Below are 54077 nucleotides of genomic sequence, written 5' to 3' on the forward strand. Positions count from 1 at the left end.
TCACTCCGCACACCGAGTTCCAAGCTTCCGTGTACGTGCTGTCCAAGGACGAAGGTGGCCGTCACACCCCGTTCTTCGCGAACTACCGTCCGCAGTTCTACTTCCGTACGACCGACGTGACCGGCGCGATCAAGCTGGCTGAAGGCGTGGAAATGGTAATGCCGGGTGACAACGTGGAAATCTCCGTTGAACTGATCGCACCGATCGCCATGGAAGAAGGTCTGCGCTTCGCTATCCGCGAAGGCGGCCGTACCGTCGGCGCCGGCGTGGTTGCCAAGATCCTCAAGTAACGGAAGCGGAGATTTTTCATGTCTAGCCAAAAGATCCGCATCCGCCTGAAGGCGTTCGATTACAACCTGATCGATCGTTCCGCTCAGGAAATCGTTGAAACCGCTAAGCGTACCGGCGCCGTAGTCAAGGGCCCGGTTCCGCTGCCGACCAAGATCGAGCGTTTCAACGTTCTGCGCTCCCCGCACGTGAACAAGACTTCCCGCGACCAGCTGGAAATCCGCACTCACCTGCGTCTGATGGACATCGTAGACCCGACCGACAAGACTGTTGATGCTCTGATGAAGCTCGACCTGCCGGCCGGTGTGGATGTGGAAATCAAGCTGCAGTAATCGCTTAAGTTCAAGGGTTTGCAAGCTAAGTGCTTGCGATTCTTGAATTTTCTGTGATACATTAGCGGACTCGCCATTTAGGCGAGTCCGTTTTTGTTTTTTATGTCGTGTTTTTTATGCCGGTCAATCGCAATCGGCGCCTGAAAAAGGAAATAAACATGAGTTTAGGTCTTGTCGGTCGCAAAGTCGGCATGACCCGCATTTTTGCCGAAGATGGCGCAACCATCCCGGTAACTGTGCTGGACATGTCCGCTAACCGCGTCACGCAAATCAAAACTGCAGAAACTGACGGCTACAATGCCGTTCAGGTCACTTTTGGCTCCAAGAAGGCCAATCGTGTAAACAAGGCTGCAGCCGGCCACTTCGCCAAGGCTGGCGTTGAAGCAGGTGAGGTTCTGGTAGAGTTCGCTCTGTCCGCCGAAGCTGTCTCCAACCTGAAGCTGGGCGATGCTGTCGCTGTTGAAACCTTCTCCGTTGGTCAACTGGTTGATGTGACCGGTACCTCCAAGGGTAAGGGCTTCTCCGGTGTGATCAAGCGTCACAACTTCTCTTCCAACCGTGCTTCCCACGGTAACTCGCGTTCGCACAATACGCCGGGTTCCATTGGTCAAGCTCAGGATCCGGGTCGTGTATTCCCGGGCAAGCGCATGGCCGGTCAGTACGGTAACGTCAAGAGCACGGTTCAGTGCCTCGAGATCGTTCGTATCGACGCCGAGCGTCAGCTGATCCTGGTTAAGGGCGCAGTCCCGGGTGCCAAGAACGGCGACGTAGTCGTGCGTCCTAGCGTGAAAGCGGGTGCGTGATGGAATTGAATGTAATCAATACCCAAGGCAAGGCTGTTGGTAGCCTGCAAGTGTCCGACTCCCTGTTCGGCCGCGACTACAACGAAGCTCTGGTACACCAAGTTGTTACCGCGTTCCTGGCGAACGCCCGTAGCGGCAACCGTGCCCAGCTGACTCGTGCCGAAGTGAAGCACTCGACCAAGAAGCCGTTCCGTCAGAAGGGCACTGGTAACGCTCGTGCAGGTATGACTTCCACCCCGAACCGTCGTGGTGGTGGCCGCGCCTTCCCGAACAAGCCGGACGAGAACTTCACCCAGAAGATCAACCGCAAGATGTTCCGTGCTGGTATGGCAGCTATCCTGTCGCAACTGGTGCGTGACGAGCGTCTGATCATCGTGGACGAGCTGAATGTAGCCAGCCCGAAGACCAAGGAATTCGTGGGCACTGTGCAGCCGATGGGTCTGGAGCAAGCTCTGTTCATCACTGGCGAGCTGAACGAAAACCTGTATCTGTCTTCGCGTAACCTGCCGAACGTGCTGGTTATCGAAGCTCAACAAGCTGACCCGTACAGCCTGCTGCGCTTCAAGAAGACCGTGATCACCCGCGACGCCGTGAAGCAACTGGAGGAGCAGTGGGCATGAACCAAGAACGTCTGTTGCAAGTAATCCTTGCTCCGATCGTTTCCGAAAAGAGCACCATGATTGCTGAGAAGAACCAGCAAATGGCGTTCCGTGTTGCTAAAGACGCAACCAAGCCGGAAATCAAGGCCGCTGTTGAAATGCTGTTCAACGTAAAAGTTGAAGGCGTTTCCACTGTGAACGTCAAGGGCAAGGTTAAGCGTTTCGGCCGTAGCATCGGTCGTCGCAGTGACTGGAAAAAGGCCTACGTTAGCCTGGTTGAAGGTCAAGAAATCGACCTGACCGCTACCCCGGCCGCGGCGGAGTAAGGAGATAGAGCATGCCTATCGTTAAGGTAAAACCGACTTCCGCGGGTCGCCGTGCTGTCGTCAAGGTGGTAAACCCTGACCTGCACAAGGGTGCTCCGCACGCTGCCCTGGTTGAGAAGAAAAACTCCACCGGTGGTCGCAATCACAATGGTCACATCACCACGCGTCATCGCGGTGGTGGCCACAAGAAGCACTACCGTCTGATCGACTTCCGTCGCAACAAGGATGGCATCCCGGCAAAAGTGGAACGCATCGAATACGATCCGAACCGCACTGCCCACATCGCTCTGTTGTGCTACGCCGATGGCGAACGCCGCTACATCATCGCCCCGCGTGGCGTGAAGGTTGGCGCGGTTCTGCTGTCCGGTTCCGAGGCTCCGATCAAGGCCGGTAACGCTCTGCCGATCCGCAACATCCCGGTGGGTACCACTATCCACTGCGTGGAAATGCAACCCGGCAAGGGCGCTCAGATGGTTCGCTCCGCTGGCGCTTCTGCAATGCTGCTGGCTCGTGAAGGCGTGTACGCTCAACTGCGTCTGCGCTCTGGCGAGATCCGCCTGGTGCACGTCGATTGCCGTGCGACCGTTGGCGAAGTGGGTAACGAAGAGCACTCCCTGCGCAAGCTGGGCAAGGCCGGTGCTACTCGTTGGCGCGGCATCCGCCCGACCGTTCGCGGTACGGCGATGAACCCGATCGATCACCCGCATGGTGGTGGTGAAGGCCGCACTGGCGAAGGCCGCGTACCGGTGAGCCCATGGGGCACTCCGGCTAAGGGCTTCCGTACCCGTCGCAACAAGCGTACCGACAACATGATCGTACGCCGTCGCTATTCCAACAAAGGGTAATTGACAATGGCACGTTCGCAGAAAAAAGGCCCGTTCGTTGACCTGCATCTCCTGAAGAAGGTGGATGCGGTACGGGCAACCAGCGACAAGCGTCCGATCAAGACCTGGTCCCGTCGTTCGACCATCCTGCCGGACTTCATTGGTTTGACCATCGCTGTACACAACGGTCGCACTCACGTTCCCGTCTATGTTTCTGAAAACATGGTCGGCCACAAACTGGGTGAATTCTCGCTGACTCGCACCTTCAAAGGCCATGCTGCCGATAAGAAGGCGAAGAAGAAGTAAGGTGAAGCGATGAGAGTATCTGCAAATCTGAAAAGTGTTCGCCTGTCGGCACAAAAGTGTCGTCTGGTGGCCGATCTGGTCCGCGGCAAGCCCGTTGATCAGGCGCTGAATATCCTGGCCTTCTCCCCGAAGAAGGGCGCGGTAATCATCAAGAAAGTGCTGGAATCTGCAATCGCTAACGCCGAACACAACGAAGGCGCTGACATCGACACCCTGCGTGTCACCAGCATCTTTGTTGACAAGGGCGCTAGTCTGAAGCGTTTCACTGCCCGTGCTAAGGGTCGTGGCAATCGCATCGAAAAGCAGACCTGCCACATCTCGTTGACCGTTGGCAATTAAGGGGTAAGAAATGGGTCAGAAGATTCATCCGACGGGATTCCGTCTTGCCGTTAACAAAAACTGGTCTTCCAAGTGGTTCGCGTCTTCGCAGAACTTCCCGGAAATGCTGAAGCAGGATATCGAAGTTCGCGAATTCCTGAAGAAGCGTCTGGGTCACGCTTCGGTTGGCCGCGTAACCATCGAGCGTCCGGCCAAGTCCGCCCGCATCACCATTCACAGCGCCCGTCCGGGCGTGGTGATTGGCAAGAAGGGCGAAGACATTGAAGTTCTGAAGCAAGAACTGCAAAAGCGCCTGGGCGTGCCGGTTCACGTGAACATCGAAGAAGTTCGCAAGCCGGAACTGGACGCGCAAATCATCGCCGACGGCATCGCTTCCCAGCTGGAAAAGCGTGTTATGTTCCGTCGCGCCATGAAGCGCGCCATGCAAAACGCCATGCGTCTGGGTGCCGAAGGCATCAAGATCATGTCGTCCGGTCGTCTGAACGGTATCGACATCGCGCGTAGCGAATGGTACCGCGAAGGCCGCGTTCCGCTGCATACCCTGCGCGCTGACGTGGATTACGCTACCTCCGAAGCCAAGACTACCTACGGTATCATCGGCATCAAGGTATGGGTATACAAAGGCGAGCTGAAGCCGGGCCAAGTTGTGGCTACGCCGGCAGCTCCCGAGAAGAAAATGAGAAAGGGTGCCCGCAATGCTGCAGCCAACTAGACTCAAGTACCGCAAACAGCACAAAGGCCGTAACACCGGTATCGCCACTCGTGGCAATAAGGTGAGCTTTGGTGATTTCGGTCTGAAGGCTGTTGGTCGTGGTCGTCTGACCGCGCGTCAGATCGAAGCTGCGCGTCGTGCGATGACTCGTCACATCAAGCGTGGCGGCCGCATCTGGATCCGTATCTTCCCGGACAAGCCGATCACCTCCAAGCCGGCCGAAGTCCGTATGGGCGGGGGTAAGGGCTCTCCGGAGTACTACGTGGCTGAGATTCAGCCTGGCAAGATGCTGTACGAAATGGATGGCGTATCCGAGGAACTCGCTCGCGAAGCTTTCCGTCTGGCCGCAGCTAAGTTGCCGATCGCCACTGTGTTCGTAACCAAACAGGTAGGTCAGTAATGAAAGCGTCCGAACTGAAAGCCAAAACTGTTGAAGAGCTGAAGGCGGAACTGCTGAGCCTGCTGAAGGCCCAGTTTGCGCTGCGCATGCAGCACGCTACTCAGCAACTCGCCAAGACCTCTGAACTGAAGAAAGTGCGTCGCGACATCGCTCGTGTTCGTACCGTTCTGAAAGAAAAGGCAGTTTAAGATGAGCGAAACCAAAGTGGTACGTACGCTGACCGGCGTTGTGGTCAGCGACAAGATGGATAAGACCGTGACCGTACTGGTCGAGCGCAAAGTAAAGCACCCGATCTACGGCAAGATCATCCGTCGCTCCAAGAAGTTCCACGCACACGACGAAAACAACGAGTTCAAGGCTGGCGACATCGTAGTAATCAGCGAGTCCCGCCCGCTCTCGAAGACCAAATCGTGGGTGGTAACTGGCCTGGTTGAGAAATCTCGCCAGGTATAAAGCTTGCAGAGGACCTCGGTCCTCTGTATAATGGCCATCTCCTGCACTCTTCGTGCAGGAGTTCCGCCCTTACGGGGTCCAAAACTGGCCGTTTGATACGCCACAGAATGATCTGTGGCGTTTCCGCTGTTCGAGCCTGGCATCGCGCCCAAGCTAACGGCAGTGGAAAGTGACGGATAAAGTTGGATTAGAAAGGTAATCTCAAATGATCCAAATGCAGACCATGCTTGAGGTCGCTGACAACACTGGTGCGCGTCACGTTATGTGCATCAAGGTGCTGGGTGGCTCCAAGCGTCGCTATGCTAGCGTAGGTGACATCATCAAGGTGAGCATCAAGGATGCCGCTCCGCGTGGTCGCGTCAAAAAAGGCGACGTATACAACGCGGTCGTGGTACGCACTGCCAAAGGCGTGCGCCGTCCGGATGGCTCTTTGATCAAGTTTGACAGCAATGCTGCCGTACTGCTCAACAACAAGCTTGAGCCGATCGGCACACGTATCTTCGGGCCCGTTACGCGTGAACTGCGTACCGAACGCTTCATGAAGATCGTATCGCTGGCTCCTGAAGTGCTGTAAGGAGGTCACATGCGCAAAATTCGTAAAGGTGATGAAGTCGTAGTAATCACCGGTAAAGACAAAGGCAAGCGCGGTACCGTCCTGCGTGTTCTGGAAACCAAGCTGGTAGTTGAAGGCGTGAATGTCGCCAAGAAACACCAGAAGCCGAACCCGGTACGTGGCGTAGCTGGCGGCATCGTCGAGAAGACCATGCCCATCGATGCTTCCAACGTCGCGATTTTCAATCCGGCAAGCCAAAAGGCTGACCGCGTAGGCTTCAAGGTTCTTGAAGACGGCCGCAAGGTGCGCGTGTTCAAGTCCAGCGGCGAAGTTATCGGCGCCTAAGGAGCTAACATGGCACGTCTCTACGATTTCTACAAAGACAGCGTAGTGCCAGAACTGATGAAACAGTTCGGCTACAAGTCGATCATGCAAGTTCCGCGTATCGAGAAGATCACCGTGAACATGGGCGTGGGCGAAGCCGTTGCCGATAAGAAGGTAATGGAATTCGCCGTGGGCGACCTGGAAAAGATCGCCGGCCAGAAGCCGGTTGTCACCACCGCTCGCAAGTCCATCGCAGGCTTCAAGATTCGCGACAACTACCCGGTAGGTTGCAAGGTAACTCTGCGTCGCGAACGCATGTACGAGTTCCTGGACCGCCTGGTAACCATCGCTTTGCCGCGCGTTCGCGACTTCCGTGGTGTATCTGCCAAGTCCTTTGATGGCCGTGGCAACTACAACATGGGCGTTAAAGAACAGATCATCTTCCCGGAAATCGAGTACGACAAGATCGATGCTCTGCGTGGTATGAACATCACTATCACCACCACGGCGAAGACTGACGAAGAGGCCCGCGCTCTGCTGGCCGCGTTCAAGTTCCCGTTCAAGGGTTAAGCACATGGCACGACTTGCACTGATTAACCGTGAAGAAAAGCGCGTCAAGCTGGCCAATAAGTTTGCTGCCAAGCGTGAAGCCCTGATCGCCACCATCAACAACCAGAACCTCTCGGAAGAAGAGCGTTTCGCTGCCCGCCTGCAACTGCAGCAACTGCCGCGCAACGCTTCTCCGGTTCGCCAGCGTCGTCGCTGCGCCGTGACCGGTCGTCCGCGTGGTGTGTTCCGTAAATTCGGCCTGGGTCGCAACAAACTGCGTGAGATCGCCATGAAGGGCGAGATTCCGGGTGTTGTGAAGGCCAGCTGGTAATAGGAGACACATAGAATGAGCATGCACGATCCTATTTCCGATATGTTGACCCGCATCCGCAACGGCCAAACCGCTTCCAAGGTCAAGGTTTCCATGCCTTGCTCGAAGCTGAAGGTTGCGCTGGCGCAGGTGCTGAAGGAAGAAGGCTACATCGAAGACTTCGCCGTTGCCGGCGAAGAGAAGAAGCCTGTTCTTGATATCCAGCTCAAGTACTACGCTGGCCGTCCGGTGATCGAGCGCATCGAGCGCGTATCCCGTCCTGGCCTGCGCGTGTACAAGGGCTCCACCGAAATCCCGAAGGTCATGAATGGTCTGGGCGTGGCGATTCTGTCCACCTCCAAGGGCGTGATGACCGATCGCAAGGCACGCGCAGCCGGTATCGGCGGCGAACTGCTCTGCGTCGTGGCGTAAGGGGGTCAAATGTCTCGCGTAGCTAAGAATCCGGTAGCCATCCCGGCCGGCGTCGAAGTGAAGTTCGGCGCTGCAGAAGTGACTGTTAAGGGCGCCCTGGGCTCCCTGAGCACCGCTCTGTGCAACGACGTGGAAGTGAAGCTGGACAACAACCAGCTGACTTTCGCTGCCAAGAACGACAGCAAGTTCGCACGTGCCATGTCCGGCACCCTGCGTGCCCTGCTGAACAACATGGTGAACGGCGTATCGAAGGGCTTCGAGAAGAAGCTGCAGCTGGTCGGCGTGGGCTATCGTGCCCAAGCCCAAGGCGATACCCTGAACCTGTCTCTGGGTTTCTCGCACCCGGTGGCTCACAAGATGCCGGAAGGCATCAAGGTTGAGACTCCGACTCAGACCGAGATTCTGGTCAAGGGCGCTAACAAGCAGCTCGTTGGTCAGGTCGCAGCCGAGATCCGCGCTTACCGCTCGCCGGAGCCCTACAAGGGCAAGGGCGTTCGTTATGCCGACGAGGTTGTGGTTCTGAAAGAAACCAAGAAGAAGTAACTGAGGCACTGACATGGACAAGAAACAAGCTCGACTCCGCCGCGCACGTAAAACCCGTGCACGGATTGCGGAGCTCAAGATGGTGCGCCTCTCTGTGCATCGCACCAATAGCCACATTTACGCCCAGATCATTGACGAGACCGGCAGCAAGGTACTGGCCAGCGCTTCTTCGCTGGAAGCAGAAGTCCGCGCTGAGCTCGCCAATGGCGGCAACGTGGCAGCTGCGGCCGTGATCGGCAAGCGCATTGCCGAAAAGGCAAAAGCCGCTGGCATCGTGAACGTGGCCTTCGACCGCTCCGGTTTCAAATACCACGGTCGCATGAAGGCCCTGGCTGACGCCGCTCGCGAACACGGCCTCGTATTCTAATTCGGAGTGAAGAATGGCTAAGCACGAAATGGAAGATCGCGGCGACGGTCTGGTCGAGAAAATGATCAGCGTCAACCGCGTCACCAAAGTGGTTAAGGGCGGCCGTATCATGGCTTTCTCCGCCCTGACCGTGGTTGGTGATGGCGACGGCGGTATCGGCATGGGTAAGGGCCGTTCCAAGGAAGTTCCGGTTGCCGTACAAAAGGCAATGGAACAAGCCCGCCACAACATGGTTAAGATCCCGCTGAAGAACGGTACACTGCAACACACCGTTATCGGCAAGCACGGTGCCACCACCGTCTTCATCCAGCCGGCCAAAGAAGGTACCGGCGTGAAGGCTGGCGGCCCGATGCGCGCGATCTTTGATGCAATGGGTGTTCACAATGTTTCGGCCAAGATTCATGGTTCCACCAACCCGTACAACGTGGTGCGTGCAACCCTGAATGGCCTGAGCAACATCAACACCCCGGCGCAAATCGCTGCCAAGCGTGGCCTGAGCGTCGAGGACATCCTGGGGGTGGGTCATGAGTAACGCCAAGACTGTAAAGGTCACTCTGGTAAAGAGCCTGATCGGTCGCCTGGAGTCTCACAAGGCCTGCGCCCGTGGTCTGGGTCTGCGCAAGATCCGTCAGACCGTTGAAGTGCTCGATACCCCTGAAAACCGTGGCATGATCAACAAGATCAGCTACCTGCTCAAATTCGAGGGCTAAGAGATGCTGCTGAACACCGTACAACCGGGCGTCGGCGCCAAGCATGCCAAGCGCCGTGTCGGCCGTGGCATTGGCAGCGGCCTGGGCAAAACTTGCGGCCGTGGCCACAAGGGTCAGAAGAGCCGTGCCGGTGGTTTCCACAAGGTAGGCTTCGAAGGCGGTCAAATGCCGCTGCAACGTCGCCTGCCGAAGCGTGGCTTCAAGTCGCTGACCGCTCGCAAGGTTGCTGAGGTTCGCCTGTCCGAACTGAACCTGCTGCCGGTTAACGAAATCGATCTGCTGTCTCTCAAGCAAGCTGGTCTGGTATCCGCTCAAGCCCTGGTGGCCAAAGTGGTTCTGTCCGGCAAGATTGAGCGCGCAGTGAAACTGCGTGGTATCGGCGCTACCGCCGGTGCCCGCGCTGCCATCGAAGCTGCCGGCGGCAGTATTGAATAAGGCATTTATCTGTGGCGAATACTTCTCTAGTGGCAAATGCCAATAAGTTTGGTGATCTGAAACGTCGCATCTGGTTCCTGATTGGCGCGCTGATCGTTTTCCGTATCGGTGCCCACATTCCGGTTCCGGGCGTCAATCCTGCCGAGCTAGCGAAGTTGTTCCACACATCGCAGACGGGCCTGCTCGACATGTTCAACATGTTCTCGGGCGGCGCCCTCTCGAGGTTTACCGTGTTTGCCCTGGGCATCACGCCGTATATCTCGGCTTCCATCATTCTGCAGTTGGCGGCGGAAGTGATTCCGACGCTGAAACAGCTGAAGAAGGAAGGCGATGCGGGACGTCGCAAGATAACCCAGTACACGCGTTATGCCACTGTGGCGCTGGCGACTTTCCAAAGTTTCGGCATCGCGGTGATGTTGTACAAGCAGCCAAACCTGGTGATGACTGCTCAGTGGGAGTTTTATCTGACATCCGTAGTGTGTCTGGTTACCGGTACCATGTTCTTGATGTGGTTGGGTGAACAGATCACCGAGCGGGGTATCGGCAACGGTATCTCGTTGATCATCTGCGCGGGTATCGCTTCAGGTGTTCCGGCTGCCATTGGTAAAACCCTGACTCTGACCAGTCAGGGCTCTTTGCCCATTCCGTTTGCCATCTTGCTGTTTGTCGCAGTGATCCTGGTGACTTTCGTGGTGGTCTACGCCGAGCGTGGCCAGCGCAAAGTTCTGGTGAACTATGCCAAGCGTCAGGTGGGCAACCGCGTCATGCAGGGCCAGAGCACGCATTTGCCGCTCAAGCTCAACATGGCGGGGGTGATTCCTCCGATCTTTGCCTCCAGCATCATCCTGTTCCCGGCCACTGTTATCGGCTGGTTTGGCCAGGGCGAGCACATGTCTTGGTTGAAGGGCGTGGCTGACAAGCTGCATCCGGGTCAACCGATCTATGTGCTGCTGTACGCGGCGGCGATCATCTTCTTCTGCTATTTCTACACGGCGCTGGTTTTCAGCCCGAAAGAAACGGCTGACAACCTGAAGAAGAGCGGGGCGTTCATCCCGGGCATCCGTCCAGGTGAGCAGACTTCTCGTTACATTGAGAAGATCATCCTGCGGCTGACACTGATCGGTGCGATCTACATCACGCTGGTCTGCCTGATGCCGGAATTCCTGATCCTGAAGTGGAACGTACCGTTCTACTTCGGCGGTACATCGCTGCTGATCATGGTGGTGGTGACGATGGACTTCATGGCGCAGGTGCAGTCCTATGTGTTGTCGCATCAATACGAGAGCTTGCTGAAGAAGGCTAACTTCAAAGGCAACGCCCTTACCCGCTGACACACGAGTTCACACTGGGTTATATGGCTAAGGAAGACACTATCCAGATGCAAGGCGAGATCTTGGAAAATTTGCCTAGCGCAACTTTCAAGATCAAGCTCGAAAATGGACACGTGGTACTCGGGCATATCTCTGGGAAGATGCGGATGCACTACATCCGCATCCTGCCAGGTGACAAGGTGACTGTGGAGTTGACTCCATACGATCTGTCCCGCGCCCGAATTGTGTTCCGCGCGAAGTAACGCATTCGCTCTTTTAGGATTTGAAAGGATCTGAACATGCGAGTACAGCCTTCTGTAAAGAAGATTTGCCGTAATTGCAAAATTATTCGTCGCAATCGCGTGGTTCGCGTGATCTGCACGGACCCGCGTCACAAGCAAAAGCAAGGCTAACATTTGTTAGACCTGGATTTGCGTGATACAATCGCAAACTTTTCAAGGTCTTAAGGCTTAAGGAAAGAGTATGGCCCGTATTGCAGGGGTAAATATCCCCAATCATGCGCATGCCGTTATCGGCCTGCAGGCAATTTTCGGCATCGGTCAGACTCGCGCGCAGCAAATTTGTGCTGCTGCTGGCGTGAATCCCTCCACCAAGGTGAAGGATCTGACTGAAGCTGAAATGGAAACTCTGCGTGATCAAGTGGCGAAGTTCACCGTTGAAGGTGACCTGCGTCGCGAAATCACCATGAGCATCAAGCGTCTGATGGACATGGGCTGCTATCGCGGCTTCCGCCATCGTCGCGGCTTGCCGTGCCGCGGTCAGCGCACTCGCACTAACGCGCGTACCCGTAAGGGACCGCGTAAGGCGATCGCCGGCAAGAAGTAATTTTAAGGAACACAGAGAATGGCTAAAGCAAACACAGCTGTCCGTGTACGTAAAAAAGTGCGCAAGTCTGTTAGCGAAGGTATCGTGCACGTGCACGCTTCGTTCAACAACACCATCATCACTATCACCGACCGTCAAGGCAATGCACTGTCTTGGGCTACCTCTGGCGGCGCTGGTTTTAAGGGCTCGCGCAAGAGTACACCCTTTGCCGCTCAGGTAGCTGCAGAGCACGCTGGTAAAGTTGCCCAAGAATACGGTGTGAAGAACCTCGAAGTTCGTATTAAAGGCCCGGGCCCGGGTCGTGAATCCGCTGTTCGCGCACTCAACTCGCTGGGCTTCAAGATCACCAGCATCTCCGACGTGACGCCGGTACCGCACAACGGTTGCCGTCCGCCCAAAAAACGTCGTATTTAATTCGGAGAGTGTGAGAACATGGCACGTTATATTGGCCCGAAGTGTAAGCTCGCTCGTCGTGAAGGCACCGACCTTTTCCTGAAGAGCGCGCGTCGTGCACTGGATTCCAAATGCAAACTGGACACCGCTCCTGGTCAGCATGGCGCCCGTCGCGGCCGCCTGTCCGACTACGGCGTTCAGCTGCGTGAAAAGCAGAAAATCCGCCGCATCTACGGCGTACTCGAGCGTCAGTTCCGCAACTACTTTGCGGAAGCTGTTCGCCGCAAGGGCTCCACGGGTGAAAACCTGCTGAAGCTGCTTGAGTCCCGCCTGGACAATGTTGTATATCGCATGGGCTTTGGCTCCACTCGCGCCGAAGCGCGCCAGCTGGTTAGCCACAAGGCTATCGTTGTGAACGGCCAGGTTGTGAACATTCCGTCCTACCAGGTTAAAGCCGGTGACGTAGTGTCCGTCCGCGAAAAGGCCAAGAAGCAGGCTCGTATCGTCGAAGGCCTGGCTCTGGCTGAGCAAGGCGGCTTCCCGACTTGGGTGTCCGTTGACTCCAAGAAAATGGAAGGCGTCTTCAAATCCGCTCCGGAACGTTCCGAACTGTCTAGCGATATCAACGAACAACTCGTTGTGGAATTCTACTCCAAGTAATCGCTAGCTCTTAGGGAATGACTATGCAAAACAGCGCTTCGGAATTTCTGAAACCTCGTCTGATTGACGTACAGCCGGTTTCCGCCACCCACGCTCGCGTGTCGATGGAGCCGTTCGAGCGCGGCTACGCCCATACCCTGGGCAATTCGCTGCGCCGTATTCTGCTGTCGTCGATGCCGGGCTATGCTCCGACCGAAGTGACTATCGCTGGCGTTTTGCATGAGTATTCCGCACTTGATGGCGTGCGGGAGGATGTCGTTGACATCCTCCTCAACCTCAAGGGCGTAGTGCTTAAGCTGCATGGTCGCGACAGTGTCGTGCTGACCTTGAAAAAGGAAGGCGAGGGCGCTGTCTTGGCTAGCGATATCGAGCTGCCGCACGACGTGGAAGTGATCAATCCGGAACACGTGATTTGTCACATCTCCGCAGGCGGCAAGATCGACATGGAGGTCAAGGTGGAGAAGGGCCGCGGCTATCAGCCGGTGTCCGTCCGCACCAGCCATGACGACAACCGTTCCATCGGTACCATCCAACTGGACGCTTCCTTCTCGCCGGTTCGCCGCGTGAGCTTTGCTGTGGAAAGCGCCCGTGTGGAACAGCGTACCGACCTCGACCGCTTGGTTCTCGACATCGAGACCAACGGCGTCATCGAGCCGGAGCAGGCTGTGCGCAACGCAGCCCGCATCCTGATGGATCAGCTGTCGATCTTTGCTGATCTCCAAGGCACAGCGGTTGAAGAAGTCGTTGAAAAGGCGCCGCCGATCGATCCGATCCTGCTGCGTCCGGTAGACGATCTTGAACTGACGGTCCGTTCGGCCAACTGCCTGAAAGCAGAGAACATTTATTACATCGGCGATCTGATCCAGCGTACCGAAACCGAGCTTCTGAAGACACCGAACCTCGGCCGCAAGTCGCTGAACGAGATCAAAGAAGTTCTCGCTTCCAAGGGCCTGACTCTCGGCATGAAGCTCGAGAACTGGCCTCCGGCTGGTCTGGAAAAGCCGTAAGTTTGAGACTAAAGGACATTAACAATGCGTCATCGTTACAGTAATCGTAAACTGAACCGCACGACCAGCCATCGTCTGGCGATGCTGCGCAACATGGCCAACTCGCTGCTGAAGCACGAAGTTATCGTGACCACGCTGCCGAAGGCCAAGGAACTGCGTCGTGTGGCCGAGCCGCTCATCACGCTCGGCAAGAAGCCGTCTCTCGCCAACCGTCGTCTGGCGTTTGACCGCACCCGTGACCGCGAAATCGTGGTTAAACTCTTTGACGTGCTCGGCGCGCGCTACGCTACCCGCAACGGTGGTTACGTGCGTATCCTGAAGTACGGTTTCCGCAAGGGCGACAACGCCCCGATGGCTCTGGTAGAGCTGGTGGACCGTCCGGAAGATGCCGTTGCCGTTGAAGACAACTCCGCCGAGTAATCGACGAAGTTGCAGAAAAAAGCCAGCTCGGTTGAGCTGGCTTTTTTCATGCCTGTATGCGTTGCGCCAATCTAGAAAATCGATAAGCCCGTTCGCGTCGTGAAGCGGTCCAGCGCTTCCAAACCCAGCACCGAATTGCCGCGGCTGTCCAGTTGCGGGCTCCATGCCGCGATGCTCATCTTGCCTGGGATCACCGCCAGCAAGCCCCCTCCGACGCCGCTCTTGACCGGCAAGCCAACGCGATAAGCAAATTCGCCAGCGGCATCGTAGGTGCCGCAGGTCAACATGACGGCATTCACCTGTTTGGCCTGGCTGCGGCTCAGGTATCGTTCACCGGTCAGCGGCGACACGCCATGGTTGGCGAGAAATAGCCCGGCGCGCGCCAGCTCGCGGCAAGTCAGCGCGATGCTGCAGCTATCGAAGTATTGCTCCAACACGGTCTGCACCGCGTGATCGATATTGCCGTAACTTTTCATGAAGTGGGCCAATGCCGCATTGCGGTCGCCGTGCTCGCGTTCCGATGCGGCAATGACAGGATCAGCATCCAGCTTGGGGTTGCCGGTTTCCTGGCGCAGCCAATGCAGCAGATGGCGATGGGCATCGCCGAAGTGGCCCATGGCGCGATCGGTCACGACCAGGGCGCCGGCATTGATGAAGGGATTGCGCGGGATGCCGTGTTCGTATTCCAGCTGCACCAGCGAGTTGAAGGGATTGCCGGATGGTTCCTTGCCGACATGGCGCCACAGCGTCTCCCCGTCGACTTGCAGGGTCAGCGCCAGCATGAAGGCCTTGCTGATGCTTTGCATGGAAAACGGCGTGTCGGCGTCGCCGCAGGCGAATTGCTGGCCATCCAGCGTATGGATGGCGAAGCCGAACTGGTGCGGGGCAACCGAGGCCAGGGCAGGGATGTAGTCGGCTACCCGGCCTTGATCGTAGAAAGGCAGCACTTGCTGCCGGATATCTTCAATAAGCGCTTGCAGATTCATCGACAGATTTTAATCATGGCGTGGGCCGGCAGTCTAGAAGCTGTAACGCTCGCTGAGGATTTCGACGGAATCGCCTAACGTCAGGATGCCCTCATTGCAGGCGCGCAGATTGACGCCAAAGCAGACGCCCTCTTCCCGCCGGCGCGTGCGCACCAGCGTCTGCAGCGGTTCGCCGCCGGGATCCTTTTCACCGCTTTGCGGATCGACCGTGGTCAACACGCAGCGCGTGCACGGCCCGGTGATTTCAAATTCGACTTCGCCGATGCGGATGCGCTGCCATTCGTCCTCGATCCACGGGTAGTCGCCATCGATGACCAGATTGGGCCGAAAATGACGCAGGCTGACGGGGTGCTGCAGCTCGCGGTTGAGCGCATCGAGCGAGGCTTGGTTGACCAACAGATACGGGTGGCCGTCGGCAAAGCTCATTTTGTCCGAGTCATCCAGGTAGGGGCGCTGGGGTTCGGCGCCCAGCCAGAGCAAGCGGCAGTCGGCGCCGACGATGTCGGACAGCCAAGCATCGACGCGCGCATCGCCGTGGCAGGCAGGGAAGCTGTCCTTCCATACCTGCGCGGGATGGGGGTGGGTGTAGACGGTGGCCATCGCGAAAATCGGCGGCTTGTCCGGATAGTGCAGCAGGATGCCGCCCGGCAGCAGCTCGACTTTCAACCTGAGCAGGTGCGGATGGGTGCGGGCGGTGATCTGTTTCCCATCGGGGCTGACGATCAGCCATTCACGGTCATGCAGCAGGCCCAGTTTGCCGGCGTAGGCGCGGGTGGTGGCGATGCCGCGTGTCGATTTAAGCGGGTGGACAAACAGGGATGTCAGTTGCATGGCGTGGCTCCATCGATTTGCTGCGATGCTATCAGCTCATCAGGCGGATGGGTAGTTGCGGGGACTGCAAGTGGCAGAAAATGGCTATGACAAAATCTTTAACTAAAACGCATGGTTTGTTGCGGTAGGTTTGTAAGAGAACCATTGCATATATTTCACCGGCAATTTACATTGGGGGCGCGGCAGATTGTCGGACGATTTCTGCGTAAGTGCTTGGCAGGCCGGTACGGCCACTAAATGGCGCCAAGCTGCGAGGAAAGATGGTTGTGTTACGGTTTATCCGTTGAGGTTTGCGCGATTACGGGCTAAACCTGAGTAGGTAAAGACATGATAGATGGTGCCAGACACGGCGAAGTTCCAAGCTGTGATGGCTTCGCAAGCGATTGGGGATCTGGAGGAAGTGGTATGCGCTCTTTGCGAGTCAAGCTGATTGCTTTTATTGCCCTGCTGCTGGTGGTGTTGGGCGTTGTGATCACGATCCTGGTTTACGGCCAGATGCGCAATGAAATCATCCAAGGCGTGGAGAATGAGCTGGATGGCACCTCAAAGGGCTATGCCGGCTTGGTGGCCAGCTGGTACAAGAGCAAGGTGGGCGTGGTGATCGCGGCCAACCCGCTGGTGGCTGATCAGGATCCTCGGCAAACGCTGGCGCGGCTGAGCCAGGCCGGCGGCTTCGACATGACCTATATCGGCACCGCGCAGCACGTGATGATACGTTCGGACATGAAGCCGCAGCCGCAGGGTTATGACCCGGTGGCGCGGCCGTGGTATCAGCAGGCGGCGGCCAGCGGCAATCCCGGCGTATCCGATCCCTATGTGGACTTCGACACCAAAAAACTGGTGGTCACCTTCGTCTCCCCGGTCAAAGACGGCAGCGGCTTGAAGGCGGTGGTGGGCGGCGACATCTTCATCGACGACCTGGTGAAGACCGTGTTGTCGGTGAAATTGCGCGGCAACGGCTATGCCTTCCTGGTCGACAAGACCGGCAAAGTGATCGCCCACCCGGACGGCAGCCTGACGCTGAAACCGCTGACCGAAAAAGTCCCGGAGCTGACCGGCGAACGCTTGACGCAGTTGGCGGCGAGCAACGGCATGGTGCCGGTGCAGATCGGCGGCGAGAACAAGTTGGTGGAAGTCCAGCCGGTGGAAGGCACCAACTGGCTGCTGGGCGTGGTGACTGATGAGTCGGTCGTGACCAATCCCTTGCGCACCCTGCTGTTGACCATCATCGGCCTGGGCGCGGTGTGCGTCGCCATCCTGGCGGTCGTGGCCAGCGTGATACTGAGCAAGATGCTGTCCGGCTTGGGCCGCCTGCGCGGCGCGATGCTGGAAATTTCCCAGGGCGAGGGCGACCTGACTCGCCGCATCCAGGTTAGCGGTCAGGACGAAATCGCCGAAACCGCCACCGCCTTCAACCGCTTCATCGATCAGCTGCAGAAGATGTTCCTGGCGGTGAAGGAAGAGGCCGAGCGCGTGACTAACGGCGTCGAAAGCGTCACCCACACGGTGGACAAGGTGGCGCACGACTCGCGGCAGATCGCCGATGTGTCCAGCTCCAACGCGGCCACGCTGGAACAGATCACCGTCAGCATCTCGCATATCGCCGATGCTGCGCGCGAAGCCGACACGCTGGTCAACCACACCGGCGATGTTTCCAGCGAGAGCGCCAGCGGTATGCTGCGCATCTCCAATGAGATGAACAGCACGGTGGATGCGGTCAAGGGCCTGTCCAGCATGCTGGTTTCTCTGGACCAGCGCTCTCAGCAAATCAGCGGCATCACCAATGTGATCAAGGACATTGCCGACCAGACCAATCTGCTGGCGCTGAACGCGGCGATCGAGGCCGCCCGCGCCGGCGAGATGGGCCGCGGCTTCGCCGTGGTGGCCGACGAGGTGCGCAAGCTGGCCGAGCGCACCGGCCAGGCGACGGTGGAAATCTCCGGCATGGTCGGCACCATACGCGAGGAAACCAGCCAAGCGGTGAACAATATGCAGCGCACCGTCAACTCGGTGGATGGCGGCGTGGAGCTGACGCAGAGCGCGGTGGAGCGCATCGAGCAGATCCAGCAGGCGATGCAGGAAGTCATGGCCAAGATGAACGAAATCACCTTGTCCACCAGCGAGCAGCACAAGGCCACCACCCTGATCGCGCAGAGCACCGAGCAGATCAACGGCCGCATCGTGGACAGCGACGACGCTTTGCAGACGGTGCGCGACACGCTGTCCAGCCTGACGCAGTCGGCCAACAATATGCGGCAGCTGTTCTCGAGTTTCCACGTATGAGCCAGCGCCGCGACTGACGGCGGAAAGCCCGGATTATCCGGGCTTTTTTACACCAGGGGACGGTGCCGCGCGGGGGCGCGGTGTCCAGGCTGCGCGTAGCCTGGCTGTGGATAGAACAATAAGCGGCATGTGGGTGGGAAGGAGCGGGCGATGGAAAAAGCGACGGGATTGAGCCTGAAGGTCCGTCTGCAGGGGTTGATGCTGATTGCGGTGTTGGTGGTCTGTGTGCTGGGTGTGATCAGCGTGTTCAACCAGCGGCATAGCATGATGCAGGACCGGCAGGATAAGGTGCGCAACTTGGTGGAAAGCGCGGTTTCCCTGGTGAGCGCCTACGAGCAGCTGGTGGATAGCGGCAAGATCAGCGAGGCCGATGCCAAGCGCACGGTATCCAAAGTGCTCAGTTCGATGCACTACGACAAGTCAGACTATTTCTTTGCCTATGATGCCGACTGGACCTATGTCGCGCATGGCGCCAAGCCGGAATTGATCGGAAAGAATCTGGCGGGGGTGAAAGACCCGAATGGCGTCGAGCTGAAGACGCTGTTTCAAAACGCGATCTCGTCGCCCGGCGGCGGCGGATTCGGCGAGTATGTGTGGAGCAAGCCGGGCTTTTCTACGCCGCAGCCCAAGCTGTCCTATGTGACGACCACGCCGCGTTGGCATTGGATCGTCGGCTCCGGCATCTATCTGGATGACGTCGAGGCCGCGTTCCGGCATGAGCTGTTGTGGCTGGGCGGATTGATGCTGCTGGCGCTGCTGCTGTTGCTGAGTTTGGGCGGCATGATTCTGCGCAATGTCCTGGGGCAGTTGGGCGGCGATCCGCAAGACACGGTGGCGGTGGTCAAGCGCATCGCGGCCGGCCGCTTGTCCGAGCCGGTTGTGGTCCGCGCCGGCGACAGCAGCAGCCTGATGGCCGCGGTCAGCACCATGCAGCAGGAGTTGCAACGGCTGGTGCGCGACATCGTGGACGGCGCCCATCAGCTGTCCCTGGTCAGCAAGGAAGTGACCAGCGAGGCGGAGGCCGTCGGGCGCGGTTCAGAGCAGCAAAGCTCGGCCGCCACGGCGATGGCGGCGTCGATTGAGCAGCTGACGGTCAGCGTCAATCATATTTCCGACCGCTCGCAGGACGCGCGCGATCTGGCCAAAGAGTCCGGCACATTGTCCAAGAGCGGCGGCGCGGTGATCGCGGAGGCGGTGGATGAGATGCGCCGCATCAACGACGCGGTCGATCAGACTTCCGGCATCATCACCAGCCTGGCCGGCAAGACGCAGACCATTTCCAGCATCATGCAGGTGATTCGCGACATCGCCGATCAGACCAATCTGCTGGCGCTGAACGCGGCGATCGAGGCGGCGCGCGCCGGAGAAATGGGGCGCGGCTTCGCCGTGGTGGCGGACGAGGTGCGCAAGTTGTCCGAGCGTACGGCGCAGGCGACGCAGGAGATCGCCGCCATGATCCAGGATGTGCAGCAGGGTGCCGAGCATTCCCGCCACAGCATGGAGGAGGCGGTGGCGCGGGTGAAGTCCGGTTTGGGCCTGGCCGAACAGGCCGGGGCGGAGATCGCGCGGATTCAGGACAGCGCCAATGGGGTGATCGATGTGGTGGGAGACATCGCCTTCGCGCTGCAGGAGCAGAGCGTGGCCAGCCAGCATATCGCCGAGCATGTGGAAAAAATCGCGCAGAGCGCCACCAGCAATGCGGCGGCGTCGAATGCGGCTTCGCAGGCCATCCACAATATGCACCAATTGGCGGCCAATCTGCGTCAGCTGGTATCGCGCTTCAGCGTCGATAAGTAAGGCGGCCGCTTCCCCGGATGGGGAGCGTGTCATGAAAAAAGCGGCGGCGCGTTGAGGGACGCGCTGCCGCTTTATGTTTTCTTCCCCTGGCTCAGTAGCGGCCGCGCCGGCGCCAGCCCAGGGCGAGCGCCAGCAGCAGCAAGGCGCCGCAGCCGGCCACCACCGGCAGATTGCCAACTTGCATATACGGCGTCAGCCCCTGGCGGCTCTCGGCGAAGCCGGTCAGCACCTGGGTGGTGAACGGCGCGGCGATGGCGGAAATCTCGCCGTCCGGCCGGATGATGGCCGTCATGCCGTTATTGGTGGCGCGCAGCATGTAACGGCCGGTTTCCAGCGAACGCGCCTGCGACAGCTGCAGGTGCTGGCTCATGGCCTCGCTCTTGCCGAACCAGGCCAGGTTGCTGACGTTGGCCAGCATGCCGGCCTTGGAGGCGGGGCCGATCAGCTCTTCGCCGAAACTGTCCTCATAGCAGACGTTGAACGCCACCTTGTGCCCGGCCAGCTCCAGCGGCGGCTGGTTGGCGCCGCCGCGGCTGAAGCCGGAAAGCGGCATGTCCATATGCTGGTAGATCCAGCCGATCAAGCCCGGCAGCGGCACGAACTCGCCGAACGGCACCAGATGGTCCTTGGCGTAGTAGGGCATCTTCGGGTCGCTCAGCGCCACCACGGCATTCAGGTAGCCGCGGCCGTCATTGGTGCGGCGCGGCACGCCGCTGGCCAGCGCCATGCCGGAACGCTTGGCCTCGCCGCGCATCATGGTCAGATAGCCGGACGGCAGATCGTCCAGAAACAAGGGCAGCGCGGTTTCCGGCAGGATCATCAGGTCGGCGCGGGTTTTCGCCACTTGGCGGTAGTAGGTCAGCAGCGATTGCTCCAGATTCTCCGGCGACCACTTCATCTCTTGCGCGATATTGCCTTGGGCCAACGCCACGGTGATGGGCTTGCCGTCCGGGGTGGTCCACTCCCGGTCGCGCAGCCAGAAGCCGCTGCTCCATACCAGCGCGGCGGCCAGCAGTATGGCCAGCCGCTGGCGCATGCCGCCTCGCGCCAGCATGACCAGCCCGCCGGCCGACAGCGCCACCAGATAATTGACCAGATGGATGCCGCCGATAGGCGCGTAGCCGGACAGCGGGCTTTCCGTGATCTGGGAGTAGCCGGCGGCGGCCCAGGGGAAGCCAGTCATCACCCAGCTGCGCAGCCACTCGCCCAGTTCCCAGGCTGCGGGAAAGGCGATCAGCCAGCGCACAGAGGGGCGAGAGTCGATGCGGCAGGCAATCCACGATGCCAAGCCGGGGTACAGCCCCAGATAGGCCGGCAACAACAGCACCAGCGGCGCGGCAATCCAGGCCGGCAGGCCGGCCACGTCATGCAGGCTGTCGTAGATCCATTTGAAATTGCTGGCATAGGCGGAGACGCCCCAGACATAGCCTATCCAGAAGGCGCGGCGCGGTTCGTGCTGCAGCAGCTCGATCAGCGCGGCCAGGCACAACGGCATCAGCCAGAACATCCGGTAGGGGGCGAAGGCGAACAGGGTCAAGGCGCCGGCTAGCGCGGCGGCCAGCAGCAGGAACAGGATTCTCATCGGCTAGCGTATCGTGTGCAGTAGTGGGGAGGCGGCTGGCCGAAGCCAGCCGCTTTCAGCATAGGCCTTATTCCGACATGCCGACAGAGGCCTGGATGCGCTCCACCAGCAGCGTGTCCAGGCGGCGGCTGTCGGCGCGCAGCACGGTGAAGCGCAGGCCGGCGGCCTCGATCTTCTCGCCGCGCTTGGGCAGGTGGCCGGTCAGCGAGATGACCAGGCCGCCGACGGTGTCGACGTCGTCATCGGAATATTCGGTGCCGAAGTAATGGTTGAAGTCTTCGATCTCGGTCAGCGCCTTGACGCGGTAGCGCTCGTTGCCGCGCACCGGGACGATGTCGTCTTCCTCGTCGTCGATATCGTATTCGTCTTCGATGTCGCCGACGATCTGTTCGATCACGTCCTCGATGGTGACCAGGCCGCAGACGCCGCCGTACTCGTCCACCACCACAGCCATGTGGTTGTGGGTGGCGCGGAAGTCGCGCAGCAGCACGTTCAGCGGCTTGGATTCCGGCACGAACACGGCCGGGCGCAGCACATTTTTCAGATTGAAGGTGGCGGGCGCATGGAAGTAACGCAGCAATTCCTTGGCCAGCAGGATGCCTTGCACATCATCCTTGCTCTCGCCTATCACCGGGAAACGCGAGTGGCCGGTGTCGATCACAGTCGGCAGGAAACGCGAGATCGGATCGTCGATATTGAGCACATGCATCTGGCTGCGCGGGATCATCACGTCCCGGACAGTCAGTTCGCTGACTTCGAGCACCCCCTCGATCATGCCGAGGGCTTCGGCATCCAGGAGATTGCGTTCGAAAGCGTTGTGCAGCAGCTCGATCAGATCCTCGCGGTCCTCCGGCTCGCGCATGAGCATGGTGGACAGGCGTTCAAGCCAACTGGGTCGCGGTTTACTGGGGTCTTCCATTTCTTAGAGGTGCTCCTCGTGGTAGGGATCGGGATATCCTAGCTGTTTAACGATGACGGTTTCAAGCGCTTCCATCACTTCGGCCTCGTCGTCCGCCTCGTGATCGAAGCCTTGCAGGTGCAACATGCCGTGCACCAAGAGGTGGGCATAATGCGCCATCAGGTCCTTGTTTTGCTCGGCGGCTTCTTTTTCGACGACCGGCGCGCACAGCACCAAGTCGCCGAACAAGGGCAGGCCTGCCACCGTTTCGCCCTCGTTCAGCGCGAAGGACAGGACGTTGGTCGCATAATCCTTGCCGCGGTAGTCCTTGTTGAGCTGACGGCCTTCAGCGGCGTCGACGATGACGATGCTGACCTGGGCGTGTTTGACGTCGCGCTGCAAGGCGGCCTGGCAGGCGCGGCGGATCAGCGCCGGCTCCGGCAGCGGGACGGCGTCGCTGCGCACGTCCAGAGTCAGCTCCAGCCGCGCCGCCAGACGGGCCAGCAGCGGGTTGCGTTTAGCTTTTTTCATCTTGCTTGCTTTGGTATTGATCGTAGGCATCGACGATTTTCTGCACCAAGGGATGGCGCACCACGTCGTTGCTGGTGAAATGATGGAAATGGATGCCGCGCACCTGGCCTAGGATGCGCTCCACTTCGACCAGGCCGCTCTTTTGATGGCGCGCCAGGTCAATCTGGGTCACGTCGCCGGTGATCACCGCCTTGGAGCCGAAGCCGATGCGGGTCAGGAACATCTTCATCTGCTCCGGCGTGGTGTTTTGCGCCTCGTCCAGGATGATGAAGGCGTGATTCAGCGTGCGGCCGCGCATATAGGCCAGCGGCGCGATCTCGATCAGGTTTTTCTCGAACAGCCGGGTGACGCGGTCGAAACCCATCAGGTCGTACAGCGCGTCGTATAGCGGCCGCAGATACGGGTCCACTTTCTGCGCCAGATCGCCGGGCAGGAAGCCCAGCTTTTCGCCGGCTTCCACCGCCGGGCGCACCAGCACGATGCGCTTGACCGCGTCGCGCTCCATCGCGTCCACCGCGCAGGCGACGGCCAGATAGGTCTTGCCGGTGCCGGCCGGGCCGATGCCGAAGGTGACATCGTGCTGCTGGATGGCCTTGATGTAGCGCGCCTGGTTCGGCGTGCGGCCGCGCAGGTCGCCGCGGCGCGTCGCCAGCACCGGCGATTCCTCCTGCTCGGCGCTGGATGGCTGCTGGCGCAGCTCCACCAATGACAGCTGGACATCGTCGATGGAGATGTCCTGCTTGTCCGCCTGCAGATACAGCCGGGTCAGCGCTTCCACCGCCAGCTTGGCGGCCGGCCCCTGCACGCGGAAGGCTTCGCCGCGGCGTTGGATGACCACATCCAGTCCGGTTTCGATCTGTTTCAGGTTTTCGTCCAGCGGGCCGGAAAGGCGGGCCAGCCTGTCGTTGTCCACCGGGTTGAAGCTCAGGGATTCGCTCGTGCTCATGCGTTGTGCAATTGTTGGCTTAACTGTTCAAAAACGATGGCGTGGCGGCCGTGTGAGACATGGCAGGCCGCCATGCCCAGCTGCCGCGCCGGGGCGATGTCGCGCGCCGGATCGTCGCCCACCATCAGGCAAGCGGCCGGGGCCAGGTTTTCCAGCGCCAGCGCATGGCGGAAGATGCGCGGGTCGGGCTTGGCCGCGCCGGCCTCGTCCACCGTGACGACATGACGGAAGTGATGAGCGATGCTCAGGTGCCGCAGTTTGGCTCGCTGCTGTTCCGCGCTGCCGTTGCTGACGATGATGCGCGTCAGATGGCGGGTGGCATCGAGAAAGCCCGCCGCGCCTGGCGTGAGACGGCGATGGCGGCGATAGGCGTCCATGTAAGGCTGAAACAGCCGCGCGGCCTCGTCTTCCGCCAGCTGCGGCAGGCCGAGAAAATCGCGCAGCCGTTCATGGCGCTGCTGTTCTATCGTCAGCTCGCCGCTTTCGAAACGCCGCCAGTGGCGATCGACGCAGGCGCGCCAGCGGCGCAGCAGCTCGGTTTCGGATTCGGCGAAGCGGGCGGCGTGCGGCGCGATGAAGGCGGCAAAGGCCTGCGTGGTGGCATGGCTGTCGTCGAACAGGGTGTCGTCCAGGTCCAGCAACAGGGCCTTGATGCCGCTCGCCTTCATGCTTGCTGCAGGCTTTCCAGGCCGGGGGCGACCATGCTCGGCGCAAACTCGATGATGTCGTAACGCGCCACGCCGCCCTTGGCGAACGGGTCCTGCGCCAAGCGGGCTTCCAGCGCGGCGCGTTCGCCGCGCGCCAGGATCACGCCGCCGTCGCGCGGCACTTTGCGGCCGGAGGCCAGGAACAGGCCGTCGGCGTAAGCTTGCTGCAGCCAAGCCGCATGGGCTGGCAGCAGGGCGTCCACGTCGGACAAGGGGGCGGTATAGGTCAGCGAAACGATGAACATGCTTCATCCTCCGTGCGGGAAACCGGCCCAGCATACGCCACGCAATCTGCGTTGCCTAGCAAGCCGAGCCGGCGCACGGTCAGGCGCTTTCGCTGGTCACCACCTCGCCGGCCAGCGAATGCGGGAAGGCGGCGGTGATCTTGACGTCTATCATCTGGCCCAGCAGGCGCGGGTGGCCGGCGAAGTTGACCACGCGGTTGTTCGCGGTGCGCGCCGCCAGCATGGAGGCATCCCGCTTCGATACATTTTCCACCAGCACGCGCTGCACGGTGCCGACCATGGACTGGTTGATGGCGAAGCCCTTGGCCTCGATGACCTCGTTCAGCGCTTCCAGACGGCGCACCTTCTCGGCATGCGGCGTGTCGTCCGGCAGGTTGGCCGCCGGCGTGCCGGGGCGCGGGCTGTAGATGAAGACGAAGCTGAAGTCGAACTCGCAATCGCGCACCAGTTTCAGCGTCTGTTCGAAGTCCGCCTCGGTTTCGCCGGGGAAGCCGACGATGAAGTCGGAACTCAGGCACAGGTCCGGCCGGATGGCGCGCAGCTTGCGGATGATGGACTTGTATTCCAGGCCGGTGTAGCCGCGCTTCATCGCCATCAGCACGCGGTCGGAGCCGCTCTGCACCGGCAGGTGCAGGTGGGAGACCAGCTTGGGCAGCTTGGCGTAGCAATCGATGATGCGCTGGGAGAACTCGCGCGGGTGGCTGGTGGTGAAGCGGATGCGCTCCACGCCCGGCACTTCGTGCACGTATTCCAAGAGCAGCGCGAAGTCGGCGATCTCGCCGTCGCTCATCATGCCGCGATAGGCATTGACGTTCTGGCCCAGGAGGGTGATTTCCTTGACGCCCTGGGCGGCCAGGCCGGCGATCTCGGTCAGCACATCCTCGAACGGGCGCGACACTTCCTCGCCGCGGGTGTACGGCACCACGCAGAACGAGCAGTATTTGGAACAGCCTTCCATGATGGAGACGAAAGCCGCCCCGCCATCCACCTTGGCCGGCGGGATGTGGTCGAACTTCTCGATTTCCGGGAAGGAGATGTCCACCTGGGAGCGGCCGCTTTGCTGGCGGCTTTGGATCAGGTCCGGCAGCCGGTGCAGCGTTTGCGGGCCGAACACCACGTCCACGTAAGGCGCGCGCTTGACGATGGCTTCGCCTTCCTGGCTGGCCACGCAGCCGCCCACGCCGATGATCAGGTTGGGGTTGGCTTCCTTCAGCGGGCGGATGCGGCCCAGGTCGGAGAACACCTTTTCCTGCGCCTTTTCGCGCACGCTACAGGTGTTGAACAGGATGACGTCGGCTTCTTCCGGATTGTCCGTCTTGACCATGCCTTCGGCGCTGCCCAGCACGTCCGCCATCTTGTCGGAATCGTACTCGTTCATCTGGCAGCCGAAGGTCTTGATGTATACCTTCTTCATTGCTACTCGGGTTTCCAGCTGTATTCGGTTTCAGGGAGAGGTCTGGGCCTGGCGCTGTTTCTGCGCCTCGATTTCCTCATCGCCCAGCACCCAGATGCGGTTGATGTTGCCTTGCTGATCAAAGGTCACACCGACGGTGCGGCCGTTCAGGTGGTTCAATTGCCCGCTCAGCAGGAAGCGGTTGTGGTCATCAAGGATGCGCACGCCCGGCGCCAGCGCAAAATGGCTGGATTCCGCCGCGATCAGCGCGCCCAGCCGCTGCAGCAGCGTGCGGTCGCCGCGGACGAAATCGATGCCGGTTTCGTCCATGGCGCCCAGCGTGCCGACCACCAGGTTGTCGGGCAGCAGGCGGCCTGCCGAAACCGGCAGGACCAGGCACAGCAGGCAGAAGGCGGCGATGAGTTTTTTCATAGCAAATTGAACATGTTGCGCGCGATTCTACCATAGCCGGCGGCTGCGCCGTTCAATTGTTTTTTTGAGTGTTCAGGCTTTGGCCGTCGATCTGGCGGCATAGCGCTCCGCCAGCGCGAACATCATCGGGTTGAGCAGAATGGAAACAATGGCGCCGGCCAGAATCAGCGCCTGGCCCCGCGCGCTGAGCAAGCCCAGCGAGATGCCCAGACCGGCCAGAATGAACGAGAATTCTCCGATCTGCGACAGGCTGGCGGCGATGCGCAGGCTGGTGTGGTGGCTGCGGCGGAACAGCCGCACGATGCCGTAGGCCATCGCCGACTTGCCGATGACGATGATGAAGACCGTGGCCAGCAGCACGGCGGTATCTTTCAGCAGCACCTCCGGGTCCAGCAGCATGCCGACCGAGACGAAGAACAGCACGGCGAAAGCCTCGCGCAGCGGCAGCGACTCCTCAGCGGCGCGATGGCTGAACGGCGATTCGGCCATCACCATGCCGGCGAAGAAGGCGCCCAGCGCGAAGGAGATCTGGAACAGCTGGGTGGCGCCATAGGCCACGCCCAGAGCGGTGGCCAGCACGCCGAGACGGAACAGCTCGCGGTTGCCGGTATGGACGATCTGCTCCAGCATCCACGGAATGAAACGGCGTCCCACCAGCAGCATCAGCGCGACGAAAGCCGCCACCTTGGCCATGGTGATGGCCAGCGTCCAGCCCAGCTGCGACCAGGACAGCGCGATCTGGCCGCCGTTCAACATGCCGGCGAAGGCGGGTAGCAGCACCAGGGTGATCACCATCACCAGGTCTTCCACCACCAGCCAGCCGACGGCGATCTTGCCATCCTCGCTCTCCAGCCAGCCGTTTTCCTCCAGCGAGCGCAGCAAGACCACGGTGCTGGCCACGGACAGCGCCAGGCCGAATACCAGGCCTTCGCCCGGCGACCAGCCCAGGAAGTGCGACAGCCCCATGCCCAGCAGCGTGGCGAAGGCAATCTGCGCCAGCGCGCCGGGCACGGCGATGGCCTTGACCGCCAGCAGATCCTTGATCGAGAAGTGCTGGCCCACGCCGAACATCAGCAGAATGACCCCCAGTTCCGCCAGTTCCGGGGCCAGCACGGTATCGGCCTGGAAGCCGGGCGTGAACGGGCCGACCAGAATGCCGGCCGTGAGATATCCCACCAGCGGCGGCAGACGCAGGCGTAAGGCCAAGGCGCCAAGCGCGAAGGCAAACACCAGGCCGCCGACGATGGTGGTGATCAGGGGGGTGTCGTGATGCATGGGCAAAGTTCCGCGTGAAAGACTGAATAATATAAAGACGGTATATCAGAAGGCTAGTTCCGATAAATTTGCTTATATTAATCCGGCGTCATGCGGGCCGTCGCGACCGCATCGGAGCGGCTTGCGAACTAAAAGCGCTCGAAGGGCTGCACGTAGCGCCATTCTCCCGGCTGCAGGCCGGACAAGGCGAGGCGGCCGATGCGGATGCAGCGCGCGCCTTGCAGGCGGACGCCAAGCTGGCGGCTGATTTCATCGAAGAAGCCGGCGCCCGGCGAATAGACGACGCAGCGCAGTTGATGGTCGCTTTGGCGGCTGATCTTGCACTGGCGCAAGGGCTTGCCGTCCAGGCGGATGGCCGCGACGCGCGCTTTCAACTCCTCCGCGGCGGGTGCGCGTTCCACTTGCAGCAGGAATTCCATTTCGCATTCGGCCAGGCGGCGCGGCAGCTTCTTGTCCTGGGTCAGGACAACCAAGCCGTGGCACAGCTCATCGACGGCGCCGATGCTTATCAGGTGCTGGCGGTGGCGCGACAGCCAGACTTGCTCGGAGACATCTTGCGGCGAGCGGCTGTCCGGCCCCACTCGCTGCGCCGGCGGCTCGATGTCGCCGGCTGGGCGGTTCAGCAGCAGGGTGACCGGCAACGTCGCCAGCGCTTGCGGTTGGCCGGCCAGCGTGATCTGCTGTTCCGGCAGCACGCGCGCGCCCAGCGTGGTGACGACGGCGCCGTCCACCTTGACCAACCCTTGCTCGATGCAGGCGTCGGCCTCGCGCCGCGAGCATAGTCCCAGTTCCACCATGCGCTTGGACAGGCGCACCTTCATTTCGTCCATGGTTTGCATCCTCGTCAAACGGACGGCGATTATCCGCCCGCGGCGGCGGGCTGACAAACGACTTAGCTTGAGCGCGAGGGCAGCGGCTGGGCCGGTTTGCGCCAGGCTGGGCCGATGGCGAGATTGCACAGCACGATGCCGGCGATGGCCAGCGCGCCGCCGGCCGCCATGGCGGGCGTCAACCGCTCGCCCAGCAGCGCCGCGCCCAGCAGCACCGCCGTCAGCGGATTGAGGGCGATGAAGGCGCCGGAGCGGGTGGGGCCTATCTGCTTGATGCCGTCGTAGTACCAGATATAGGCCAGCGCGGAACCGAGCGCGCCTAGATACAGCAGCCCGGCCCACTGCGCCGGCGTCAGCCGGGCGATGGCGGCCACATCGGCGGCGCCCTGCGCCCAGGTGGCCGCCCACAGCATGGCGGTGCCGAGCAGGATGGACCAGGTGACGGTCTGCAAGGGCCCAAGGCTGCGCGACAGGCCGCGCGAGCCGACGCTGTACACCACCCAGCTGGCCACGCAGCCCAGGATCAGCAGATCGCCGGCCCAGCCGCCGGCCAGCGCGTTGCCGTTCTTGCCGATGATGACCAGCCCGGCGCCGGCCAGGCATAGCGCCACGCCAGAGAGCTTGACCGGCGGCAGCGCTTCTTTCAGCAGGATGAACGACGCCAGCGCGATCATCGCCGGATTCAGCGCGACGATCAGCGAGGCGCGGGCGGCGCTGACGTGTTTCAGGCCGTAGAAGAAGCACAGGTTGTAGCCGAAGATGCCGAAGAAGCCCAATAGCAGCAGCCGCAGCGCCTGTCGGCTGTCCGGTCGGACCAGCGGCGTGCGGGTGGCGGCCAGGAAGGCCAGCAGCGTCAGGCTGGCGATGCCGAAGCGCAGGCTGGCGGCCAGCAGCGGCGGCATGCTGCCGGCCAGCAGACGGCCGGCGATGAAGGTGCCGCCCCAGATCACCGAGACCAGGGCCAGTTGCAGATAGAGGCGGGGCGAGGCGTGGCGGTCAGGCATGGAGGGCGGCATCCGTGGCGCGGGCGGCGGCGCGGCGTTGTTCGCAGGCCTGCAGCGTCAGCGGCAGCAGTTCGCGCTGGGCGCGGCTGCCGCCCAGCACGTCCCAGCGGGATTGCTGATCGCGCAGCCGCCGCTGACAGTCGTCGTAGCGGCCATGAGCGAAGTCCAGGATGGCCTGCAGCACGGCGATGCCCGTCTGATGGGTGGCCGCGTCCAGGCCGAAACCGTCGCTCTCTGCGATCAGTTTTTCGATCAGAAACGGCTGTTCGCTGGCGGCGAAGGCCAGCGCGGCGTGCAGACGGTGGAAGTAGGACATCGACGAGCCGATGCTGCCGCTCCACAGGCCTGCCAGCTTGCGCCATTCGCTGTCGAAACGGCGGTCCTCCGGGTGGCGCAGCCGGTAGCGCCACAGGAAGGCGACGGCGTCCAGGTCCTGCTTGGCGAACAGGCTGTCCTTCAGCGCGTACATCTCATGAAAGGTTTCGACCGAGCGTTCGGCCTGCTCGCTCTTTTCGTAGGCGATGGCCAGATGCCAGTAGACGTGCATGCGCATGCCGGCATTGTCTATCCACTGCGCGCGGCATTGCTCCAGGAAGATGCACAGTTCCTGCCAGCATTCGCGCTCATGCAGGGCGTGGGCCACCGCGTGGATGCCGTAGATGTTGTCAGGACAGTGGCGCAGCGATTCCAGTCCCAGCTTCAGCGCCGGCTGCGGCTGCCCGGCCTCGACATGGACGAAGGCCTTGATACCCAGATAGTACGAATACAGCGGATGGCTGGCGTCGATATGTTCATCGAACAGCGCCAGATCGGGCATCAGCTCCGGCGTCTGGCTGGTGCAGAAGTCGAACATGTGGGCGCAGAACAGCGCGACCACATCGGTGGGGTATTGCCGCAGATGCTGGCGGAACTGCCGGCGCGCCGCGGTGTAATCAAAGCAGACCCACGCCTGGAAAGCCGCCACCAGTTGCCGCAGCTCCGGACGCTGGATTTCGTCTTTGTCCAGCTGCTGCAGACAGAGGGTGAACTTGTACAGATCCTTCAGCTCGCAGGAGGTGATGGCGTCGAAACCGACCAGAATCTGGCGGTAAACGGCCTGGCCGCGGTCTTGCGGCTGCAGGCTGTCCGGGATGCCCCGCAGCGACAGGAAGTGGCCGTTGATCTCGGGCCACAGCGTCGAAACGCCGTCGGTGGCGGCGAAAGAGGATGCATTCATGGTGTCCGGCTCCGTGACGGGCATGACGGCATGGCCGTGTCCGGGCGGGCGGGGCCGCCGGCATGCTGGTAGTGGTGATTGTTCTGCTTGTAATTGCATATTTTTATGCCGAATGCGAGTCATGGTAAAATGAGCTTTTACTCATGACCTGGGGCGCAACCATGACGCTGACCCAGCTGCAGATTTTCTCGCTGGTGGCCGAGCTGCAGGGTTTCACCGCCGCTGCGGCGCGGCTGCGCATCTCGCAATCGGCGGTGTCGCACGCCATCCGCCAGCTGGAGCGCGAGCTCGATGTCGAGTTGTTGCAGCGCCGGCAGGGCCGGGTGGAGTTGAGCGACATCGGCCGCCAGCTGTTGCCGCGGATGCGCGGCATGCTGGGTCTGGCGGAGACGGTGCGGCAGGAAGCCGCCGACGCGCGCGGCATGCGCCAGGGCACGCTGCGCATCGGCTCGTTTGGCCCCACCTCGTCGATGCGGCTGCTGCCGGCCATTCTGGCCCACTACCGCGCGCAGTATCCCGGCATCGAGATCCATATCGACGAGGGGCCGGACCGTCTGGTGCTGCAATGGCTGCAGGACCGGCGGATCGACGTCGGTTTCGTGGTGCTGCCCGAGCCGCGGTTCGATACCTGCGCGCTGCTGGAGGACCAGATGGTCGCGGTGCTGCCGGCCCATCACGCCTTGGCTGGCAAATCCGCCTTGACGCTGGCCGAGCTATGCGGCGATCCCTTCGTGCTGACTGAGGCCGGCTCCGCCGAGCTGGTCAGCCATCTGTTCCAGGCGGCCCGTCTGCGGCCGAATATCCGTTACCGCTGCGCCCAACTGCTGAGCACGCTGGAAATCGTCGCCAGCGGCGAGGCGGTGACGCTGGTGGCCGAAATGGCGCTGCCCAAGGTGCCGTATCCGGCCGGTTATGTCAGCCGGCCTTTGTCGCCGCCGGTGAAGCGCCGCGTCGGGCTGGCGGTGTTGAGCGAGAGCGAAGCCACGCCGGCGGCGCGGGCCTTCCTGCAGCTGGCGGCGCGTTTGCAGCGCGAGGGGCGGTTGGGCGTGTGACATCCCGCCTGCGCCGGCAAGGCCAACACAGCAAGCCAGGTCAAGAAGCCCGCCGCGCGCTGCGGCATAGTGGCGGCCATGGAGGACGGACATGGACAAGACGGACCGCTACGCGCGGCGCTTCGGCACGGTGTTGAACTACATCGAGCGACACCTCGACCAGCCGCTCAGCGTGGAACAGTTGAGCCGGGTGGCCCATTTTTCGCCCTTCCATTTTCACCGTCAGTTCTCGGCGTATCTGGGCGTGAGCGTGGCGCGCTATATCTCCTTGCAACGCTTGCGCCGGGCATCGTACTGGCTGGCGTTTCAGCCGCAGCGCGCCATCACGGCCATCGCCCTGGACTGCGGTTTCGACAATCCCGAGTCATTTTCGCGCGCCTTCAGGCAGGCGCTGGGGCAATCGCCCAGCGAATTCCGCCGCCGTCCCGATTGGGCCGGCTGGCATGCGCGGATGACGCCCCCCGTCAGTGAGAGGATGGAAGAAATGGAAGTCAAAATCGTTACCGTCGCGCCTATCATGGTCGCCGCGCTGGAGCACCAGGGACCGCCGGAGCGGGTCAACGACAGCGCGCTGCGCTTCATCGAGTGGCGCAAGGCGAGCGGCCTGTCGCCGATTGCCAGCAGCCAGACCTACGGCATCGCCTACGACAACCCGGAAACCGTCGAACCGGAGCGATTCCGTTTTGACATTTGCGGCAGCGTCGCGGCGCCGGTGCCAAGCAACCCGCAGGGCGTGATCACCAAGCAGCTTCCCGGTGGCCGCTGCGCGGTGGTGCGCCACCAGGGATCGCACCATCAGTTGGGCGAAAGCGTGTGGTATCTGTACCGTTCGTGGCTGCCGGCCAGCGGCGAGACGCCGCGCGATTTTCCTGTGTATTTCCATTATCTGAACCTGGCCAGCGACACGCCTGAGCATTTGCTGTTGACCGACGTGTACCTGCCGCTGCGCTGATGGGCTTTGGGACGGCTGTGCCGCTCAGCCGCATCCACTATGCTGAAACCATCAGGCAACACGTTCATTTGGGCGCCGCCGCCGGCGGCGCTTTCCTTTGGAGCGGCGCATGAGTTGGCAGACCCATCAGGTAAGCAATCAATACGACGAGTTACGCGACTACAACCTTTTTGTCACCGACAACGCCCTGCGCGAGGTGCTGGCGCGCACAGGCGGCGGCTGGGCCGAGCCGTGGCTGGTGGGGTATGGCGACCAGTTGGGCCGGGCGGAGACGTTTGAGCAGGCGGAACTGGCCAACCATTTTCCGCCGCAGCTCGCCGCGTTCGACAGCCGCGGACGGCGCATCGACCGGGTCGACTTTCACCCGGCCTGGCATGAGCTGCTGGCGCTGTATCGCAGCCAGGGGCTGGTGTCCCTGCCATTCGATAGCGAGCGGAACGGACGCTGGGCGGCCTTCCTGGCGGGTTTTTATCTGCACGGCCAAGTCGAGGCCGGATCGTTGTGCCCGGCCACCATGACCGAGGCCGCCATACCGCTGCTGCAGCGGGAGCCGGTGTTGTGGTCTCAGCTCGGCAGCAAGCTGTTCAGCTATGGCCACGACAGCCGCGACGTGCCGCTGGAGGACAAGGCTTCCGCCTGGATAGGCATGGGCATGACCGAAAAGCAGGGCGGTTCCGATGTGCGCGCCAATGCCACCCAGGCCTCGCCGGTCGGGCTGGGCGGGCGCGGCGGCGAATATCTGCTGCGCGGGCACAAGTGGTTTTTTTCCGCGCCGATGAGCGACGCCCATCTGGTGGTGGCCAAGACGCCGGATGGCGCGCCGTCCTGCTTCTACGTGCCGCGCTGGCGGCCGGACGGCAGCCGCAACGCGGTGGCGGTGCAGCGGCTGAAGGACAAGGTGGGCAACCGCAGCAATTCCAGCAGCGAAGTCGAGTTCCAGGACGCCTGGGGCGTGCTGATCGGCGAGGCCGGCCGCGGCATTCCCACCATCATCGAGATGGCCACTTATACCCGGCTCAATTGCGTCATCGGCAGCGCCGCCTTGATGCGGCAGGGCGTGGTGCAGGCGCTGGCCTATGCCCGCCAGCGAATGGTTTTCGGCAGGCGGCTGGCGGAGCAGCCCTTGATGCGCGCGGTGCTGACGGAGCTGGCGCTGGAAAGCGAGGCGGCCTTGTGGCTGGCGGCGCGGCTGGCCCAGGCCTTCGAGCGCGATGAGGCGGCGTGGAAGCGGATTGTGTTGCCGGCCGCCAAGTTCTGGGTATGCAAGCGCGCGGTCGAGGTGTGCGGCGAGGCGATGGAGGTGTTCGGCGGCAACGGCTATGTCGATGCCGGGCCGATGGCGCGGCTGTACCGCGAAGCGCCGGTCAACTCGATCTGGGAAGGTTCCGGCAATGTGATGTGCCTGGACATGTTGAAGTCCATCCATCGTGAGCCGGAAGCGTGGCAGCGGCTGCTCAGCGAGTTGCGGATGCTGGCGGGGGACGATGCGGACTTGCGCACGGCGCTGGCGGATTTGCGCGATTTGTCGGCCTGGCCGGCGGAAGAACTGGAAATCCAGGGCCGGCGCTTGGCCCAGTCGCTGGTTCTGACGGTTCAAGGCTGCCTGCTGCGCGCCTATGCGCCGCAGCAGGTGGCCGACGGCTTCATCGTCAGCCGCATCGCCGATGCCTGCTGGGGGCCGGTGCTGGGGGCGCTGGACGCCCGACGGATGGATGTGGCCGCCTTGTTGCGGCGGGCGTTTCCGGAGTGAAGCGCCAAGCGCTTTGGCATCGCTCCCCTTGCCCGCCAATGTCCGCAGGAGACTCAGATTAGGAATTGTCCCCCTAACGCCAAGTGCAGCGATACGCGGTTGTCTAAGCGGGTGCTCTGCAAGCGAAGCAGGCTGGCTTGGACCGCCGCAAGGCTCAGCTTCTGCTGCAACAACTGGTAATTGTCTATCCTGCCTACCTGTTTTTGCAGCGACGCGTACTGTACCGAGCGCGCCAGCGAGTCGGCTTGAGTTTGCAGCGCGTGCTCGCGTTCCTTCAGCATTCGTTCGCCAGTCAAGCTGTTTTCCACTTCGGCCAGCGCGTTCAGCGCGGCCCGGTTGTAGGCGGCCAGCGCCTCGCGTTGCTTTCCGTTCTGCGCCTCTACCTGGGCCGCCAGCTGTCCCCCGGTGAATATCGGAGCCAACAACTGGCCGGTAACCGCCCAAAGCGGGTTGTCTATGCCGGATTTGAGCAGAACTGCCGAGTCCTCTATGTAAGCCACCCCTCCCGTCAGCTTGAGCGAAGGCAGCCGCGCGCGCTTGGCTGCCTCCACGCCATAGAAAGCTGCGGCAAAACGTTGTTCGGAAGCCAAAACGTCCGGACGACGGCTCAGCATTTCAGATGGGATGCCGGCCGGGAGGGCGTCCGACGCAGCAGGCAAGGGGCCGAGCGTGGCCAGCTCTCCTGACGGATACCGGCCCAGCAGCACCTCCAGCGCGCGGCGAGCCTGATATTGCGCTTGTTCGAGGGTCAGCAACTGCTGGCGTTGCGCCTCCATTGCGGCCTGATGCAAAGCCACATCCTGACGCGTGTTGCGCCCCACTTTCTGGCCTACCTCGATCAAAGCCAGCTGCTGCTGCGACATATCCAGCATCTGCCGGGCGATTTCCAGCTGCTGCGCATTTTCCTTGAGCGCGATCCAACCGCGGACCACATTGGCCGCGAGTGATTGCCGGGCATAGAGCAGATCCTGCGCCGATGCCTGGAAGCGGGAATGGGCCGCGTTTTGCTCTGCGGACAGCCGTCCCCAAAGATCCGCCTCCCATGTGGTGACCAACCCGATGCCGGAAGTGCTCATGCTGGAAGTCGGCAGAGTGGAGTTGCCGACTTGCCCACCAAGCGCCACGATCGGCAGTTTGGCCCCGGCAGCCGCTTTGAGCGCGGCCTGCGCCTGCTCGGTTCTGGCCGCAGCCTGCTTCAAATCCGCGTTGTAGCGAATGGCTTCTTCTATCAGCGCGCGCAGCTTGGCGTCGATGGCAAAACCGAGTACGGCGGCGTCGAACTCCCCGGATGCCGGCGAGCTCCAGCGCGCGGGCAGCTGCGCGTGTTCTAGCGTCAATGATTGACGCTCCGGAGGAGAGACGGCGCACCCCATCAGCGCCAGGCCGACGAGGCCGGGTAGTAGCATTGTTGCCTTGGGCATCCCGATCTCCTCAGTGCAGCTTCAGCACAAGATAGTTGAACAGGGATTGCGCGCGGATCATCACCATGCGCAGCAGGTGCAGCGGCGCGAGTTTTTCGGTGTAGACGGCCGCTCCGCCCCTGGCGCCCATGGGGATGACCGCTTGTTCTTCCCCTTCTTGCTGAATGGGCGTCAGTTTGACTGCGTACTTCTGCGCCAGAGGCGCGGGCGCCATTTCTACCGGCGCATTGGGCACCTGGCCGGACTGCAGCAGCTGGCCCTGGCCATTGGCCCAGACGATGCTGTCCACCTTGGCCTTCACCAGTTGGCCTGGTAGCGTCTGGAAGGCTATTTCGGCTTTGTCGCCGGGCTGGATGTAGCGCAGTTCGTTCTGTGCGAAGAACGCCAGAATGCGTTGCTCGCGTTCCACAAAGCTCAAGGCAGGCTTGAACGGCATGGGAACCAGATAGTTGCCGGGACGCACGGAGACGTTGATCGGGTAGCCATCAGCGGGGGCCCGGATCACGGTGGAGCGCAAGTCGTAGCGGGCCGAATCCAATTGGGCTTTGATCTGCGCCACGCTGGCCAAGTCGGGACCGACCGTGGCATCCAGCCGGATTTGCGCTTTTGCTTCGCCGCTTTTCGCCGAGGCCAGCGCGGACTCGGCCTTCTTCGTTTCGGCTTGAAAGTTCTCCACATCGTATTCATTGCCTGCGCCCGCCTTGGCCAGCGTTTTGGCCTCCTGCAGACGCTTGCTCATCAGGTCCAGATGCGCCTGAGCCGCCAAGGTGCTGCTTTTCGCGCTATCCAGATCCTGTTTCAGGGTTTTGGCGGAGGCGATGGTATCCGCCAGCTTCGCTTCCAGCTCCCTGACACGCAAGCGGTAGGGCGTATCGTCGATCTCCAGCAGCACGTCGCCCTTTTTAACCAGCGTATTGCCCTCCACCGCCACCCGCGTAACCGTGCCGGCGACGCGCGGGACGATTTCCGAAACGTAGTTGATGACGCGCACGTCGTTGGAGGAGGGGGTGACTACGTTGATCGTGAAAATAATGGTGGCCGCAAGCGCCAGCGCGCCGGTGGCGGCGCCGACCTGGGTTTTGATGTTCCATGGGAACCACTTGAGCTTGATGAATACCAGCCAAACTAGCGCGCAGTATCCGCCGATGATCATTTCAAGCATGATCGCCTCCTTCGGCGCGACTGGCCTCGCCTGCTATTTTCTCCTGCGACGCCATAATCAGAGCGCGCTTTTTCGACAGCTGCTGTAGCTTTTCCTGCAGCAGCACGATTTCATCATCGACAATCGCCAAGTCCAGTGGTTGTCCGCCATGGGCTCCATCAGGCTTGAGGAAAAAGTCGTCATGCTTGTCCGTGCCGTAAGCCGCTTTGTAGGAGGTGGGTTTGGTGAACGCCCACAGCCAGGCGAGCGGCCACAGCAAGCCACCGAAAGCGAGCGACAACAGGCACAGTACCTGGATGGCGCGTTTTTGCGGGTGGTGGTGTTTTTCCGCGAAGACTTCAGGCAGTACGTGTACCTTCCAAAATAGATACAGGGCGGCAAGTGGTACGGCCACCACGACAACCCATACCATCACGTCGGCTATTTTTTCCTCCATCCCGGGGGGCATGGCCCAGACGGGCTGGGACATCAGCGCGCAGCTGCCAGCTGCGAGCAGGAACATATATCTGCCAGCGACTCTCATCGGTCTCTCCATAATCAAAAAGTGTTCAGATCCGTCTGTTTGCATTCCGGCCAAAGCGCCAGGCGGTCAGCGCATCACCATCGCCGGAGGGCTATCCAGGAAAATATTTCGCAACTGCGCCGTCAGCCACTGAATGCCCTTATCATTTCCCTGGCTGCCGTGGATGCTGAGATAAATGGGCACGCGCCGCAGAGGGAATGGCAGCGGCAGAATGCGTAGCGCCAGGGTGTCTTCCCATAATCTGGCCAGGCGGGCGGTGGTGACGCATAACAGCTCGCTTCGCGCCGCCGCCGCCATCACGTGCAGCAGGGAGTCGCTGCGGTAGCGCACATTGCGCGTGGGCAGCGGCGCATCGCACAGTTGATACAGGTACAGACTGCCGCAGCGCCCTTCGGTCAGCGTGGCGTGATTCTCGATGAAGAACTGATCCAGGCTCAGGCCGCCGCCAATTCTCGGGTGGCTGCGCGAGCAGGCAACGACCAGTTCTTCCTCTCCCACGCATTGCTGCAGGATCGAAGGGTGGTTGATGGGCAGCGAGCCCAGATAAATGTCGGCCTGCCGCTCGGACAACATCTCGATCGGTTTGTGGAAATTATCTTCTTCCGCCCGGAAGGTGATGCGCAAGCCAGGCGCCTCCCGGCTCCACGCGGAACAGTGGGCCAGAAAAATCTGATCGAAGTAACTTTGCCCGGCCAAAACGAACTGGCGTTTGCTGCGAGCCGGGTCGAAATCATCGTCCATGCCCAAGGCGTTGGCGATGCGGTACAGCTCCTCGCATACGGACGCGTGCAGTTGGTGCGCATAAAGCGTGGGCGCAATGCCCCGGCCCTTCCTGACAAACAACGGTTTGCCCAGCGAGTCGCGCAGCCGCGACAGCGCGAGGCTAACGGAGGCGGGGGTCAGCTCCAGCTTTTCCGCCGCCTTGGCGACGCTGCCTTGCTGCATCACGGCGTCGAAAACAGTCAGCAGGTTCAGGTCATGGGCTCGCGTTGCCATCGATCTACCTTATAAGGCTTCAATGTCCTTCTGTTTCAGGTGGGCATTGACAGGGGAAAGCGGTTTGGCCACCGGCTTGACAAGGGCACGAGCGGACTAGGTCATAGCCTCTGCACGTACTGCAGGCTCAGGAAATATAGCTGAGGGTGAGGATAGCTTCCTTTGTACAATGGGTTTGATACCTGGGCATTGTCCGATGTCAGATACTCAAGCGATAGGCCGATGCTGGACGATGACGTCGCTTGGTACTGCCCGCCCAGGCCGAAACGCCAGGATTTCCCCGACGGCATCGTCAGCGCGGTATTGCTTTGATCGCGATAGAAACTGCTGTCGAAAGCCACGCCGGCATTCAGGCGCAGCTTGGGCTTCCATTGATATTGCGCGCCCAGCGAAGCATGCCAGCTATTGCGCAGCCTACTCTCGCCGGAGACCGAGGCCGAGGCGATGTCCAGTTCGCTGTCGCCGAAGCGGCTCCAGTTCTGCCAACCGGCGCTGCCGAGAATGGCCAGTTGCGGCGAGAGCTGCCGGAAACCGCTCAACATCACTTGACGCGGCGCGTTGACCTGCGCGTTTATCGGCAAAGACAGGTTTCCGAATGCCGCGTCGGCCTGGTAATGGAAGCGGGTTTCGCTTGAGTAGTTCAAACCGACCCGTGTCCGCTCGTCCGGCTTGTAGAGCACCCCCAGCTTGCCGCTCAGCGCCCAGTCGTGGTCTGCCTGGTTGCCCTGTCCGCGCCAGGCATCGCGTTCGAAGGAAAACACGCCGTAATTGACGCCTATCCCGCCCCCTATCGACCACTGCTCATTGAGTCTGTAGGCCGCGCTGGGCTGCAGCGTGACACCCAATAAGGTGCTTTCCCGGACTACGCCGCTGGCTGCCCAATCACCGAAATCCAGACCCATGCCGAAATTGCCGTACAAACCCATGCCCAGCGCCAGCTTGTCGTCCATTTGCCGGCTATAGAAAATGCTGCCGCCGGGATACCAGCCCAGCACATTGCCGGGGCTGCCTCCCGCGCGCGGCCTGTCTTTGTCCAGCGCATAGGGGATATCGCCGTAGAGCGCTTGTCCATTGATGCTGAGTTGGCTGCCGCTCAGTTCGGTCATGCCTGCCGGATTGCTCGCGATGGTGCTGGGGTCCTGGGCGCGGGCCGCCGCGCCGGCATTGGCCAGCCCGACGTCTTCGGAGCCCAGCTCGTACAGGTACAAACCCGCGGCCGCGCACTTGCAAACAGGCAGCGCGCCTCCCAAGAAGGCGAGAAATAGCAGTCGTTTCATCTTGAAGTCAGCGTGATGCTTTGAGAGTGGATTCGAGGAACAGATGCGCCGCCCGGTTGACGGACGGCGCTGGCGCGCCGGGTTTTACGGCGTGACGATGGGGAACCAGAACTGGAATGTATCCATCATGGACATCAGTTGCGGCAGAGCCTGCTGGTTACCTGTGATGCGGATCTTGCGTTGGGAAATGGCCTCTTCCAGCGTCATCTCCCGCAGCAGAATCGCATTCAGCGTCGCCTTGCTCAGCGTGATGTCTGCATCGGCCTTGCTGTTCAGTTTCCGGCTGTGATTGAGCACGCTGTTTTCCAGATTCAGCCCGCGGTGAATGCCAATGTCGGGGAAGTGAACATTCAACGATAGCGTCCGGCCTTCGGCCTTTTGCGGCAACAGGCGAACCGCCAGATAGTCGAACAGCATGTCCGGTGTCATTTCGCGTATGGTGTCCGGCGAGCTGGATTTGGTCGCCGAGCCGGTAGGCAGGCCTTTGCGCAGTTCGCTGGCGCCCTGCAGATAGATGGAGCGCCACGGGCCGGATTCCGCCTGATAGCCCAGCTGTTCGTAGGCGTCGGCCAGCAGCTCCTTGGCCGGCTGGTTTTTCGGATTGGCGAACACGACATGCTTCAGCACCTCAGCCACCCAGCGGTAATCGCCTTTCTGATAGGACTCGGCGGCTTTTTTCAGCACCGCGTCCTCGCCGCCCATGAATTGAACGTATTTGGGCGCGACCATTTCCGGCGGTTCGTTGTTCAGGCTGGAGGGGTTGCCGTCGTACCAGCCCATATAGCGCTGATAAACTGCGCGGCTGTTATGGCGCAGCGTGCCGTAGTAACCGCGATTGGGCCAGTAGTGGCTCAAGGAAGGCGGCAGCTGGATGGTTTCCGAAATTTCCTCGCCCGTCATCCCTTGGTTCAGCATCCGCACCGATTGGTCGTGAATGTATTTGTACAAATCGCGCTGCTTCTTCAGACCGTCCACGATATTGGCGTTGCCCCAGCTCGGCCAGTGGTGGCTCTGGAAACGGACTTGCACTTGGTCTCCCCAGGTCTCGATGGTGGTATTCAGCCCGTCCGACCATTTGATCGGGTCGCGCACTTCCGCCCCGCGCAAGGTCAGCAGATTGTGCATGGTGTTGGTGACATTTTCCGCCATCCACAAAGCCTTGAACTGGGGGAACCAAGTATTCATCTCTGCCGGGGCCTCGGTTCCTGGCGTCAACTGGAATACCATTTTCACGCCGTCGATCTCCATTTCCTCGATGCTCTGCTTGATCTCATGCGTCGGCAGCAGCAGGCTCACCTGTCCGGACGAGATGGTCTGGCCCAGGCCCGCGTTGATGCTGCCGCGCTCGCCGCGCTCCAGCATCGCGCCGTACATGTAGACGGCGCGACGGCTCATCGCATTGCCGGCGATGACGTTTTCCTTGATCGCGTGCTCCGAAAAATGCTCGGGGGCGATGATAGGCACCTTGCCGGACAGCACGTCAGCTTCGCTCACCATGCCGCGCACCCCGCCGTAGTGGTCGGCGTGCGGGTGGCTGTACACCACGGCGACGACCGGGCGCTCGCCCAGCGTCTTGTTGATGAAGTCCAGGGCGGCTTTGCCGGTTTCCTGCGACAGCAGCGTGTCGAATACGATCCAGCCGGTTTTGCCTTCGATGAACGTCGCGTTGGAGAGGTCGAAGCCGCGTATCTGGTAGATATGGTCCGCGACCTTGTACAGGCCGTATTCCATGTTCAACTGGGCATTGCGCCACAGGCTCGGGTTGACGGTGTCCGGCGCGGATTTGTTGCTAGAGATGAAGCGCTTGTAGCTCTCCATGTCCCACACCACATTGCCCTTGTCGTCTTTGATTTGCATGAAATCTGGGCGGGCGATGAATCCCCGGCTGGCGTCGACAAAGTCGCGGGTATCGTCAAACGGCAGCTCGGCCAGAACTTTCCGGTTGGCCTCCCGGGTGAATTCGGTTGCCGGCTTGGGTATCACGTCAGCCATGGCGGCACCTGCCAGATTCACCGATATCAGCGCCAGGCACAGCGTTTTCATTTTATTCATCGCATCGCTTTCCATGTAAATTTAGAAATACGATGCTAACGACGCGCGCGCGATTGATCGATGCGCGTCGCCATATTCAATTCTTTAAGAAAATTTAATATTCATCGCATTCGCCATGCCTGAGGCATGGCGGTTTCCCTAGGGCATCTTCCGATGAGCTACAGATGTAGGGAGCAGCTTCCTGCCAAGCCCGCTCGCGGCTAAGCCTTTTCAAAACAGCCTGTTAGCGCAATGAACAGCGAAGCCGAGGCTCGCTTTTCGCAGCCTTGAGCGGGATGCCGGTCCGCGGCATTCAGACTTGGCCGGTTTGGGATGATCCCCTATGCAGACAACGATCATGCTGAGCATGACTTCGACCCGCTTGCGCTGTGGGGCGCGGCGCTGTTCCGGAAGCCGATGGCTGTGCGCCAGAAAGCGAACGGTCTGGGAAATGCCGGGGGCTCTGATTAACCGGCGTTCGCCGGCGCTTGCGGAGCGGCATGGGGGAGTGAATGATCCGAGGGACGGCGAGATTGGTGTCGGGATGGATTTTGCGGGCAAGGCGAGCCTGCAAGGCGTCAAATGCATCAAGGGGTTGCAAGAAAAATCTTGCAACCCCTTGATGTTATTGGTGGCGAATCAGGGACTCGAACCCCGGACCTGCGGATTATGATTCCGTCGCTCTAACCGACTGAGCTAATTCGCCGTGAGAACCCGCTTGCGCGTTTTCTCCAAACTGTGGTGGCGAATCAGGGACTCGAACCCCGGACCTGCGGATTATGATTCCGTCGCTCTAACCGACTGAGCTAATTCGCCACGTTTTCGATGCGCTTGCACCGAGACGCGAACTATACGCAGCGACTAATGGGCTGTCAAGTCCGCTTCCAAAAAAATCACAGCGTGTAGCAGCGGTCGCCGCGGGTGAAGCCCAGCCAGTCTATCGATACGCCTTTGCCGAAGCCTATCGCCTTGAAGGTTTCGCCCATTTCCTGCGGCGACAGCAGCCGCTGCGCGGCCTTGGCCACCGGCAGATAGGTTTTGACGTCGTTGGCGTCCCATTGCTGCAGCAGCTCGGTCAGGCCGCAGTTGAGCAGGAACTGGGCCTGGCTGGTGTAGCCAATCAGGTCCAGACCCGCGTCTATGCCGCTCTGCGCGACGGCGGTGAAGTCGACGTGGCAGGTCAGGTCCATCAGGCCGGGCAGGTAGAACGGGTCCTGCACCGTGTGGTGGCGGTAGTGGCCCAAGAGCGTGCCCATGCTGCGTTCCGGGTGATAGTACTCGGACGCCGCATGGCCGTAGTCGATCATCACCATGGCGCCGCGCTTCAGCGCGCCGGCCACGGTGGCGATGAAGCCGCGGTTGGCCAGGCTGATTTCGGTTTCGTAGCGCGGGATGTCCGGCACCAGCTGCGCGGCCAGCTCAGCCAGGCGGGCGTCGGCGAAGTCGCGGTCTTCGTAGCAGAGGGCGCCGTCGCGTATCGTCACCCCGCGCTGGCGCAACTGGCGGTTTTCGTCGCGGAACACCATTTCGCAGGGCATGGCGTCCAGCAATTCGTTGCCGATGACGATGCCGTCGATGGCGTCCGGCAGCCGGCTGGCCCATTCGACGCGATCCGCCAAGCGCGGCAGCGCGGCGCGGATATTGTCTCGCTGGCGGTCTATCAAGTCCGGCGACAGGTCCAGGATGACGTATTTCTGCGGCAAACAGCCCAGCGTTTCCAGCTCGGCCAGCAGGTCTATCGCCAGCTTGCCGGTGCCGGCGCCGAATTCGTAGATCGCGCCGGCCGTTTGCGGCAGCAGTTCAGCCAGCTGGCGCGCGAGGCATTGGCCAAACAGCGGCGTCAGTTCCGGCGCGGTGATGAAGTCGCCGGCTTCGCCGAGCTTGCGGCTGCCGGCGGCGTAGTAACCCATGCCGGGCGCGTACAGCGCCAATTCCATATAATGCGAAAACGGTATCCAGCCGCCCGCTTGCGCTATCGCTTCGCGGATGCGGCCGCACAGGGCCTGGCTGACGGCCAGCGCCTCGGGGCTGGCGGCGGGTAGGGTGGTCATGGTTTTCGTCCTGCTACAATGTGGCGCGATTGTGGTGCAAAGCGCCGTCCCCGTGAAGGGGCAATTCGAAATGAGGAAGCAATGCTAACAGAGCAACAACAAGATGAGCGTGTGGTCCTGATTACCGGCGGCGCGCGGCGGGTGGGGGCGGGCATCGCCCGTTTGCTGCATGGCCGCGGCTTGCGGCTGGTGCTGCATTACCGCGGCTCTCGCGCCGCGGCCGAGGCGCTGGCGGCGGAGTTGAACGCCATCCGTCCGGATAGCGCGAAGCTGGTCCAGGCCGATTTGCTGGACACGACGGCGCTGCCGGCTTTGGCCGAGGCGGCGGTGGCGGCGTTTGGCCGCTTGGACGGGCTGGTGAACAACGCGTCCAGTTTTTTCCCGACCGAAGTGGGCCAGATCGACGAGGCGGCCTGGCACGACCTGATGGGCAGCAATCTGAAAGCGCCCTTGTTCCTGAGCCAGGCACTGGCGCCGGAACTGACGCGCCGCGGCGGCGCCATCGTCGGCATCGCCGACATCCACGTCGACCGGCCGATGGCGCGCCATGTGGTGTACAACCTGGCCAAGGCCGGCCATGCCCAGCTGATCCGCAGCCTGGCGATCGAGCTGGCGCCGGCGGTGCGTGTCAACGGCGTGGCGCCCGGCGTCAATCTGTGGCCGGAGGATGAGGCATCGTTCAGCCCGGAGGCGCGCGCCAGGATAGAAGCCACCATTCCGCTGCAACGCACCGGCGTGCCGGAAGACATCGCCCGCGCGGTGGCTTTCCTGCTGCTGGACGCTGGCTATGTCACCGGGCAGATCCTGGCGGTGGATGGCGGACGCAGCATCGTGCTGTAACGGTTTTTCGCCGCCATGGATTTTGGCGGCGGAAAACGGTAAAATCGCCTGTTTTTCAATTTCTTAGCCGCATCCCGATGTCCGAACAGAACGCCGTGCTCGACGACAAAGCCAAGAAGGCCGCGTTTGAAGGCAACAAGCTGGCCAAGCGCCTGCGTCACCATGTCGGTGACGCCATCAATGATTTCAATATGATCGAAGAAGGCGACCGGGTGATGGTCTGCCTGTCCGGCGGCAAGGACAGCTATACCTTGCTGGACATCCTGCTGGGCTTGCAGAAGTCCGCGCCTATCCACTTCTCCATCGTCGCGGTCAATCTGGACCAGAAGCAGCCGGGCTTCCCGGAGCATGTGCTGCCGCAGTATCTGGAGTCCATCGGCGTGGAGTACCGCATCGTCGAGGAAGACACCTACTCCATCGTCAAGCGGCTGGTGCCGGAAGGCAAGACCACCTGCAGCCTGTGCTCGCGCCTGCGCCGCGGCATCCTGTACCGCGTGGCCGACGAGTTGGGCGCCACCAAGATCGCGCTGGGCCACCATCGAGACGACATCCTGCATACGCTGTTCCTGAACATGTTCTACGGCGGCAAGATGAAGGCGATGCCGCCCAAGCTGGTGTCCGACGACGGCCGCCACATGGTGATCCGCCCGCTGGCCTATTGCCGCGAAAAGGACATCATCCGCTACGCCGATTGGAAAGCGTTCCCCATCATTCCGTGCAATCTGTGCGGCTCGCAGCCCAATCTGCAGCGCCAGGTGGTGAAGGAAATGGTCAATGACTGGGACAAGCGTTTCCCCGGCCGCGTGGAGAGCATGTTCCGCGCGCTGCAAAACGTTGTCCCGTCGCATCTGGCCGACCCGGAGCTGTTCGACTTTGTCGGTTTGAAGACCGGCGACGCGCCGTTCGCCGATGGCGACACCGCCTTCGACAAGGAAGAGTTCCGCGATCCGGCGCCGGATGCGGATGACGTTGATGAGGCACCGAAGAAGCGCACCATCAGCATTCTGGACTCCCGTCCCAAGGAAGACAGCTGTGGCGCGTAGGGCTTTGCATCCGTTCCGCCGCCGCGTGCGCGCCGCGGTGGAGGAAATGCCGGAAGTGGAAATCTCGGAAGAGGGCAATATCCGCTCGCTGCACCTGGGTTCGGAAACCATCCAGAGTTCGATGGACCTGGACGATCCGGCCGATCTGGTGCTCAGCTACAGCCGGGCGATGATGGGTTTCCTGCTGTGGAACGACAACCCGCAGCACATCCTGCAGATCGGCCTGGGCGGCGGCTCGTTCGCCCGCTTCATCGACGAATATCTGCCGGACGCGGTCAGCGTGGCGGTGGACATCAATCCGCAGGTGATCGCGGTGGCGCGCGCGTTTTTCCAGCTGCCGGAGGAGGGCGATTTCTTCGAGATCGTCGAGGCCGACGGCGCGGACTACGTGAAGATCTTCCGCGGCTCCACCGACGCCATCCTGGTGGACGGCTTCGACGGACTGCAGATCGTCGATGCGCTGACCACGGAGGACTTTTTCGAGGACTGCAAGCGTGCGCTGAGCCCGAAGGGCGTATTCGTCACCAATTGGTGGAGCGGCGACAAGCGCTACCACAGCTTCATCGAGCGTCTGTTGAACGTTTTTGAAGGTCGGGTGATCGAATTGCCTGCGGCCACTCACGGCAACGTCGCGGTCATGGCTTTCCGCCAGAGTCCGACGCTGACGCAGTGGGAGGCGCTGAAGAAACGCGCTGACGAGCTGGAAGGACGCTTTGGCTTGGAGTTTGGCGAATTCGTCAACCGGCTGAAGCAAACCAACCAGCAGACCGCCGGCCACCTGCTGATCTGAGCCAGGACAAATCCGCCGCAAAATCGGCGGATCGGTTACGTTTGCTTACCCAAAAGCCGGCGCGGCGCGGCGTATAATGCCAAGCTGCATGCGCGTTGCGCGCCGGTTTCGGGCTGCGGGCCCGGGTCAGACGTGGCGGGACAATACAGTCAGTACCGAATGACCGGGCGGTGGACGGGCGTCCGCCGCTCAAGCTTTTACATCCTGTTGGGACATTCATCGTGATCAAGCAGCAACTGCTCAATCGTATCGCGGACAAATCCGCTGTGATCGGCATCGTGGGGCTGGGCTATGTCGGCCTGCCGCTGATGCTGCGTTTCGCCGAAGTCGGCTACAAGGTGCTGGGCTTCGACATCGACCAGAGCAAGGTCGATGCCTTGATGGCCGGCAAGAGCTATATCGAGCACATCTCCGCCGACAGCATCGCCACCGCCCTGACCCGCGGTTTCGAAGCCACTACCGACTTTTCCCGCGCCGGCGAAGCCGACACCCTGATCCTGTGCGTGCCGACCCCGCTGAACAAATACCGCGAGCCGGACCTGTCCTTTGTGCTGAATACCATCGACAGCCTGGTGCCCTTCCTGCGCGAAGGGCATCTGGTCTCGCTGGAGTCCACCACCTATCCGGGCACCACCGACGAAGAACTGCTGCCGCGCATCGAGTCGCGCGGCCTGAAGGTCGGCGAAAACGCCTTCCTGGTGTTCTCGCCGGAGCGCGAAGATCCGGGCAATCCGGACTTCACCACCCGCACCATTCCCAAGGTATGCGGCGGCGTGACCGAAGCCTGCCAGGAAATCGGCGTGGCGCTATACGGCGCGGTGATCGACAAAGTGGTGCCGGTGTCGTCCACCCGCGCCGCGGAAATGACCAAGCTCTTGGAGAACATCCACCGCGCGGTCAACATCGGCCTGGTCAACGAGATGAAGATCGTCGCCGACAAGATGGGCATCGACATCCACGAAGTGATCCGCGCCGCGGCCACCAAACCGTTCGGCTTCGTGCCCTACTATCCGGGCCCGGGCCTGGGCGGCCACTGCATCCCGATCGACCCGTTCTACCTGACCTGGAAGGCGCGCGAATACGGCGTCAATACCCGCTTCATCGAGCTGGCCGGCGAAGTGAACTCCAATATGCCGGACTATGTGGTGTCCAAGGTGGCGGCCGCGCTGAACCTGCGCAAGAAGGCCATCAACGGCAGCAAGGTGCTGGTGCTGGGCATCGCCTACAAGAAGAACGTCGACGACATGCGCGAAAGCCCGTCGGTGTTCCTGATGGAAAAACTGCGCGATCTGGGCGCGGAAGTGGCGTACAGCGATCCGCACGTGCCGGTGTTCCCGAAGATGCGCGAGCACCACTTCGAGCTGTCCAGCGTGCCGCTGACCGCCGAGTCCATCGCCAGCTATGACTGCGTGCTGCTGGCCACCGACCACGACAAGTTCGACTACGAGCTGCTGAAGGCCAAAGCCCAGCTGCTGGTGGACAGCCGCGGCAAGTACCTGCAGCCGGCCGACAATATCGTCAAGGCTTGATTTTTTTGCCACGAAACCCACGAAATCCACGAAAGCCAAACCCGGAAGCGGGGCGGTTTTCGTGTTTTGCAGTGGGTTTCGTGGCTCATAAAGGTATCGCGTAATATGCAAACCCTGCACCTTCCCCCGATCACCGACCGCAAGATCCGCTTCGCCCTGGTGGGCTGCGGCCGCATCGCCAACAACCATTTCGGCGCGCTGGAAAAGCACGCCGACCGCGCCGAGCTGGTGGATGTTTGCGATATCGATCCGGCCGCGCTGAAAGCCGCCGTCGAGCGCACCGGCGCCCGCGGCCATGCCAGCCTGACTGATATGCTGGCGCAAACCAACGCCGACATCGTCATCCTGACCACGCCGTCCGGCCTGCATCCGACGCAGAGCATCGAGTGTTCCGAGGCGGGCTTCCATGTGATGACCGAGAAGCCGATGGCCACCCGCTGGGAAGATGGCCTGGAAATGGTCAAGGCGGCGGACAAGGCAAAGAAATACCTGTTCGTGGTCAAGCAGAACCGCCGCAACGACACGCTGCAGCTATTGAAGCGCGCGATGACGGAAAAGCGCTTCGGCCGCATCTACATGGTCAACGTCAATGTGTTCTGGACCCGTCCGCAAGAGTATTACGACGCGGCCGGCTGGCGCGGCACCTGGGAGTTTGACGGCGGCGCCTTCATGAACCAGGCCAGCCACTATGTCGACCTGTTGGACTGGCTGATCGGCCCCGTTGAGAGCGTGCAGGCCTACACCGCCACCTTGGCGCGCAATATCGAGGTGGAAGACACCGGCACCGTCAGCGTCAAGTGGCGCTCCGGCGCGCTGGGCAGCATGAACGTCACCATGCTGACCTACCCGAAGAATCTGGAAGGCAGCATCACCATCCTGGGCGAAAAGGGTTCGGTGCGCGTCGGCGGCGTGGCCGTCAACGAAATCCAGCACTGGGAGTTCGCCGAGCCGCATGCCATGGACGACGAGATCAAGAATGCCAGCTATGCGACAACCAGCGTGTATGGCTTCGGCCACCCGCTGTACTACGACAACGTGATCAAGACCATGCGCGGCGAAGCCACGCCGGAAACCGACGGCCGCGAAGGCTTGAAGTCGCTGGAGCTGCTGATTGCGATGTACCTGTCCGCCCGCGACGGCCGCCGCGTCAGCTTGCCGCTGGATTACTGATTATAGTTTGGCCACGAAAACCACGAAAGAACACGAAAGCATGCTCGAACAGGAACTTTGTTATCGGATACAAGGTTGTGTGTTTGAGGTTTATCGTGAGTTGGGGCATGGATTTCTGGAAAAGGTATACGAGCGGGCCTTGTTCTCCGAGTTGAAAAAGCAAGGTTTGGCCGTCCAGGCGCAATGTCCTCTGACGATCTGCTACAAAGGCGAAGAGGTTGGCGAGTATTGTGCCGATCTGATTGTGGAGGACCGCGTTTTGTTGGAGTTGAAAGCGCAATCCAAAGTTGGCGATGCTCACCGGGCGCAGGTGCTTAATTACCTGAAGGCGACCGGAATCCGGGTTGGACTGCTGGTGAGTTTTGCATACCCGAAAGCGGAAATCATTCGTGTAGTTTTGTAGTTTCGTTCGTGTTTTTTGTGGTTTTCGTGGCCAATGAAGGGTTTTTAGAAATGAACTACACCATCCACCCCAGCGCCATCGTCGACGAAGGCGCGACCATAGGCGAAGGCACCCGTGTCTGGCACTGGGTCCATATCTGCACTGGCGCGCAGATCGGCAAGGGCTGCTCGTTTGGGCAGAACGTGTTCGTCGGCAACGATGTGCGTATCGGCGACAACGTCAAGGTGCAGAACAACGTCTCGATCTACGACGCGGTGACGCTGGAGGACGATGTGTTCTGCGGCCCGTCCATGGTGTTCACCAACGTCAACAATCCGCGCAGCCACGTCAACCGCAAGAACGAGTACCGCCGCACCGTGGTGAAAAAAGGCGCGTCGATTGGCGCCAACGCCACCATCGTCTGCGGCCATACCGTCGGCGAGTACGCCTTCATCGGTGCGGGCGCGGTGGTGACGCGGGATGTGCCGGCCTACGCGCTGATGGTGGGCGCGCCCGCCAAGCGCATCGGCTGGATGTGCGCCTGCGGCGAGCGGCTGTCCAACGATATCGGCACCCACCCGTGTCCGACTTGCGGCATTCATTACGAGGTCGGCGGCAATCATTGCACGCCGGTTTGATTTTTTAGCCACGAATCCCACGAAACGACACGAAAAATAGTAGATCGGACGCGCAGGTGCGCAATTTGGAAATTCCGCGCTTATTTTCGTGCTTTTAGTGGGTTTCGTGGCAAATGGAAGCTTGAAACATGTCCATCCAGTTCATTGATCTGAAAGCGCAATACCAGCATCTGAAAGCCGACATCGACGCCCGCATCCACACGGTGCTGGACCATGGCCAGTACATCATGGGGCCTGAAGTCAAAGAGCTGGAGGAGCAACTGGCCGCCTACTGCGGCGCCAAGCACGTCATTGGGGTATGCGACGGCACCAAGGCGCTGCTGATTGCGATGATGGCATTGGGCATCGGCGCCGGCGACGAGGTGATCACCACCCCGTTCACCTTCATCGCCACCGGCGAGATGATCGCGCTATTGGGCGCCAAGCCGGTATTCGTCGATATCGACCCGGTCAGCTACAACCTGGACCCGGTGCTGCTGGAAGCGGCGATCACGCCGGCTACCCGCGCAATCATGCCGGTCAGCCTGTATGGCCAGGCCGCGGACTTTGACGCCATCAACGCCATCGCCGCCAAGCATGGCATCCCGGTGATCGAGGACGGCGCGCAGAGCTTCGGCGCCAGCCAGCACGGCAAGAAGTCCGGCAATCTGTCCACCATAGGCTGCACCAGCTTCTTCCCCAGCAAGCCGCTGGGTTGCTATGGCGACGGCGGCGCGGTGTTCACCAGCGACGACGCGCTGGCCAAGAAGATTCGCGAAATCCGCGTGCATGGCCAGGATCGCCGCTACCATCATCCGGTGATCGGCCTGAATGGCCGCCTGGATACCATTCAGGCCGCCGTGCTGCTGGCCAAGCTGCCGAGCTTCCCGGATGAAGTGGCCGCCCGCGAGCGCATCGGCGCCCGTTATAGCGCGCTGCTGCAGGATGTGGCCCGCGTGCCGGTGATCCAGCCGGGCAATACCCACGTTTACGCCCAGTACACCATCGAGGTCGATCATCGCGACGATGTTCAGGCCAAGTTGAAGGAACTGGGCGTGCCGACCGCTGTGCACTACCCAATTCCGCTGCACCTGCAACCGGCCTTCGCCCACCTGGGCCTGGCTGAAGGCAGCTTCCCGCATGCAGAAGCCGCAGGCAAGCGCGTGATGAGTCTGCCGATGCACCCCTTCCTGACGGAAGAAGCGCAAGACGCCATTGTGGCCGCTGTCAAGAAGGCGCTGGGCTGAGGAGCATGCTGACCTTGTCGTCGCTGCGCGTGCCGAAAAGCGGCTTTGTCCGCCATGTCATCACCCTGGTCACCGGCGCCGCCGTGGCCCAGGTGGTGCCGCTATTGGTGTCGCCGCTGATCACGCGCCTGTACAACCCGCATGAAGTCGGCATCCAGACCGTATACGTGTCCTGGATGTCGACCTTGGCCGTGCTGGCCACCGCGCGCTATGAGATGGCCATCGTGCTGCCGGCCGACGACAAGCGGGCCAGCAATCTGATGGGCTTGTCCATCCTGTGCGCCGGCGCTTTGTCGCTGCTGATCGCGCTGGTGGTGCTGCTGGGCGGACATTCGCATATCGCCGCCCACCTGGGCGCGCCGGCGCTGCAGTCGTGGCTGGCCTTGTTGCCGCTGTCGGTGCTGCTGGCCGGGTTGATGCAGGCCTGGACCAACTGGAACAACCGCCATCGCCGCTACCAGGCCAATGCCAATGGCCGGATGGCGCAGTCGTTCGGCATGGCCGGCACCCAGGTGCTGGCCGGTTGGCTGGGCGCCGGCGCCGGCGGGCTGATTCTGGGCCAGTTGGCCGGCCAGCTGGGTTCGCTGCTGGCGCAGGCTTGGGCCGATCTCAAGGCCAAGTTCGCCTGGCACCGTGACGTCAACCGCCAGGACATGCGCAGCGCCGCGCTTGCCTATATCGAGTTTCCCAAGATCAACGCGCCGCATGCCCTGAGCACGGCGTTGTTGGATTCGGCCACGCTGGTGGTGTTGACGGTGCTGGCTGGCACCTCCGCCGTCGGCATGTATGGCCTGATGATGCGGGTGCTCAAGCTGCCGGCGGCCTTCATCGGCCAGGCAGTGGCGCAAGTGGCCTACAAGGAACTGGCGGAGGCGCGGAATCAAGGGCTGCCGCTGCGGCCCATTTTGCGCAAGATGATGCTGACCTTGTTCGGCATGGCGATGTTCCCCTTTCTGGTGATCCAGATTTTCGGCGAGCCTTTGTTCTCGCTGGTGTTCGGCGCCAACTGGAGCGAGGCCGGTCGTTACGCCGAGGCGATGTCGCTGTTCATCCTGTTCCATTTCGTCGCCTCGCCGCTGGGCATGGTGCCGCCGGTGATCAATCGGCAACGTTTCGCGTTTTTCCTGTCCCTGGTGCAGGCCGTGCTGTTCCTGGGGTCGCTATGGTTGGGCTTCCATATCTGGCAGGATGCGGTGGCGACTTTCCAGCTGGTCTCGGTGGTGATGGCCGGCTATTTCATTGCTTATTTCACCTGGCTTTATAAGGCGGCACGATGAATTGGCATGGATTATTCAGCCGCATCCGCTTCCGGCTGTCTGCCTGGATCAGGCCGCGGATGGTATACGGCTTCCGTCGCGGCGACGGCGCGTACCTGAAGCGTACCCGCGTCTCCAACATGACGCGGATCGAGCATATCGACAAGCTGATGGTCGAAGACAATGTCTATATCGGCCACTTCAACCTGATCGACTCATCCGGCGGCCTGTACATAGGCGAGGGCTGTCAGATCACCAACTATGTGTCCCTGCTGACGCACTCCAGCCATGTGGCGATCCGGCTGTACGGCCGCGAATACTTGGACCGCGGCAATCATGCGGGTTACCTGAAGAAGCCGACCAAGCTCGGCAAATACAGCTTCATCGGTCCGCATTCGGTGTTGATGCCGGGCGTCGTCTTGGGCAAGGGCAGCATCGTGTCGGCCTATAGCTTCGTGCAGGCGGGAGACTATCCCGATTTCGCCATCCTGGCCGGTAATCCGGCGCGGGTGGTCGGCGATACCCGCGATACCGACGCCGAATGGTTGGCGCAGCATCCAGACTTGCATCCGCTGTATGAGGCCTGGGCCAATGACTGATCGCATCGCCCGCCTGCTGGTGGTGGGTTCGGCCTCGATTCATACCTGGCGCTTCCTGTCCGGCATCGCGCCGCATGTGGACGAGTTGTATCTGGCCAGCAACGGCGAGGTGCCGGCGGATAAGCGGCCGGCCAATTTGAAAGCTGTGCTGCGCGTGGACTTCAGCCTGAAGGCCTGGTCTTCCGCCGGCCG

At 61.3% G+C, this 54077-nt stretch carries 66 protein-coding genes, 2 tRNA genes and 1 pseudogene (1 of these 69 running past the window's edge); 46 read left to right on the plus strand and 23 right to left on the minus strand.

The genetic code is table 11. The features are described from left to right. The 30 genes and pseudogenes from tuf to rplQ form a co-directional block, all read left to right on the plus strand. Positions 1–290: pseudogene (tuf, locus tag JHD59_RS08460) on the plus strand (elongation factor Tu); the annotation flags it as partial. 18 nt (positions 291–308) lie between these two features. Beyond that, a complete protein-coding gene (gene rpsJ, locus JHD59_RS08465) occupies positions 309–620 on the plus strand; it encodes a 30S ribosomal protein S10 (protein ID WP_011137734.1) in 312 nt (103 codons plus the stop codon). A 158-nt stretch (positions 621–778) separates the two neighbouring features. Beyond that, a complete protein-coding gene (rplC, locus tag JHD59_RS08470) occupies positions 779–1423 on the plus strand; it encodes a 50S ribosomal protein L3 (RefSeq protein ID WP_043627140.1) in 645 nt (214 codons plus the stop codon). After that, positions 1423–2043, plus strand: coding sequence for a 50S ribosomal protein L4 (gene rplD / locus JHD59_RS08475; protein ID WP_071109263.1), 621 nt, complete (start codon positions 1423–1425; stop codon positions 2041–2043). Before rplC ends, rplD begins: the two co-directional genes overlap by 1 nt. Next, the gene (rplW, locus tag JHD59_RS08480) at positions 2040–2348 is read left to right on the plus strand and encodes a 50S ribosomal protein L23 (protein ID WP_019100830.1); all 309 of its coding nucleotides are present in this window, start codon (positions 2040–2042) and stop codon (positions 2346–2348) included. Before rplD ends, rplW begins: the two co-directional genes overlap by 4 nt. Before the next feature lie 11 nt (positions 2349–2359). Further along, positions 2360–3193 carry a 50S ribosomal protein L2 gene (gene rplB, locus JHD59_RS08485; protein ID WP_011137730.1) on the plus strand — a complete coding sequence of 278 codons (834 nt, stop codon included), beginning with the start codon at positions 2360–2362 and terminating at the stop codon, positions 3191–3193. A gap of 6 nt (positions 3194–3199) precedes the next feature. Beyond that, positions 3200–3478 carry a 30S ribosomal protein S19 gene (rpsS, locus tag JHD59_RS08490; RefSeq protein ID WP_011137729.1) on the plus strand — a complete coding sequence of 93 codons (279 nt, stop codon included), beginning with the start codon at positions 3200–3202 and terminating at the stop codon, positions 3476–3478. 9 nt (positions 3479–3487) lie between these two features. Next, entirely contained in the window at positions 3488–3817 is a 330-nt protein-coding gene (gene rplV / locus JHD59_RS08495; RefSeq protein ID WP_043627133.1) for a 50S ribosomal protein L22, read from the plus strand. Positions 3818–3827: 10 nt separating this feature from the next. Further along, a complete protein-coding gene (gene rpsC, locus JHD59_RS08500) occupies positions 3828–4529 on the plus strand; it encodes a 30S ribosomal protein S3 (RefSeq protein ID WP_103317548.1) in 702 nt (233 codons plus the stop codon). Then, positions 4513–4929, plus strand: a complete 417-nt coding sequence (rplP, locus tag JHD59_RS08505) for a 50S ribosomal protein L16 (protein ID WP_043627131.1) — start codon at positions 4513–4515, stop codon at positions 4927–4929. The genes rpsC and rplP overlap by 17 nt, the downstream gene beginning before the upstream one ends. Beyond that, the gene (gene rpmC / locus JHD59_RS08510; protein WP_043627129.1) at positions 4929–5117 is read left to right on the plus strand and encodes a 50S ribosomal protein L29; all 189 of its coding nucleotides are present in this window, start codon (positions 4929–4931) and stop codon (positions 5115–5117) included. The genes rplP and rpmC overlap by 1 nt, the downstream gene beginning before the upstream one ends. 1 nt (position 5118) lies before the next feature. Next, positions 5119–5382 (plus strand): 30S ribosomal protein S17, encoded by a 264-nt coding sequence (gene rpsQ / locus JHD59_RS08515; protein WP_043627127.1) that lies wholly within the window; start codon positions 5119–5121, stop codon positions 5380–5382. Positions 5383–5587: 205 nt separating this feature from the next. Further along, positions 5588–5956 carry a 50S ribosomal protein L14 gene (gene rplN, locus JHD59_RS08520; protein ID WP_043579386.1) on the plus strand — a complete coding sequence of 123 codons (369 nt, stop codon included), beginning with the start codon at positions 5588–5590 and terminating at the stop codon, positions 5954–5956. A 9-nt stretch (positions 5957–5965) separates the two neighbouring features. Beyond that, positions 5966–6280: a 50S ribosomal protein L24 gene (gene rplX, locus JHD59_RS08525; RefSeq protein ID WP_011137722.1), complete on the plus strand. Its 315-nt coding sequence runs from the start codon at positions 5966–5968 to the stop codon at positions 6278–6280. A gap of 9 nt (positions 6281–6289) precedes the next feature. Next, positions 6290–6829 carry a 50S ribosomal protein L5 gene (gene rplE / locus JHD59_RS08530; protein WP_043627125.1) on the plus strand — a complete coding sequence of 180 codons (540 nt, stop codon included), beginning with the start codon at positions 6290–6292 and terminating at the stop codon, positions 6827–6829. Between the two features lie 4 nt (positions 6830–6833). Then, positions 6834–7139 carry a 30S ribosomal protein S14 gene (gene rpsN / locus JHD59_RS08535; RefSeq protein WP_043627122.1) on the plus strand — a complete coding sequence of 102 codons (306 nt, stop codon included), beginning with the start codon at positions 6834–6836 and terminating at the stop codon, positions 7137–7139. Positions 7140–7154: 15 nt separating this feature from the next. Beyond that, on the plus strand, positions 7155–7550 hold the full coding sequence (gene rpsH / locus JHD59_RS08540) for a 30S ribosomal protein S8 (RefSeq protein WP_043627120.1): 396 nt from the start codon (positions 7155–7157) through the stop codon (positions 7548–7550). 9 nt (positions 7551–7559) lie between these two features. Continuing rightward, positions 7560–8093 carry a 50S ribosomal protein L6 gene (gene rplF / locus JHD59_RS08545; protein ID WP_103317550.1) on the plus strand — a complete coding sequence of 178 codons (534 nt, stop codon included), beginning with the start codon at positions 7560–7562 and terminating at the stop codon, positions 8091–8093. A gap of 13 nt (positions 8094–8106) precedes the next feature. Then, positions 8107–8460, plus strand: a complete 354-nt coding sequence (gene rplR / locus JHD59_RS08550; protein WP_043627115.1) for a 50S ribosomal protein L18 — start codon at positions 8107–8109, stop codon at positions 8458–8460. 13 nt (positions 8461–8473) lie between these two features. After that, the gene (gene rpsE, locus JHD59_RS08555) at positions 8474–8992 is read left to right on the plus strand and encodes a 30S ribosomal protein S5 (protein WP_071109264.1); all 519 of its coding nucleotides are present in this window, start codon (positions 8474–8476) and stop codon (positions 8990–8992) included. Further along, on the plus strand, positions 8985–9170 hold the full coding sequence (gene rpmD, locus JHD59_RS08560) for a 50S ribosomal protein L30 (RefSeq protein WP_043627110.1): 186 nt from the start codon (positions 8985–8987) through the stop codon (positions 9168–9170). The genes rpsE and rpmD overlap by 8 nt, the downstream gene beginning before the upstream one ends. 3 nt (positions 9171–9173) lie before the next feature. Next, positions 9174–9605 carry a 50S ribosomal protein L15 gene (gene rplO, locus JHD59_RS08565; RefSeq protein WP_043627107.1) on the plus strand — a complete coding sequence of 144 codons (432 nt, stop codon included), beginning with the start codon at positions 9174–9176 and terminating at the stop codon, positions 9603–9605. A gap of 11 nt (positions 9606–9616) precedes the next feature. Continuing rightward, positions 9617–10936: a preprotein translocase subunit SecY gene (secY, locus tag JHD59_RS08570; protein WP_043627105.1), complete on the plus strand. Its 1320-nt coding sequence runs from the start codon at positions 9617–9619 to the stop codon at positions 10934–10936. Between the two features lie 23 nt (positions 10937–10959). Beyond that, complete coding sequence (gene infA, locus JHD59_RS08575) at positions 10960–11178, plus strand: translation initiation factor IF-1 (RefSeq protein ID WP_031296780.1); 219 nt, start codon at positions 10960–10962, stop codon at positions 11176–11178. A 36-nt stretch (positions 11179–11214) separates the two neighbouring features. Next, the gene (gene rpmJ / locus JHD59_RS08580; RefSeq protein ID WP_011137711.1) at positions 11215–11328 is read left to right on the plus strand and encodes a 50S ribosomal protein L36; all 114 of its coding nucleotides are present in this window, start codon (positions 11215–11217) and stop codon (positions 11326–11328) included. 70 nt (positions 11329–11398) lie between these two features. Further along, complete coding sequence (rpsM, locus tag JHD59_RS08585; RefSeq protein WP_043627102.1) at positions 11399–11761, plus strand: 30S ribosomal protein S13; 363 nt, start codon at positions 11399–11401, stop codon at positions 11759–11761. Positions 11762–11779: 18 nt separating this feature from the next. Next, entirely contained in the window at positions 11780–12175 is a 396-nt protein-coding gene (rpsK, locus tag JHD59_RS08590) for a 30S ribosomal protein S11 (protein ID WP_011137709.1), read from the plus strand. Positions 12176–12193: 18 nt separating this feature from the next. Continuing rightward, positions 12194–12814 carry a 30S ribosomal protein S4 gene (gene rpsD / locus JHD59_RS08595; protein ID WP_043627100.1) on the plus strand — a complete coding sequence of 207 codons (621 nt, stop codon included), beginning with the start codon at positions 12194–12196 and terminating at the stop codon, positions 12812–12814. Between the two features lie 23 nt (positions 12815–12837). Next, positions 12838–13821, plus strand: coding sequence for a DNA-directed RNA polymerase subunit alpha (rpoA, locus tag JHD59_RS08600; RefSeq protein WP_043627098.1), 984 nt, complete (start codon positions 12838–12840; stop codon positions 13819–13821). 24 nt (positions 13822–13845) lie between these two features. Continuing rightward, entirely contained in the window at positions 13846–14241 is a 396-nt protein-coding gene (gene rplQ / locus JHD59_RS08605) for a 50S ribosomal protein L17 (RefSeq protein WP_011137706.1), read from the plus strand. A gap of 71 nt (positions 14242–14312) precedes the next feature. On the opposite strand, the gene JHD59_RS08610 is transcribed toward rplQ, so the two are convergent. Together JHD59_RS08610 and JHD59_RS08615 are read right to left on the minus strand one after the other, a co-directional pair. After that, positions 14313–15227 (minus strand): glutaminase, encoded by a 915-nt coding sequence (locus tag JHD59_RS08610; RefSeq protein ID WP_199153925.1) that lies wholly within the window; start codon positions 15225–15227, stop codon positions 14313–14315. Between the two features lie 33 nt (positions 15228–15260). Beyond that, positions 15261–16058, minus strand: coding sequence for an MOSC domain-containing protein (locus JHD59_RS08615; RefSeq protein ID WP_199153926.1), 798 nt, complete (start codon positions 16056–16058; stop codon positions 15261–15263). Positions 16059–16463: 405 nt separating this feature from the next. On the opposite strand from JHD59_RS08615, the gene JHD59_RS08620 reads away from it, so the two are divergent. Both JHD59_RS08620 and JHD59_RS08625 read left to right on the plus strand, forming a co-directional pair. Then, a complete protein-coding gene (locus JHD59_RS08620) occupies positions 16464–18341 on the plus strand; it encodes a methyl-accepting chemotaxis protein (protein WP_199153927.1) in 1878 nt (625 codons plus the stop codon). Positions 18342–18491: 150 nt separating this feature from the next. Further along, positions 18492–20138 (plus strand): methyl-accepting chemotaxis protein, encoded by a 1647-nt coding sequence (locus JHD59_RS08625; RefSeq protein ID WP_103317557.1) that lies wholly within the window; start codon positions 18492–18494, stop codon positions 20136–20138. A 91-nt stretch (positions 20139–20229) separates the two neighbouring features. On the opposite strand, the gene lnt is transcribed toward JHD59_RS08625, so the two are convergent. The 12 genes from lnt to JHD59_RS08685 form a co-directional block, all read right to left on the minus strand. Further along, a complete protein-coding gene (gene lnt / locus JHD59_RS08630) occupies positions 20230–21720 on the minus strand; it encodes an apolipoprotein N-acyltransferase (protein WP_199153928.1) in 1491 nt (496 codons plus the stop codon). 67 nt (positions 21721–21787) lie between these two features. After that, positions 21788–22639 carry an HlyC/CorC family transporter gene (locus tag JHD59_RS08635; RefSeq protein WP_199153929.1) on the minus strand — a complete coding sequence of 284 codons (852 nt, stop codon included), beginning with the start codon at positions 22637–22639 and terminating at the stop codon, positions 21788–21790. Between the two features lie 3 nt (positions 22640–22642). Beyond that, positions 22643–23149 (minus strand): rRNA maturation RNase YbeY, encoded by a 507-nt coding sequence (gene ybeY / locus JHD59_RS08640; protein WP_199153930.1) that lies wholly within the window; start codon positions 23147–23149, stop codon positions 22643–22645. After that, the gene (locus JHD59_RS08645; RefSeq protein WP_199153931.1) at positions 23136–24095 is read right to left on the minus strand and encodes a PhoH family protein; all 960 of its coding nucleotides are present in this window, start codon (positions 24093–24095) and stop codon (positions 23136–23138) included. Before JHD59_RS08645 ends, ybeY begins: the two co-directional genes overlap by 14 nt. Next, complete coding sequence (locus tag JHD59_RS08650; protein WP_199153932.1) at positions 24092–24763, minus strand: HAD family hydrolase; 672 nt, start codon at positions 24761–24763, stop codon at positions 24092–24094. Before JHD59_RS08650 ends, JHD59_RS08645 begins: the two co-directional genes overlap by 4 nt. After that, positions 24760–25047: a YciI family protein gene (locus JHD59_RS08655; protein ID WP_103317567.1), complete on the minus strand. Its 288-nt coding sequence runs from the start codon at positions 25045–25047 to the stop codon at positions 24760–24762. Before JHD59_RS08655 ends, JHD59_RS08650 begins: the two co-directional genes overlap by 4 nt. A 79-nt stretch (positions 25048–25126) precedes the next feature. Next, the gene (miaB, locus tag JHD59_RS08660; RefSeq protein ID WP_103317569.1) at positions 25127–26461 is read right to left on the minus strand and encodes a tRNA (N6-isopentenyl adenosine(37)-C2)-methylthiotransferase MiaB; all 1335 of its coding nucleotides are present in this window, start codon (positions 26459–26461) and stop codon (positions 25127–25129) included. A gap of 30 nt (positions 26462–26491) precedes the next feature. Then, positions 26492–26872: a hypothetical protein gene (locus JHD59_RS08665; protein WP_199153933.1), complete on the minus strand. Its 381-nt coding sequence runs from the start codon at positions 26870–26872 to the stop codon at positions 26492–26494. Positions 26873–26944: 72 nt separating this feature from the next. Next, positions 26945–28147: a cation:proton antiporter gene (locus JHD59_RS08670; RefSeq protein ID WP_103317571.1), complete on the minus strand. Its 1203-nt coding sequence runs from the start codon at positions 28145–28147 to the stop codon at positions 26945–26947. Positions 28148–28275: 128 nt separating this feature from the next. Next, on the minus strand, positions 28276–28977 hold the full coding sequence (locus JHD59_RS08675; protein WP_199153934.1) for a S4 domain-containing protein: 702 nt from the start codon (positions 28975–28977) through the stop codon (positions 28276–28278). A gap of 62 nt (positions 28978–29039) precedes the next feature. Further along, positions 29040–29981, minus strand: a complete 942-nt coding sequence (locus JHD59_RS08680) for a DMT family transporter (RefSeq protein ID WP_199153935.1) — start codon at positions 29979–29981, stop codon at positions 29040–29042. Further along, positions 29974–31197, minus strand: a complete 1224-nt coding sequence (locus JHD59_RS08685) for a tetratricopeptide repeat protein (RefSeq protein ID WP_233163958.1) — start codon at positions 31195–31197, stop codon at positions 29974–29976. Before JHD59_RS08685 ends, JHD59_RS08680 begins: the two co-directional genes overlap by 8 nt. A gap of 143 nt (positions 31198–31340) precedes the next feature. Between JHD59_RS08685 and JHD59_RS08690 the strand changes: the two genes are divergently transcribed. The 3 genes from JHD59_RS08690 to JHD59_RS08700 all read left to right on the plus strand — a co-directional run bounded on the left by JHD59_RS08690 (position 31341) and on the right by JHD59_RS08700 (position 34951). Continuing rightward, complete coding sequence (locus JHD59_RS08690) at positions 31341–32249, plus strand: LysR family transcriptional regulator (protein ID WP_233163959.1); 909 nt, start codon at positions 31341–31343, stop codon at positions 32247–32249. Positions 32250–32340: 91 nt separating this feature from the next. After that, complete coding sequence (locus JHD59_RS08695) at positions 32341–33201, plus strand: GyrI-like domain-containing protein (RefSeq protein WP_199153937.1); 861 nt, start codon at positions 32341–32343, stop codon at positions 33199–33201. A gap of 109 nt (positions 33202–33310) precedes the next feature. Beyond that, positions 33311–34951 carry an acyl-CoA dehydrogenase family protein gene (locus tag JHD59_RS08700; RefSeq protein WP_199153938.1) on the plus strand — a complete coding sequence of 547 codons (1641 nt, stop codon included), beginning with the start codon at positions 33311–33313 and terminating at the stop codon, positions 34949–34951. 53 nt (positions 34952–35004) lie between these two features. Here JHD59_RS08700 and JHD59_RS08705 read toward each other — a convergent pair whose 3' ends face one another. From JHD59_RS08705 to JHD59_RS08745, 9 genes are all read right to left on the minus strand, one after another. After that, entirely contained in the window at positions 35005–36372 is a 1368-nt protein-coding gene (locus JHD59_RS08705) for an efflux transporter outer membrane subunit (RefSeq protein WP_199153939.1), read from the minus strand. A 10-nt stretch (positions 36373–36382) separates the two neighbouring features. Next, positions 36383–37534, minus strand: coding sequence for an HlyD family secretion protein (locus tag JHD59_RS08710; RefSeq protein ID WP_199153940.1), 1152 nt, complete (start codon positions 37532–37534; stop codon positions 36383–36385). After that, the gene (locus JHD59_RS08715; RefSeq protein ID WP_199153941.1) at positions 37527–38057 is read right to left on the minus strand and encodes a DUF3302 domain-containing protein; all 531 of its coding nucleotides are present in this window, start codon (positions 38055–38057) and stop codon (positions 37527–37529) included. The genes JHD59_RS08710 and JHD59_RS08715 overlap by 8 nt, the downstream gene beginning before the upstream one ends. A gap of 66 nt (positions 38058–38123) precedes the next feature. Beyond that, complete coding sequence (locus JHD59_RS08720; RefSeq protein ID WP_199153942.1) at positions 38124–39053, minus strand: LysR substrate-binding domain-containing protein; 930 nt, start codon at positions 39051–39053, stop codon at positions 38124–38126. Between the two features lie 101 nt (positions 39054–39154). Then, entirely contained in the window at positions 39155–40330 is a 1176-nt protein-coding gene (locus tag JHD59_RS08725) for an OmpP1/FadL family transporter (protein ID WP_199153943.1), read from the minus strand. 84 nt (positions 40331–40414) lie between these two features. After that, positions 40415–42382 (minus strand): alkyl/aryl-sulfatase, encoded by a 1968-nt coding sequence (locus JHD59_RS08730; protein WP_199153944.1) that lies wholly within the window; start codon positions 42380–42382, stop codon positions 40415–40417. Between the two features lie 608 nt (positions 42383–42990). Continuing rightward, a tRNA-Met gene (locus JHD59_RS08735) sits at positions 42991–43067 on the minus strand. A gap of 33 nt (positions 43068–43100) precedes the next feature. Next, positions 43101–43177 (minus strand) — tRNA-Met (locus JHD59_RS08740). Positions 43178–43254: 77 nt separating this feature from the next. Next, positions 43255–44412: a class I SAM-dependent methyltransferase gene (locus JHD59_RS08745; RefSeq protein WP_199153945.1), complete on the minus strand. Its 1158-nt coding sequence runs from the start codon at positions 44410–44412 to the stop codon at positions 43255–43257. An 81-nt stretch (positions 44413–44493) separates the two neighbouring features. On the opposite strand from JHD59_RS08745, the gene JHD59_RS08750 reads away from it, so the two are divergent. From JHD59_RS08750 to JHD59_RS08800, 11 genes are all read left to right on the plus strand, one after another. Continuing rightward, positions 44494–45252 (plus strand): pteridine reductase, encoded by a 759-nt coding sequence (locus JHD59_RS08750; RefSeq protein WP_199153946.1) that lies wholly within the window; start codon positions 44494–44496, stop codon positions 45250–45252. 77 nt (positions 45253–45329) lie between these two features. After that, positions 45330–46295, plus strand: coding sequence for a tRNA 2-thiocytidine(32) synthetase TtcA (ttcA, locus tag JHD59_RS08755; RefSeq protein WP_199153947.1), 966 nt, complete (start codon positions 45330–45332; stop codon positions 46293–46295). Continuing rightward, a complete protein-coding gene (locus tag JHD59_RS08760; RefSeq protein ID WP_103317590.1) occupies positions 46285–47085 on the plus strand; it encodes a polyamine aminopropyltransferase in 801 nt (266 codons plus the stop codon). The genes ttcA and JHD59_RS08760 overlap by 11 nt, the downstream gene beginning before the upstream one ends. Before the next feature lie 224 nt (positions 47086–47309). Next, on the plus strand, positions 47310–48614 hold the full coding sequence (locus JHD59_RS08765; RefSeq protein WP_199153967.1) for a nucleotide sugar dehydrogenase: 1305 nt from the start codon (positions 47310–47312) through the stop codon (positions 48612–48614). A 105-nt stretch (positions 48615–48719) separates the two neighbouring features. Continuing rightward, the gene (locus tag JHD59_RS08770; protein WP_103317592.1) at positions 48720–49784 is read left to right on the plus strand and encodes a Gfo/Idh/MocA family protein; all 1065 of its coding nucleotides are present in this window, start codon (positions 48720–48722) and stop codon (positions 49782–49784) included. A 40-nt stretch (positions 49785–49824) separates the two neighbouring features. After that, complete coding sequence (locus JHD59_RS08775; RefSeq protein WP_199153948.1) at positions 49825–50187, plus strand: GxxExxY protein; 363 nt, start codon at positions 49825–49827, stop codon at positions 50185–50187. A 50-nt stretch (positions 50188–50237) separates the two neighbouring features. Then, positions 50238–50804 carry an acyltransferase gene (locus JHD59_RS08780; protein WP_199153949.1) on the plus strand — a complete coding sequence of 189 codons (567 nt, stop codon included), beginning with the start codon at positions 50238–50240 and terminating at the stop codon, positions 50802–50804. Positions 50805–50932: 128 nt separating this feature from the next. Further along, positions 50933–52030 (plus strand): DegT/DnrJ/EryC1/StrS aminotransferase family protein, encoded by a 1098-nt coding sequence (locus JHD59_RS08785; RefSeq protein ID WP_199153950.1) that lies wholly within the window; start codon positions 50933–50935, stop codon positions 52028–52030. Between the two features lie 5 nt (positions 52031–52035). After that, positions 52036–53307 (plus strand): lipopolysaccharide biosynthesis protein, encoded by a 1272-nt coding sequence (locus tag JHD59_RS08790; protein ID WP_199153951.1) that lies wholly within the window; start codon positions 52036–52038, stop codon positions 53305–53307. After that, positions 53304–53885, plus strand: a complete 582-nt coding sequence (locus JHD59_RS08795; protein ID WP_103317599.1) for an acyltransferase — start codon at positions 53304–53306, stop codon at positions 53883–53885. The genes JHD59_RS08790 and JHD59_RS08795 overlap by 4 nt, the downstream gene beginning before the upstream one ends. Then, on the plus strand, positions 53878–54077 hold the start of the coding sequence (locus JHD59_RS08800; RefSeq protein WP_199153952.1) for a glycosyltransferase family 4 protein. Its footprint extends 871 nt past the window's final position; the window shows 200 of its 1071 coding nt (coding positions 1–200); the start codon lies at positions 53878–53880; the stop codon falls past the right edge of the window. The genes JHD59_RS08795 and JHD59_RS08800 overlap by 8 nt, the downstream gene beginning before the upstream one ends.

Source organism: Chromobacterium sp. ASV23, from assembly GCF_016428945.1.
Classification (GTDB): Bacteria; Pseudomonadota; Gammaproteobacteria; order Burkholderiales; family Chromobacteriaceae; genus Chromobacterium; species Chromobacterium sinusclupearum.

Bases quoted from the DNA above. Each gene is read 5' to 3' on its own strand.
- rpsJ (WP_011137734.1), top strand. From the start codon at position 309: ATGTCTAGCCAAAAGATCCGCATCCGCCTGAAGGCGTTCGATTACAAC.
- rplC (WP_043627140.1), top strand. From the start codon at position 779: ATGAGTTTAGGTCTTGTCGGTCGCAAAGTCGGCATGACCCGCATTTTT.
- rplD (WP_071109263.1), top strand. From the start codon at position 1,423: ATGGAATTGAATGTAATCAATACCCAAGGCAAGGCTGTTGGTAGCCTG.
- rplW (WP_019100830.1), top strand. From the start codon at position 2,040: ATGAACCAAGAACGTCTGTTGCAAGTAATCCTTGCTCCGATCGTTTCC.
- rplB (WP_011137730.1), top strand. From the start codon at position 2,360: ATGCCTATCGTTAAGGTAAAACCGACTTCCGCGGGTCGCCGTGCTGTC.
- rpsS (WP_011137729.1), top strand. From the start codon at position 3,200: ATGGCACGTTCGCAGAAAAAAGGCCCGTTCGTTGACCTGCATCTCCTG.
- rplV (WP_043627133.1), top strand. From the start codon at position 3,488: ATGAGAGTATCTGCAAATCTGAAAAGTGTTCGCCTGTCGGCACAAAAG.
- rpsC (WP_103317548.1), top strand. From the start codon at position 3,828: ATGGGTCAGAAGATTCATCCGACGGGATTCCGTCTTGCCGTTAACAAA.
- rplP (WP_043627131.1), top strand. From the start codon at position 4,513: ATGCTGCAGCCAACTAGACTCAAGTACCGCAAACAGCACAAAGGCCGT.
- rpmC (WP_043627129.1), top strand. From the start codon at position 4,929: ATGAAAGCGTCCGAACTGAAAGCCAAAACTGTTGAAGAGCTGAAGGCG.
- rpsQ (WP_043627127.1), top strand. From the start codon at position 5,119: ATGAGCGAAACCAAAGTGGTACGTACGCTGACCGGCGTTGTGGTCAGC.
- rplN (WP_043579386.1), top strand. From the start codon at position 5,588: ATGATCCAAATGCAGACCATGCTTGAGGTCGCTGACAACACTGGTGCG.
- rplX (WP_011137722.1), top strand. From the start codon at position 5,966: ATGCGCAAAATTCGTAAAGGTGATGAAGTCGTAGTAATCACCGGTAAA.
- rplE (WP_043627125.1), top strand. From the start codon at position 6,290: ATGGCACGTCTCTACGATTTCTACAAAGACAGCGTAGTGCCAGAACTG.
- rpsN (WP_043627122.1), top strand. From the start codon at position 6,834: ATGGCACGACTTGCACTGATTAACCGTGAAGAAAAGCGCGTCAAGCTG.
- rpsH (WP_043627120.1), top strand. From the start codon at position 7,155: ATGAGCATGCACGATCCTATTTCCGATATGTTGACCCGCATCCGCAAC.
- rplF (WP_103317550.1), top strand. From the start codon at position 7,560: ATGTCTCGCGTAGCTAAGAATCCGGTAGCCATCCCGGCCGGCGTCGAA.
- rplR (WP_043627115.1), top strand. From the start codon at position 8,107: ATGGACAAGAAACAAGCTCGACTCCGCCGCGCACGTAAAACCCGTGCA.
- rpsE (WP_071109264.1), top strand. From the start codon at position 8,474: ATGGCTAAGCACGAAATGGAAGATCGCGGCGACGGTCTGGTCGAGAAA.
- rpmD (WP_043627110.1), top strand. From the start codon at position 8,985: ATGAGTAACGCCAAGACTGTAAAGGTCACTCTGGTAAAGAGCCTGATC.
- rplO (WP_043627107.1), top strand. From the start codon at position 9,174: ATGCTGCTGAACACCGTACAACCGGGCGTCGGCGCCAAGCATGCCAAG.
- infA (WP_031296780.1), top strand. From the start codon at position 10,960: ATGGCTAAGGAAGACACTATCCAGATGCAAGGCGAGATCTTGGAAAAT.
- rpmJ (WP_011137711.1), top strand. From the start codon at position 11,215: ATGCGAGTACAGCCTTCTGTAAAGAAGATTTGCCGTAATTGCAAAATT.
- rpsM (WP_043627102.1), top strand. From the start codon at position 11,399: ATGGCCCGTATTGCAGGGGTAAATATCCCCAATCATGCGCATGCCGTT.
- rpsK (WP_011137709.1), top strand. From the start codon at position 11,780: ATGGCTAAAGCAAACACAGCTGTCCGTGTACGTAAAAAAGTGCGCAAG.
- rpsD (WP_043627100.1), top strand. From the start codon at position 12,194: ATGGCACGTTATATTGGCCCGAAGTGTAAGCTCGCTCGTCGTGAAGGC.
- rpoA (WP_043627098.1), top strand. From the start codon at position 12,838: ATGCAAAACAGCGCTTCGGAATTTCTGAAACCTCGTCTGATTGACGTA.
- rplQ (WP_011137706.1), top strand. From the start codon at position 13,846: ATGCGTCATCGTTACAGTAATCGTAAACTGAACCGCACGACCAGCCAT.
- JHD59_RS08610 (WP_199153925.1), bottom strand. From the start codon at position 15,227: ATGAATCTGCAAGCGCTTATTGAAGATATCCGGCAGCAAGTGCTGCCT.
- JHD59_RS08615 (WP_199153926.1), bottom strand. From the start codon at position 16,058: ATGCAACTGACATCCCTGTTTGTCCACCCGCTTAAATCGACACGCGGC.
- JHD59_RS08620 (WP_199153927.1), top strand. From the start codon at position 16,464: ATGCGCTCTTTGCGAGTCAAGCTGATTGCTTTTATTGCCCTGCTGCTG.
- JHD59_RS08625 (WP_103317557.1), top strand. From the start codon at position 18,492: ATGGAAAAAGCGACGGGATTGAGCCTGAAGGTCCGTCTGCAGGGGTTG.
- lnt (WP_199153928.1), bottom strand. From the start codon at position 21,720: ATGAGAATCCTGTTCCTGCTGCTGGCCGCCGCGCTAGCCGGCGCCTTG.
- JHD59_RS08635 (WP_199153929.1), bottom strand. From the start codon at position 22,639: ATGGAAGACCCCAGTAAACCGCGACCCAGTTGGCTTGAACGCCTGTCC.
- ybeY (WP_199153930.1), bottom strand. From the start codon at position 23,149: ATGAAAAAAGCTAAACGCAACCCGCTGCTGGCCCGTCTGGCGGCGCGG.
- JHD59_RS08645 (WP_199153931.1), bottom strand. From the start codon at position 24,095: ATGAGCACGAGCGAATCCCTGAGCTTCAACCCGGTGGACAACGACAGG.
- JHD59_RS08650 (WP_199153932.1), bottom strand. From the start codon at position 24,763: ATGAAGGCGAGCGGCATCAAGGCCCTGTTGCTGGACCTGGACGACACC.
- JHD59_RS08655 (WP_103317567.1), bottom strand. From the start codon at position 25,047: ATGTTCATCGTTTCGCTGACCTATACCGCCCCCTTGTCCGACGTGGAC.
- miaB (WP_103317569.1), bottom strand. From the start codon at position 26,461: ATGAAGAAGGTATACATCAAGACCTTCGGCTGCCAGATGAACGAGTAC.
- JHD59_RS08665 (WP_199153933.1), bottom strand. From the start codon at position 26,872: ATGAAAAAACTCATCGCCGCCTTCTGCCTGCTGTGCCTGGTCCTGCCG.
- JHD59_RS08670 (WP_103317571.1), bottom strand. From the start codon at position 28,147: ATGCATCACGACACCCCCCTGATCACCACCATCGTCGGCGGCCTGGTG.
- JHD59_RS08675 (WP_199153934.1), bottom strand. From the start codon at position 28,977: ATGGACGAAATGAAGGTGCGCCTGTCCAAGCGCATGGTGGAACTGGGA.
- JHD59_RS08680 (WP_199153935.1), bottom strand. From the start codon at position 29,981: ATGCCTGACCGCCACGCCTCGCCCCGCCTCTATCTGCAACTGGCCCTG.
- JHD59_RS08685 (WP_233163958.1), bottom strand. From the start codon at position 31,197: ATGAATGCATCCTCTTTCGCCGCCACCGACGGCGTTTCGACGCTGTGG.
- JHD59_RS08690 (WP_233163959.1), top strand. From the start codon at position 31,341: ATGACCTGGGGCGCAACCATGACGCTGACCCAGCTGCAGATTTTCTCG.
- JHD59_RS08695 (WP_199153937.1), top strand. From the start codon at position 32,341: ATGGACAAGACGGACCGCTACGCGCGGCGCTTCGGCACGGTGTTGAAC.
- JHD59_RS08700 (WP_199153938.1), top strand. From the start codon at position 33,311: ATGAGTTGGCAGACCCATCAGGTAAGCAATCAATACGACGAGTTACGC.
- JHD59_RS08705 (WP_199153939.1), bottom strand. From the start codon at position 36,372: ATGCCCAAGGCAACAATGCTACTACCCGGCCTCGTCGGCCTGGCGCTG.
- JHD59_RS08710 (WP_199153940.1), bottom strand. From the start codon at position 37,534: ATGCTTGAAATGATCATCGGCGGATACTGCGCGCTAGTTTGGCTGGTA.
- JHD59_RS08715 (WP_199153941.1), bottom strand. From the start codon at position 38,057: ATGAGAGTCGCTGGCAGATATATGTTCCTGCTCGCAGCTGGCAGCTGC.
- JHD59_RS08720 (WP_199153942.1), bottom strand. From the start codon at position 39,053: ATGGCAACGCGAGCCCATGACCTGAACCTGCTGACTGTTTTCGACGCC.
- JHD59_RS08725 (WP_199153943.1), bottom strand. From the start codon at position 40,330: ATGAAACGACTGCTATTTCTCGCCTTCTTGGGAGGCGCGCTGCCTGTT.
- JHD59_RS08730 (WP_199153944.1), bottom strand. From the start codon at position 42,382: ATGAATAAAATGAAAACGCTGTGCCTGGCGCTGATATCGGTGAATCTG.
- JHD59_RS08745 (WP_199153945.1), bottom strand. From the start codon at position 44,412: ATGACCACCCTACCCGCCGCCAGCCCCGAGGCGCTGGCCGTCAGCCAG.
- JHD59_RS08750 (WP_199153946.1), top strand. From the start codon at position 44,494: ATGCTAACAGAGCAACAACAAGATGAGCGTGTGGTCCTGATTACCGGC.
- ttcA (WP_199153947.1), top strand. From the start codon at position 45,330: ATGTCCGAACAGAACGCCGTGCTCGACGACAAAGCCAAGAAGGCCGCG.
- JHD59_RS08770 (WP_103317592.1), top strand. From the start codon at position 48,720: ATGCAAACCCTGCACCTTCCCCCGATCACCGACCGCAAGATCCGCTTC.
- JHD59_RS08775 (WP_199153948.1), top strand. From the start codon at position 49,825: ATGCTCGAACAGGAACTTTGTTATCGGATACAAGGTTGTGTGTTTGAG.
- JHD59_RS08780 (WP_199153949.1), top strand. From the start codon at position 50,238: ATGAACTACACCATCCACCCCAGCGCCATCGTCGACGAAGGCGCGACC.
- JHD59_RS08785 (WP_199153950.1), top strand. From the start codon at position 50,933: ATGTCCATCCAGTTCATTGATCTGAAAGCGCAATACCAGCATCTGAAA.
- JHD59_RS08790 (WP_199153951.1), top strand. From the start codon at position 52,036: ATGCTGACCTTGTCGTCGCTGCGCGTGCCGAAAAGCGGCTTTGTCCGC.
- JHD59_RS08795 (WP_103317599.1), top strand. From the start codon at position 53,304: ATGAATTGGCATGGATTATTCAGCCGCATCCGCTTCCGGCTGTCTGCC.